The organism is Pseudomonas brassicacearum, from assembly GCF_003732175.1.
In the GTDB taxonomy this organism is placed as follows: Bacteria; Pseudomonadota; Gammaproteobacteria; order Pseudomonadales; family Pseudomonadaceae; genus Aquipseudomonas; species Aquipseudomonas brassicacearum_G.
In genome coordinates, this window is record NZ_MOBI01000027.1 from 113,539 (window position 1) to 154,523 (window position 40,985).

The 40,985-nt window shown below is 60.9% G+C and carries 42 protein-coding genes (1 of these 42 running past the window's edge); 13 read left to right on the top strand and 29 right to left on the bottom strand.

The window, feature by feature from the left end; all coding sequences use genetic code 11:
• The 10 genes in view from BK658_RS24385 to BK658_RS24430 are tightly spaced (at most 8 nt apart) and all read right to left on the bottom strand, a layout consistent with a single transcriptional unit that may run on beyond the window.
• Window positions 1–313: the 5' end (the start) of an ABC transporter substrate-binding protein gene (locus tag BK658_RS24385; protein ID WP_123584526.1), read on the bottom strand. 602 nt of this gene lie to the left of the window's left edge; the window shows 313 of its 915 coding nt (coding positions 1–313); the start codon lies at window positions 311–313; its stop codon lies beyond the left edge, outside the window.
• Between the two features lie 8 nt (window positions 314–321).
• A complete protein-coding gene (gene nudK / locus BK658_RS24390) occupies window positions 322–918 on the bottom strand; it encodes a GDP-mannose pyrophosphatase NudK (protein WP_123584527.1) in 597 nt (198 codons plus the stop codon).
• The gene (gene mtnP, locus BK658_RS24395; protein WP_123584528.1) at window positions 915–1,823 is read right to left on the bottom strand and encodes an S-methyl-5'-thioadenosine phosphorylase; all 909 of its coding nucleotides are present in this window, start codon (window positions 1,821–1,823) and stop codon (window positions 915–917) included. Before mtnP ends, nudK begins: the two co-directional genes overlap by 4 nt.
• Complete coding sequence (locus BK658_RS24400) at window positions 1,820–2,932, bottom strand: fatty acid desaturase family protein (protein ID WP_123584529.1); 1,113 nt, start codon at window positions 2,930–2,932, stop codon at window positions 1,820–1,822. Before BK658_RS24400 ends, mtnP begins: the two co-directional genes overlap by 4 nt.
• Window positions 2,933–2,934: 2 nt before the next feature.
• The gene (locus tag BK658_RS24405; RefSeq protein WP_123584530.1) at window positions 2,935–3,633 is read right to left on the bottom strand and encodes an HAD family hydrolase; all 699 of its coding nucleotides are present in this window, start codon (window positions 3,631–3,633) and stop codon (window positions 2,935–2,937) included.
• A complete protein-coding gene (locus BK658_RS24410; RefSeq protein ID WP_123584531.1) occupies window positions 3,630–5,000 on the bottom strand; it encodes an NAD(P)/FAD-dependent oxidoreductase in 1,371 nt (456 codons plus the stop codon). Before BK658_RS24410 ends, BK658_RS24405 begins: the two co-directional genes overlap by 4 nt.
• Window positions 4,981–6,069 carry a DegT/DnrJ/EryC1/StrS family aminotransferase gene (locus BK658_RS24415; RefSeq protein WP_123584532.1) on the bottom strand — a complete coding sequence of 363 codons (1,089 nt, stop codon included), beginning with the start codon at window positions 6,067–6,069 and terminating at the stop codon, window positions 4,981–4,983. The genes BK658_RS24410 and BK658_RS24415 overlap by 20 nt, the downstream gene beginning before the upstream one ends.
• Window positions 6,066–6,578 (bottom strand): NUDIX hydrolase, encoded by a 513-nt coding sequence (locus BK658_RS24420; RefSeq protein ID WP_123584533.1) that lies wholly within the window; start codon window positions 6,576–6,578, stop codon window positions 6,066–6,068. The genes BK658_RS24415 and BK658_RS24420 overlap by 4 nt, the downstream gene beginning before the upstream one ends.
• Window positions 6,579–7,694 carry a DegT/DnrJ/EryC1/StrS family aminotransferase gene (locus BK658_RS24425; protein WP_123584534.1) on the bottom strand — a complete coding sequence of 372 codons (1,116 nt, stop codon included), beginning with the start codon at window positions 7,692–7,694 and terminating at the stop codon, window positions 6,579–6,581.
• Window positions 7,684–8,763, bottom strand: a complete 1,080-nt coding sequence (locus BK658_RS24430; protein WP_123584535.1) for a Gfo/Idh/MocA family protein — start codon at window positions 8,761–8,763, stop codon at window positions 7,684–7,686. Before BK658_RS24430 ends, BK658_RS24425 begins: the two co-directional genes overlap by 11 nt.
• Window positions 8,764–9,605: 842 nt before the next feature.
• Between BK658_RS24430 and BK658_RS24435 the strand changes: the two genes are divergently transcribed.
• Together BK658_RS24435 and BK658_RS24440 are read left to right on the top strand one after the other, a co-directional pair.
• Entirely contained in the window at window positions 9,606–10,055 is a 450-nt protein-coding gene (locus BK658_RS24435; RefSeq protein WP_123584536.1) for a DUF3828 domain-containing protein, read from the top strand.
• 138 nt (window positions 10,056–10,193) lie between these two features.
• The gene (locus BK658_RS24440; RefSeq protein WP_123584537.1) at window positions 10,194–11,339 is read left to right on the top strand and encodes a Fic family protein; all 1,146 of its coding nucleotides are present in this window, start codon (window positions 10,194–10,196) and stop codon (window positions 11,337–11,339) included.
• On the opposite strand, the gene BK658_RS24445 is transcribed toward BK658_RS24440, so the two are convergent.
• Genes BK658_RS24445 through BK658_RS24470 form a run of 6 tightly spaced genes read right to left on the bottom strand, consistent with a single transcriptional unit; the run spans window position 11,330 to window position 21,549 of the window.
• The gene (locus tag BK658_RS24445; protein WP_123584538.1) at window positions 11,330–12,142 is read right to left on the bottom strand and encodes a YfaP family protein; all 813 of its coding nucleotides are present in this window, start codon (window positions 12,140–12,142) and stop codon (window positions 11,330–11,332) included. The genes BK658_RS24440 and BK658_RS24445 overlap by 10 nt on opposite strands.
• A gap of 3 nt (window positions 12,143–12,145) precedes the next feature.
• Window positions 12,146–13,777 carry a DUF2300 domain-containing protein gene (locus tag BK658_RS24450; RefSeq protein WP_123584539.1) on the bottom strand — a complete coding sequence of 544 codons (1,632 nt, stop codon included), beginning with the start codon at window positions 13,775–13,777 and terminating at the stop codon, window positions 12,146–12,148.
• Between the two features lies 1 nt (window position 13,778).
• Complete coding sequence (locus BK658_RS24455) at window positions 13,779–18,350, bottom strand: alpha-2-macroglobulin family protein (protein ID WP_123584540.1); 4,572 nt, start codon at window positions 18,348–18,350, stop codon at window positions 13,779–13,781.
• Window positions 18,347–19,012: a DUF1175 domain-containing protein gene (locus BK658_RS24460; RefSeq protein ID WP_404943197.1), complete on the bottom strand. Its 666-nt coding sequence runs from the start codon at window positions 19,010–19,012 to the stop codon at window positions 18,347–18,349. Before BK658_RS24460 ends, BK658_RS24455 begins: the two co-directional genes overlap by 4 nt.
• Window positions 18,982–20,706, bottom strand: a complete 1,725-nt coding sequence (locus BK658_RS24465; RefSeq protein ID WP_123584541.1) for a DUF2138 domain-containing protein — start codon at window positions 20,704–20,706, stop codon at window positions 18,982–18,984. The genes BK658_RS24460 and BK658_RS24465 overlap by 31 nt, the downstream gene beginning before the upstream one ends.
• A gap of 51 nt (window positions 20,707–20,757) precedes the next feature.
• Window positions 20,758–21,549, bottom strand: a complete 792-nt coding sequence (locus BK658_RS24470) for a YfaP family protein (protein ID WP_123584542.1) — start codon at window positions 21,547–21,549, stop codon at window positions 20,758–20,760.
• A 342-nt stretch (window positions 21,550–21,891) separates the two neighbouring features.
• Between BK658_RS24470 and BK658_RS24475 the strand changes: the two genes are divergently transcribed.
• From BK658_RS24475 to dxs, 3 genes are all read left to right on the top strand, one after another.
• The gene (locus BK658_RS24475) at window positions 21,892–22,134 is read left to right on the top strand and encodes an exodeoxyribonuclease VII small subunit (RefSeq protein ID WP_019693836.1); all 243 of its coding nucleotides are present in this window, start codon (window positions 21,892–21,894) and stop codon (window positions 22,132–22,134) included.
• On the top strand, window positions 22,131–23,018 hold the full coding sequence (gene ispA, locus BK658_RS24480; RefSeq protein WP_123584543.1) for a (2E,6E)-farnesyl diphosphate synthase: 888 nt from the start codon (window positions 22,131–22,133) through the stop codon (window positions 23,016–23,018). Before BK658_RS24475 ends, ispA begins: the two co-directional genes overlap by 4 nt.
• A 110-nt stretch (window positions 23,019–23,128) precedes the next feature.
• Window positions 23,129–25,027, top strand: coding sequence for a 1-deoxy-D-xylulose-5-phosphate synthase (gene dxs, locus BK658_RS24485; protein ID WP_123584544.1), 1,899 nt, complete (start codon window positions 23,129–23,131; stop codon window positions 25,025–25,027).
• Window positions 25,028–25,232: 205 nt separating this feature from the next.
• On the opposite strand, the gene BK658_RS24490 is transcribed toward dxs, so the two are convergent.
• From BK658_RS24490 to nrdR, 12 genes are all read right to left on the bottom strand, one after another.
• On the bottom strand, window positions 25,233–26,030 hold the full coding sequence (locus BK658_RS24490; protein WP_123584545.1) for a cobalamin-binding protein: 798 nt from the start codon (window positions 26,028–26,030) through the stop codon (window positions 25,233–25,235).
• Complete coding sequence (locus BK658_RS24495; protein ID WP_123584546.1) at window positions 26,030–26,449, bottom strand: MFS transporter; 420 nt, start codon at window positions 26,447–26,449, stop codon at window positions 26,030–26,032. Before BK658_RS24495 ends, BK658_RS24490 begins: the two co-directional genes overlap by 1 nt.
• Window positions 26,446–27,063, bottom strand: coding sequence for a GTP cyclohydrolase II (ribA, locus tag BK658_RS24500; protein ID WP_019693842.1), 618 nt, complete (start codon window positions 27,061–27,063; stop codon window positions 26,446–26,448). Before ribA ends, BK658_RS24495 begins: the two co-directional genes overlap by 4 nt.
• Before the next feature lie 111 nt (window positions 27,064–27,174).
• Window positions 27,175–27,930, bottom strand: a complete 756-nt coding sequence (locus BK658_RS24505) for a substrate-binding periplasmic protein (RefSeq protein ID WP_123584547.1) — start codon at window positions 27,928–27,930, stop codon at window positions 27,175–27,177.
• Between the two features lie 39 nt (window positions 27,931–27,969).
• A complete protein-coding gene (locus BK658_RS24510; protein WP_123584548.1) occupies window positions 27,970–28,473 on the bottom strand; it encodes a phosphatidylglycerophosphatase A family protein in 504 nt (167 codons plus the stop codon).
• Entirely contained in the window at window positions 28,470–29,435 is a 966-nt protein-coding gene (gene thiL, locus BK658_RS24515; RefSeq protein WP_123584549.1) for a thiamine-phosphate kinase, read from the bottom strand. Before thiL ends, BK658_RS24510 begins: the two co-directional genes overlap by 4 nt.
• Window positions 29,436–29,456: 21 nt before the next feature.
• Window positions 29,457–29,957, bottom strand: coding sequence for a transcription antitermination factor NusB (nusB, locus tag BK658_RS24520; protein WP_019693846.1), 501 nt, complete (start codon window positions 29,955–29,957; stop codon window positions 29,457–29,459).
• On the bottom strand, window positions 29,954–30,430 hold the full coding sequence (gene ribH, locus BK658_RS24525; protein WP_003228649.1) for a 6,7-dimethyl-8-ribityllumazine synthase: 477 nt from the start codon (window positions 30,428–30,430) through the stop codon (window positions 29,954–29,956). The genes nusB and ribH overlap by 4 nt, the downstream gene beginning before the upstream one ends.
• Before the next feature lie 91 nt (window positions 30,431–30,521).
• Window positions 30,522–31,613: a bifunctional 3,4-dihydroxy-2-butanone-4-phosphate synthase/GTP cyclohydrolase II gene (ribBA, locus tag BK658_RS24530; protein ID WP_054594246.1), complete on the bottom strand. Its 1,092-nt coding sequence runs from the start codon at window positions 31,611–31,613 to the stop codon at window positions 30,522–30,524.
• A 16-nt stretch (window positions 31,614–31,629) separates the two neighbouring features.
• Window positions 31,630–32,292 (bottom strand): riboflavin synthase, encoded by a 663-nt coding sequence (locus BK658_RS24535; protein WP_123584550.1) that lies wholly within the window; start codon window positions 32,290–32,292, stop codon window positions 31,630–31,632.
• A 48-nt stretch (window positions 32,293–32,340) separates the two neighbouring features.
• Entirely contained in the window at window positions 32,341–33,474 is a 1,134-nt protein-coding gene (gene ribD, locus BK658_RS24540) for a bifunctional diaminohydroxyphosphoribosylaminopyrimidine deaminase/5-amino-6-(5-phosphoribosylamino)uracil reductase RibD (protein WP_123584551.1), read from the bottom strand.
• Complete coding sequence (gene nrdR / locus BK658_RS24545; RefSeq protein ID WP_019693850.1) at window positions 33,471–33,935, bottom strand: transcriptional regulator NrdR; 465 nt, start codon at window positions 33,933–33,935, stop codon at window positions 33,471–33,473. Before nrdR ends, ribD begins: the two co-directional genes overlap by 4 nt.
• Window positions 33,936–34,063: 128 nt before the next feature.
• Between nrdR and BK658_RS24550 the strand changes: the two genes are divergently transcribed.
• From BK658_RS24550 to trxA, 3 genes are all read left to right on the top strand, one after another.
• Entirely contained in the window at window positions 34,064–34,525 is a 462-nt protein-coding gene (locus BK658_RS24550) for a YbaY family lipoprotein (RefSeq protein WP_123584566.1), read from the top strand.
• Window positions 34,522–35,178, top strand: coding sequence for a class I SAM-dependent methyltransferase (locus tag BK658_RS24555; protein ID WP_123584552.1), 657 nt, complete (start codon window positions 34,522–34,524; stop codon window positions 35,176–35,178). Before BK658_RS24550 ends, BK658_RS24555 begins: the two co-directional genes overlap by 4 nt.
• A 178-nt stretch (window positions 35,179–35,356) precedes the next feature.
• A complete protein-coding gene (trxA, locus tag BK658_RS24560; RefSeq protein ID WP_123584553.1) occupies window positions 35,357–36,229 on the top strand; it encodes a thioredoxin in 873 nt (290 codons plus the stop codon).
• Here trxA and BK658_RS24565 read toward each other — a convergent pair.
• Window positions 36,226–36,585 carry a hypothetical protein gene (locus tag BK658_RS24565; protein ID WP_123584554.1) on the bottom strand — a complete coding sequence of 120 codons (360 nt, stop codon included), beginning with the start codon at window positions 36,583–36,585 and terminating at the stop codon, window positions 36,226–36,228. The two genes, trxA and BK658_RS24565, sit on opposite strands and share 4 nt — an antisense overlap.
• Before the next feature lie 133 nt (window positions 36,586–36,718).
• On the opposite strand from BK658_RS24565, the gene BK658_RS24570 reads away from it, so the two are divergent.
• From BK658_RS24570 to BK658_RS24595, 5 genes are all read left to right on the top strand, one after another.
• A complete protein-coding gene (locus BK658_RS24570) occupies window positions 36,719–37,330 on the top strand; it encodes a DUF2796 domain-containing protein (RefSeq protein WP_123584555.1) in 612 nt (203 codons plus the stop codon).
• A gap of 135 nt (window positions 37,331–37,465) precedes the next feature.
• Window positions 37,466–38,176 (top strand): ABC transporter ATP-binding protein, encoded by a 711-nt coding sequence (locus BK658_RS24575; RefSeq protein WP_019693856.1) that lies wholly within the window; start codon window positions 37,466–37,468, stop codon window positions 38,174–38,176.
• A 1-nt stretch (window position 38,177) separates the two neighbouring features.
• Window positions 38,178–39,443 (top strand): ABC transporter permease, encoded by a 1,266-nt coding sequence (locus tag BK658_RS24580; RefSeq protein WP_123584556.1) that lies wholly within the window; start codon window positions 38,178–38,180, stop codon window positions 39,441–39,443.
• 11 nt (window positions 39,444–39,454) lie between these two features.
• A complete protein-coding gene (locus tag BK658_RS24585) occupies window positions 39,455–39,973 on the top strand; it encodes a DUF3299 domain-containing protein (RefSeq protein WP_123584557.1) in 519 nt (172 codons plus the stop codon).
• 232 nt (window positions 39,974–40,205) lie between these two features.
• Window positions 40,206–40,904 carry an OmpW/AlkL family protein gene (locus tag BK658_RS24595; RefSeq protein ID WP_123584559.1) on the top strand — a complete coding sequence of 233 codons (699 nt, stop codon included), beginning with the start codon at window positions 40,206–40,208 and terminating at the stop codon, window positions 40,902–40,904.
• Window positions 40,905–40,985 lie beyond the last annotated feature (81 nt).

The window sequence follows — 40,985 nt, forward strand, 5'->3', positions numbered from 1 at the left end:
AGAATGCGGGCACGAAACCCGACGGGCTGAACCAGCGACGATCCGCGGCGACTGCCTCTGACGGCAACGCCGAACAATCGAGCTGTTCAAGTGGCTGCAACCGTGAGACGAGTGCCGGGTCGAGGAGCGCCGTCGCTGCGGTTCCCAGCAACAGATCCCAGGAGCCTGCCGTGTCGGTTTTCACGCGCTCGATCAGCTCTGCGGTTGACCAGCGTGTGAGGCGTACGGGCATACCGATATGGGAGGCAATGCCGTCGACGAACTCGGCGAGTTCGGCGTTTTCCATCGAGCTGATGGCGACAAGTTCAGTCATGCCCGGCCTCAATCCAGCAACCGGTGCAGTTTGGCGTACTGCAAGAGCATGATGGTCTTGCCATCGGTGATCTCCCCCGTCTCGATCATTGCCAATGCATCGTCGAGGGGCAATTCGAGCACTTCGATTTCCTCACCCTCCGCTTCAACGCCTCCGCCCTCGCCCAATTTGTCTTCGTCGAAATATTCCCCCACGAAGAAATACAGACGCTCGGTGACCGATCCCGGGCTCATGAACGCCTCGAAAACCTTGCGCACTTCTTCAATGCGATAACCGGTTTCCTCTTCGGTTTCCTTGCGGATACAGGTGTGCGGATCGTCGCGATCCAGTAGCCCCGCGCAGGTTTCGATGAGCATGCCATCGTGCTCATTGACGAACGCGGGAAAGCGAAACTGGCGGGTCAGGACCACGGTTTTTTTCAGCTTGCTGTAGAGCAGAATCGTCGCGCCGTTGCCCCGGTCATAGGTTTCCCGGGACATGTTGCGCCAGGTCCCGTCCCGCCCCAGGAAATCGTAGGTGGTCTTGCGCAGTACGTACCAGTTGTCCGACAGCACTTCGACTTGCTGGATACGTACCCGGTCCTTGGTGGCGATAGCCTGGTTCATGATCTTGCTCCCAGGTGAGTGGCGTTAGGGGCGACGGTGAGCAGGCGCGCGACCATCTCTGGATCACGCTGCTCGGGGGCAGTCATCACGGCGGTGTCCAATGCATGGTCGCACCCGCACGGGCAGGCACCGTGATGCTCGCCAAGCCGCGAGACCGCCTCGGTGACCAGGCGACGGGTCAGTGAGAAGGTGTCGGCCATCCGCTGGGCAACCAGCGTTGCGTTCACATCCTCGTGGGATTCATGCCAGCAATCGAAGTCGGTCGGGATGGCGATCATCGCGTAGCAAAGCTCCGCCTCGCGCGCCAGCTTGGCTTCGGGCATGGCCGTCATGCCAATCACCGTGCCGCCCCATTGACGATAGAGATTGGATTCGGCGCGAGTCGAAAACTGCGGCCCCTCCATCACCACGTAGGTACCGCCATTGCGCGCCTGCACATCGGCTGTTTCGGCACTGGCCGCCAGCACTGAACGCATACGCCCGCAGACGGGATCGCCGAACGGCACGTGGCCGACCAGGCCCGGGCCGAAGAAGGTCTTGTCGCGCTGGATCGTGCGATCGATGAATTGATCAATCAACACGAAGCTACCCGGTGGTGCATCGTGGGTCAGGCTGCCCACGGCACTGACCGACAACAGTTGCGTACAGCCAACGCTACGCAACGCGGCAATATTGGCGCGCACGTTGATGGATGCTGGCGGGATCGTGTGCCCGATCCCGTGGCGTTGCACGAACGCCACCGGTACACCATTGAGTGTGCCGAGGGTGACCGGGGATGACGGCTTGCCGAATACAGTTTCGCATTCGACCTGCTGCACGTCTGCCAAACCGGGCAATTGTTGAAGACCACTGCCACCAATGATGCCGATACGTTGAATTTGCCGGGATACTGTTGAATTAGTCACGCATTGCCTCTCGTCTTCAGGGTGGGCTCTTCTTGTCCGGCAATCACCAGACGCTCATACAATTCGGAAAGCGCGGTCGGTGCCCTGCCACGGCGCAGCAACAGGCCTTCACTGGCATTAGTGCTGTAGCGGGGCTCATGAATTTTCAGGTGCCGGTCGATCGCTGGCAGATAGTTCCAGCGCACGCCGGGGTACAGCGAGTGCGCGAGGTGGTAGGCATCGGAAGTCGGCGCGATGAACACACGGATCAACCATCCTGTCAGGCCGAAGTAATCGGTCGGCCTGCCTGCGAGGTATTCAAGATCGCGTCGATCTTTCGAAGCCCCCTCGATGAACCAGCGGTGTTCGGTGAGCAGCGATACCCAGGCGAACACCGGATACGACGTCAGCAACGGGACCAGCCAGCCAAATACCAGCCCTTTCCAGCCGCCCGCCCAATAGAGCAGCGCCGCGACGGCTATCACACACAAACACCGTACAACCGTCGTCAGCCGCGAGTGGTTCAACAGGCTGCTGCGCGCCATGGTGCTCAGGTTCACCCAGGCACCACGCGGTGTCAGTGGGTACAACAGCAGCGCGTAGAACCCACCGGGCGAGATCCCGGCCACATAACCACCGGCATGCACCCGTGCACGGTTGGGATCAAGCTTGGGGTGATTGGGGTTGCGATGATGTTCCAGAGTGTGGGTCTGGTGACGACTGCGCATGTCGCGTTTGAACGCCGGGAACTGATAGAAAATATTGCTCAACCACCATTGCCAGGCATGGTTGGGACACAACGCGAAATGCACAGCGTTGTGACCGAACTCTTGCAGCGCGCGCAGGCGCCCGCCACTCCAGAGCACCACCACCAGCCACATCAGCGGCGTTGAATAGATCGACGCAAGCAGAACCCCGGCAACGATATCCAGCCATGTCCAGACAAAGGGCAGCGGCGCGAACCATTCATCAAGTGGCCGGTAGTAATGCTCTTTGCGCCCGTCAATCCGTGGAACCAGCTTCAGCAAACGCAATATGCGCAGCTTGTCGCGGTAATAGAAGGCGACAACCGCGCGCAACGTCAGCGTCGTGGCAATCAGGCAAATCAAGACACTCTGCGATGTGGTCACGATCAGGCACTCCCCTGCACAATCGAGAGGGCGTCACGGGGTGCAAAGCGTTCGAGCAGATCGCCCAAGTCCTTGAACAAGGGTGCACCGCTGCGCCGCAGGCGGTCGCTATCCTGGTGGCCGGTCGATACCAGCACTGGCTGCCAGCCCACCGAGCGCGCCACGTCAACGTCATGCAGCGTGTCACCAACCAGTAGCGTTCGTGCGGGCGGCGAGCCAAGTTTTGTTTGCAGGATGGCGGCTTCGGCGGCCTTGCTGGTGGCCTGGTTGTGACTCAGGCCGACAACGTGCTCGAAACGGTCATGCAAGCCCTTGGCCTGAAGGGTCTGGACCAGTACATCGCAATGGGACGCCGACAGGATCGACACCCGGATGCCGGCACGCCCGGCCGCGTCGAGAAACTCGAATACACCCGGGTGCAGCGGGCAGTGGGCGACATTCGTGTCGAAATGCTCGAGGTATCGCTGAACGATCGTCGCGAACGGCACACGTTCGAGATCAAACCCGAGCGCCGCATAAAAATCGGCAATCGGGAAATCGAACTTGGCCCGGTATTGGCTGGCGGTAATGGGCGCGACATCAAACTGCTCACCGCAGCGATTGACCGCAAAGACGGCGAGATCGATATCGTCGATCAGGGTACCGTTCCAGTCGAACACCACGTGTTCGATACCAGAGAAATGCAGGAGATCGTCGATCATTGTCGAGTGTTCCCGGGAAGGATGGCATTGAGTGCGATGCGAGAGACAATCGCCGGCGAATAAAGCCGGTTGGGCTCCATCACCAGATTGGTCACACCGATTTGTGTTTCGAGCGCGCGACGATTGCTCGCCGACAGCTTTCCAAGCCCTGCGCCGTACCAATGGTGGAAGCGGGTGCGCCAGGTGCGTTTGCCGATGGTTTCCGGAAAGCGGAAATCCTCGGTCGTGGCCATGTTCCAGGCGCCATCGACCACGCCACACAACAAGCCTTGCAACTGACGGCAACTCAGCGACCGCGCCAGTACTTCGTCGAGACGGGCATCAATGCAATCGGCCTCAAGCGCACCGATCGTCATGCCCTGGCTGTACAGCGGGTTCATGCTGCTCAAGGCATCGCCCACCACCAGCAAACCGTCAGGCCAGTGCTCGATGCGGTCATAGTGGCTGCGGCGGCTGCCGGGCATCTTGAACGTAAAGACCTCCGACAACGGTTCGGCATCGCGAATGACCTCGTGGATATCCGGCACTGGCAGCGCGGCCAGCGCTTGCAGAAAATCGTCCGGGTCCTTGCCGGGAAAGTGGCCAAACCAGCCACCGGTCGTCACCATCCAGCGATTCCCCTCGATGGGGCTGATGACGCCCATCGAGCGCTGTGCCGGCGCGGTTGGAAGCACCAGCAGCACCTGCCATTGCTCAGCGAACGCAGGCAGGCGGCGATAGATGCGCGAGGCGTAGCCGAGTTCGGTCTTGACCACGCTGTTTTCCACGGTCCCGAAACCCGCCTCTTTCAGCCAGGAGGGCATGTGCGTGCCCCTGCCGCTGGCATCCACCAACAGATCACAGGACACGCTGCGCTCACGCGAACCGTCGTCGATGATCACGCCGCTCACGGCACGCTGGTCGCTGTCACCGGAAAACTCGATTCGGGTCACCCGCGTGCCCGAAAGGATGTCGACCCGCGGCACCGCCGCCAGACAACGGCGCAGCTGGTTATCGATCAGTCGCCGGCTGCAATAGTGGGCATAAATACCGCTGCGATAGCGGTTCTTCCAGCGCCCTCCCTGGTACCACTTCACGTCGTGCCCCAGGTCCGCCACCTGGGCGCCACTCTGCTCGAGTGCGCTCAGGATGCCGGGGAAAATCCGGTCGATGATCTGCTTGCCGCGCAACAGCAGCAAATGCACGTGATGCTCCTGGGGAACACTCTGGCGCGGACCGGTTTCGTCGTAGAAATCGCTTTTTTCGATCACCGTGACGCGCTCGAAACGACGAGCCAGCACCGCGGCCGTCAGGCAGCCGGTCACACTGCCGCCAATCACCACCGCATGGCGCGCGCGGGGCGCTGAGTCAGACAGGAGAGTAGTCATTGAGCACCTTGGCGATGTAATGCAGGTCGTCGTCCACCAGGTCAGGATGTAACGGCACCGTGGTCAGTGAGCGCAGCAACCTGGCAGCGTTGGGGCAATCGCGGTGGTACTGGGTCAGCAACGGCAACTGGTACAACGGCTGGTTGTCGTACTTGCCGATATCCGACTCGATGCCATGCCGTTGCTGGTAGTGCACCAACTGACGACCGTCATGCCCCACCGATTGCAGCAACAACGAATAGCCATTCACCTCACCCTCGGCGACCACCGGCAACTCGCGAAAGGCCGGGTTGTCGAGCAACCCGAGCAGCCGTTCGCGGTTACGCAAGCGTTGCGCAAGGTGCGCCCCGAGCTGACGTGAACGCGCCAGGCCGATTGCCGCCTGCAGGCCACCCAACTTCAGGTTGATGCCCAAGGTTTCGCCCGTCAGGTTGCCGAAGCGCGTGTAAGCCCGAATGCGCCTGGCCCGGTTATCGTCATCGGTCATGACGAAGCCGCCCTCACCGGTCGAGATAAACTTGCAGTCGTGGGTGCTGAAACAGCTGATGTCGCCATGCTGCGCAAGCCACGTGCCGCTCAACCGTGTCATGTGGGCATGGGCCAGATCCTGAATCAGCGGGATCCCGGCATCACGCAGAAATGCCCACGTTGCGTGCGAACGGATCGGATATCCCCACATCGGCACCTCGATGACCGCGCAGGTGCGCTCGCTGACACAGCGCTGCAGATCCTCCGGGTCAAGGCCAAAGCTGTCTGGCGCAACATCGCAAAAGACCGGTACAAGCCCCAGCGACAGAATCGGCAGCACCGTACAGATCGGGCCTGTCGGGGCGACGATGACTTCATCGCCCGGCCGGAAATCGACACCGGCCAGCGCTGCCGTCACCGATGCCGCGCCGGACGACACGGCAATCACATGCCGTACGCCGTACAACGCCGCGAGCGCCGTCTCGTATTCCTCGACAATCGACGATGTGCCGGTCAGGCCCGAGCACAGGGCTCGTTCAAGCTCGCGCAGATCGTCGAAAGTACCGTGAGTGCCCTTTTGCACGATGGTTCGCGGGTTCATGGTGACACCTTCATGCCGACCAGGTCCCACAGCGCATCGTCCGCGAAGACCCGATCCACCATGCGCCGGAAGTTGGGAAACATCTTCAGCTCTGCCGTCTCCTGACGACTGAAGAAGCGAGCGTGCTCGACCTCTCTGTCGTCCGGGCAGGTGCGCAGATGGGTGGCACACACGTAGATCAAATCCAGGTGGTAATGCGGCCCGCGCTTGTCATCGATGTATTCGCACAGCACCCGATATGGCTGGTGCAGCACAGTGACATCGGTCTCGACATCGGCGAGCGCCTCATCGCGCTCGCCGAGCAGTTCGGCACGGATGCCGGTCTCTTCGAAAATCTCCCTTAATACCGCCACGTCGGGGGTTTCGCCCTGTTCGATATGGCCGCCCGGGTATAACCAGACCCCAAGCTTGCGGTGATGCAGCAGCAACATCTTCCGGTCCGGGTTCAGTACGAACCCGGACGCGGTGAAGTGCCGATCCAATTGCGAGCGATCGAGTGCGTCAGTCATTCACGCAGCACCGTACTGATTGATGCGGTCGGCCATGTAGTCCAGCTCGGCGCGGGTAATGTCCGGATGAACCGGAATCGTCGTCATGCTTGCCAGCAGTGCTTCGGCGTTCGGGCACTCGTTGCGATAGTGGGTGAGCGCCGGGAACTCGTAGAGTGCCTTGCAACCGTAGCGCTTGATGTCGGACGGAATGCCGGCGTCATCGAGGTAGTCAATGAACGCGCGGTTGTCGGCGAAGTGCAGTTCAAGATTGAGGAAGTAATAGTTCGGCTCCCCCCCTGCGATGATTTTTTTCTCGCGAACCTTGCTGTGATCCAGCTTGCCCAGGAAGTAGGCCGCGTTTTCACGGCGCTGATCGATCTGCCCGGCCAGTGATGCCAGGCGGCTTTCGCCCAAGGCTGCCGGCAGCGCGGCGAGTTTGTAGTTAAGGCCGAAGTCTTTACCGTTCAGGTTCCCGAAACGGCTGTAATCCCGACTGCGCTGAGCCAGCGCATCGTCGTCGGTGAGAATGAAACCGCCCTCGCCGGTTGCCAGTGGTTTGCGCTCGTGAGTGCTGAAGCATGACAAGTCGCCGAACTGCGAAAGCGGACGGCCATGCAGAGTCGTACCGTGGGAATGGGCCAGGTCCAGGATCAGCTTGATTCCCAGCTCGTGGGTGAGCGTGCGCAGCTCGTCGACTTCGGTCGGGTAGCCCCACATCGGGATATCGATGATTGCGCGGGTGCGTGGTGTCATCCGCGCTTTGATAGACGCCGGGTCTGCGCCGAAGCCATGAGGACGGGTGTCGACGAAGACCGGATTGGCACCTGCCGCGATGATCGGGTAGATGGTGCACAGTGGGCAGCTCGGCGTCAGCAGCACGTCATCGCCAGGGCCTACGCCTGCCGCATAAATGGCCACGCTAAGCGCCGCACCGCCCGACGATACCGCGATTGCATGCCGTGCCTCGAACCAGGCGGCGAGTTTGCCTTCGTATTCCGCCACCACATCACTGGTGCCCGACAGCGGGCGTTCCAGGGTTTTTTTCATGGTCTGCAGATCGTCTGCATACACCGGGCGGTATTTATCAGACACCGTCAGTCGGGCGGTCGCGGCATTGGCAAGATTAGATGACATTGGAATCGACTCCGAAGTGGGCGTTGGACTTGACGGATTGTTCAGTACGCAGGGACAGCACAGGCGCCAGGTCGGACCGGGCAATGTCGGCGGCGCAAATCTTTTCGATGATCTTGTAGGTAGGTCGCAGGCTTTCGAAGCTCGCCTCATAGGACGAACGACTGCGCACGGCGTCGAAGAACTTCTCCAGCTCGCCAAAATAACCACTGCGCTCGTACCCGGAATCGAGTGGCCCGGGCTGCCACGCACCACGCCAGCGCTTGGCCGTACCGGTGGCGCTGGTGCCGTGCTCCGGCTCGTGCATGGTGATATTCCAGAGGTTGTTGAGTTCGACCATCATCGAATTCGAGCTGACGATCTTCATGTCGAATTCGAAGTACGGGAACATGGTTCCGCTCAAGAGGCTGACGGTGGCACCCGTGGAAAACTGCAGCTCCAGACTCACCAACAGCGAGTCATCGTGGCGCTGAACCCGCGACTCGATATCGCGCAGCTCGCCGCCGCCGAAGGTGACACCCAGGTCGATCGTGTGGATTGCCTGCGCCAGCAGGAAGGATCTCAGCGTCGAGTCCAGGCCCCAGAGCGGCGCCGTTGGCTTGCTTGCATAGTGATTGAGCTGGATATGCACAACCTTCCCGAATTGCTCGGTACGGGTCATGTCGCGCAGTTGACGCATGGGCTTGGCAAACTTGAAGTTCATCCCGACGCCTGTGACGACGTTCGAGCGGCGACTGGCCTCGATCAGGGTTTCCAGCTCCGCGAGGGTGAAGCAAGGCGGTTTTTCGACAAACACGTGGACGCCCTTGGCCATGGCCTTGAGCGCAAGATCGCGGTGTGCCTGAGGTGGGCATGCCATGACCACGGCATCGATCGAGTTGGACGCCAGCATCTCGTCGAAATCGTCCGTTATCGACACATGCGAGATGAAGCGATGAATCTGTCCGGCACGCGTGAGGTCGCTGTCACAGACCGCCACAATACGTATGTCCGGCATTTGTAGAAGTGTGGGCAACAGATTTTCTTGCATCTGTGCGCCGAGACCAACGATGCCAACTCTGAGTACAGTCATTACCATCTCCATCCTGGAAAATTGGGAACTGCTTCGTAAAATAGTTGGACGAACGCCTACGCAGATTCCGACCCGGAGGACTGTTTCGAAAAATCGAATGAATCTAGCGTTCGTTTTAAGCCGGGCAGAGGAGCCCTAAATCGGGGGATCGCTATGACCAAGATCACCACCGCTCAGCGCGTCAGGACGATCGCCTGATTTCGCTAAAGGTGTTTTCTGCAACGGATCGACACGATGAATATGCAGGCTGTCGCAAGAAGCAGGCATAAAGCCGCGGAGACGAGGTTTGAGGATGTCCGCAGACCCGGGGGGCAACGAGGTGTCATGACCCGAGTCGATTGCGCAGAAGGCAAAAGTCTTTAGAGGCCGGTCGCACATTCCATCGAAAAGGGAATGGTGCCTTTCTTGCGAGTAAGCATGCATGAGCGGAATCTTCCTTGAAGTACATCTTCGTTCATCCTTGACCTGCAGGTACTCAATCTCCGTGAGCACCTGAGAAAACACATCGTATAAACAATGTGTGGCTGTATGTGTAGATCACACTTCCAGATCCCGCCACAAATTTGCTTAGACTGAGTTTTTATATAAAGCTTATGAATGTTGGTATATAAGCGCCAGAACGGGTGGAGGGCATCGTGCTGGTCGACTGCGAGTCATCGTGGCGCAACCGGATTCGGTCTGCATGCCGGCATCACCAAGCGCAGGTGGACCGCTCCCGCGCCACCTCACGAGCCGTCCATTGACTGCCCTTCCCCAAAGCGCTCAATCTATCGGGCGCCTGAAGGGGCTCGGCGAATGCCCCACGCCTCGCCCAACCCCATCGAATCTGTAAGGACACAACCATGAGAAAGTGGCTTTCCCTGCTGTTCGCCGCCGCGGTTTTTCATCCCCCCGTTGCCTTCGCAGACTGCGCCAGCTCCCCCAAGCCCGTGGCCGAAGCGTTCTATAACGGGTACCTGCAAAGCTTCAGCGATGAAAAAGATCCGCTGACCGATGATAGTGCGCAGGTGAAGCAGTACGTTTCGGATGAGCTGATCGACAAGATCAAAAAGCAGATCGCCAGCCCGGACGGGCTGGAAGAGGACTATTTCATCAAGGCTCAAGACTACATGGAAGAATGGCTCACCCACATCAAGGTCAGTGAGCCACTCGTGCAGGGAGCCTCAGCCAGGGAGCAGGTGACATTGGGCAATACGCCCGATACAACCCAGATCGTTGATGTGCTGCTGGTCAAGAACAATGGCTGCTGGAAGATCAATGACGTGCTGTCCACAGCGGATCAGAGTGATTGAGTGATGGCCGACCGTTTCTTCTGAATCCCCAGGCGCACTGACGATCTACTGGACCATGAGCCGAATAGCCCCCACAATCGGCTCATCAAATGAGCCGAATAACCTCCTTATTCGGCTCACACTCATGAGCCCTTCCCCATGGACCATCCTCGTTGGATCTGGCAACAGCTCGATTGGCCGCACTTTCACTGGCAAGCCGCACGTTTGGCGCCGCTGGTGCGTGAGTGTGTGCAGGCGCAAGGTCGTCTGTCAGGAATGTCCAGTTCGGCGGGGGGAGCGCTCAGTGCGCAAAGTGAGCTGGACTCGCTGCTGCAGAACATCGTGACCTCATCCGCCATCGAAGGCGAACAGCTTAATGCAGGTTCGGTGCGCTCTTCGCTGGCCCGACGTCTGGGCCTGGAAGACGTAGGCGAAAGTCGCGTGAGCAAGCGCAGTGAAGGGTTGGCGGAGTTGATGCTGGACGCCACTCAGCATTTCGCCGAGCCGCTGAACCTTGAACGTCTGCTGCGCTGGCATAAGTGGTTGTTCCCTGCTCAGGAAGAGGACTTCAGTGCACGAAATATCCGTGTCGGCGCCTTGCGTGGAGATGAGCCGATGCAGGTGGTTTCCGGTCGCCTGGATAAGCCAACCGTTCATTTGGAGGCCCCTGCGCGGGACGGCTTGGAGCAGCAGTTGGATGCCTTCCTCGATTGGTTTGAAACCAGCCGCGCCGAAACGCAACTCGATCCGCTGCTCCGTGCTGGCATCGCGCACTTCTGGTTTGTGACCCTCCATCCGTTCGACGATGGCAACGGGCGTTTGACCCGTGCCCTCACTGACTTGGCGCTCGCTCAAGGCGAAAACCAGGCCATCCGTTTCTACGCCATGTCCGCCAGTATCCTGGATGATCGCGCCGGTTATTACCGGGTGCTGGAGACCTCTCAGAAAGCCACGCTTGATATCACCGAGTGGCTGGAGTGGTTTCTGCAAACACTATTGCGCAGCCTTCAACAGGCTATGGTTCGTATCGACCGCGTGCTCGGCAAGGCGCGTTTCTGGCAACAGCATCGAGAACATCCGCTGTCTTCAGAACAAGTCAAAGTACTCAATCGCTTGCTCGATGGCGGCGAGAACGGCTTTGAGAACGGCATCAGCGCCGCCCAGTATCAAGCCGTGGCAAAAGTATCCAAAGCCACCGCAACCCGACACTTGACGGAGTTGCTGGAGAAAGGCTGCCTGATGCGTTTGCCAGGAGGTGGTCGTAGTACTCGGTATCAGATCAGCTACCCTCCCCCTCACGGATAACTAAACGCCCGAACCAGCGTCAACTCCCCCACCGCCCGCATCGGCACGACAAACGTCTGCATCTTCTCGTCAGGCGTTCCCTCTTCTGTAATCACCGTCACCTGCGCTGTCGTCAGCGGCTGAACAGCATTCTCCTGGCCCTCCTCGCCACTGCGATACCCACCTCCAAAGTAATTCAGATACACCAGGTATTGCCCCTTGATCGGCGCCGGCATGGAAAAGATCTCCGGCCCGTATCCGGTGGTGACGTCGACATCCAGCGCCGCGCCATTGGGCGCCACGCGGTCGCCGTACCAGATGTGTGCGCCATCAGGGGTGATGAGGTGCAAATCCAGATCGGTGTTATCGGTGTCCCAGGACAGCAGGACCCGCAGCTTGGCCGGGGTCGCACCGCCGCTGAGGTGGAGGAATTGAGTGCGGTGGCGTTGTTGGCCGTCCGGGCTGCGGACTTCGACACTATTGCTGCCATTGGGGAATGAAAACGGGCGGTCGAAATGTCCGGCGGGGTCGAGTTTCAGCGGCATGCTGACGCCATTGACGATGAGTTTTCCGGGCTCGTTGCGCTTGGGAGTGGCTTTGATCTGACCGGTAATGCGAGCGGTGTTGGCCTGGCCCGCCGGGGTGTTGACCGAGGAGGCCGGGTAGTTGACGGTCTGACGGAAGTTTTCGCCTTCACCTTCGGAGGCACCGATGCGCCAGCCGCCGACAGGGGTGTCGAGTTTGACGGCATCGGCTGCCATCGCCATAGGCAACGCGGTCAAAGAGCAGAGGAACAGGATGACCTGTGGATAACGACGTTTCATGGCCTATTCCAGTAAAAGGTGGCGGGCGAGCCCTTCGATGTAGGTTTCGTCCTGGCCGTTGGGGTGTGCATCGAAGGCCAGGTGCAGGTATTCGTGAGTCAGGTCGAGGCGATCCTGTAGCGACAGCACGCCGCGCACATAAATGCGCTGGCGTTCGCGGTCGACATAAGGGTTACCGAAAGCAAGGCGGCAGACGGCAAAGGTGTTGACTTCGTTGTAGCCGACTTCACTTTCAAGGCGTTGGCGCCAGCCGCGGCGCTGCTTCTGCAGCCAGTCTTGTGCGGCGGGCAGGGCCTCGCAGGAGGCGACGGGATTGTCCCAACGGCTGAGGCTCGCGCGCGGGTAGGCGTGAAGCAGGATCGCGTCGTAGCGCTGGCCGGCGCTGGCTTGTTCGACGGCTTGCCGCCAGGAGAGTTTGTCTGTGCCGGGCTGATCGGAGTGGTAAGTGACGGTGCTGCCGGCGAGGACCAGGTCGCTGGTCCAGGCGGCAATGTTGCGCGAGTCCGCCGCGGCCGGGCGTGGGGCGACGCGCTGACGGCTGCTGCTGTCGTCGATGCTCAGGCAGTCACCGTTGCGCGTGGCGTTTTGCAGCAGGTAGGTGCGGATCGCGACAGCCAGGGCTTTGGCGGCTTCGGCGGGTTCGGGCCTGGCTTCGCGCTGGAGGACGCGAGCGACGTATTCTTCGCGGTCCAGGCGGGCGACCAGATTTTGTGAAGGGCCGTCCTTCAATAGAAACAGCTCGCCATCGCTGTGGATGTCGAGTTGGTTACCGTTGACGAACTCGACGCGGTAGTCGCCCTGCAAGGGGCCGGGGAGCGCCACGCGATCACCTGAGAGCACGCGCTGCAGTGGATAGCGGGAGAACAGGCTGACTTCGACGCATCGCCCCGCTTGCGCAGGCCAAGTGGACGGCAACGCGCTGGACAGCGCATCTGCGTAGTTGCGCAGGACCTTCTGGCTGGTGCCCCGCCCGCCGGCCCAGATCGGCGTTCCGTCCGCCAGCCATCCGGCGAACCCGCCCTGACGCGACAAAGGGTCCTGATCCCCCAGCCAGCTCCAGGTTTTCACTCGCAGGCGGCCACCGAGTTCACCCACGGCATTGCCATCAGCAGCGTTCAACACCACGTCCAGCAACACTCGACGGGCCTGATCCTGCGCCGGCATCAGCGCCAGGGCCTTTAACAACTCAGCCACCGAAACCCGGGTTTGCGGCTGCAACGACGGCAAATCCAGTAACCACTCCGGCGCCTGACGCGCCTGCCAATATTCCCGCCAACCGGCGTCAGTAATACCCAACCGCTGCGGTTCGAAATACAGTCCGCAGGATTTCGCCAACGCCTGATCCCGCCCAATGCTCCCGCCAGCGGTGCAGCAATACACTTCTTCCTTCGACTGCCCGCGACACTCATAAACCGGCTCACGAGCGCCGGTATCGACCAGCCACCCGTAAACGAACAGCTTCCACACACTCCCCAGCGGCGTCTGCAACGTCTGCGGCAACGGCTCGCGCGCCATTACCTGAGTCCGGCTCAACTGCAGCAACTCACCCTTCAAGGCCAGGCGCAGCGGCTCGTCCTGCGCCGTGGCCAGCGCAGGAATCAGACACAGCAGCCACCAGACCAGAGGCCGGATCATGTCATTTGACCGTGATCTGGCCGAGGGCCGGCTTCTGTTCCAGGGCCTGGTGCTGTGGCGCATAAACCTGGGTGAAGCGTACTGGCGGCAGGTTGAACTGACCTTTTTGCGAGAAACGCACCAGATGACGCAGGCGCAACTCACCGCTCAGGGCATCGACCGGAATCGCGTAGGCCAATTGTCCCGGTTCGAAACGGGCCTTTTCCAGCGCGCTCGGCTCGCTGCCGGCCTTGCCCACGAGCTTGATGCCCCAGGTCGTACGCTCTACATCCGCACCCGGTGGCAGCGGCACTTCGAGCATGCCGTAGCGCAGTGGCTTCGCGGCGTTGCTGGCGATGATCACTTCGTCCAGGTACAGGCTGTCACTGGACAATGGCTGGGTGCCGACCGCTTCCAGCTTGAAGCTGAAGGCTTCGTCACCCGGCACCAGCCGCGACAGGCGACGAGTGATGGTCACGGCCATCGGATCGAATGCCGGTTGCTTGCTCTGGAAGCTCAACGCAGCTCGCAGCGGACGCTCCTGGGCGCCGGTCAGGGACAACACGCCAGGCACTTGCGCACCTTGCCACTGCCAGTAGATTTCGCCAGTAGTGCCCTGCCCTTGCTTCCAGCCTTCACCCGGTGTCAATGCAACGGCGGGTGAAGCCTGTTCGATGCTGCGTTGCAACCAGGTCAGCGCCAAAGCACGCTCCAGGGTCGATTGCTGCGGCAACAGACGTTGCAACAACGCTGTCGCACGTGCCTGATCGAAAGGTTGCAGCGACAGGTTCAAGGCTTCGACAAACGGCTGGGAGCTGACGGTCAAACGTTGCCTGGCATCCGCCAGCTGCCGATTGAAAGCGTCCGGCAGATTGACCTTCGCCTGTACGGCCATCGATGCGGTCAGCACGCGAGCACTGGCCAGACCCAGCGCCGAGTCCGGATCGCTCATGACGATGCTGTCTTGCCCCTCGTCCATCAGGTTAGCGGCATTGCCCTCGCCCGCTTTCGCCAGGTCATCCATCAAACCGCTGAGCAACGTATTCACCGGCAATTGCATCTGCCTGGCGAACGACACAATCAGCGCTCGCTGCAACAGCGGCGTGTCCTTCGCCTGTTTTGCGTAGATCTCCAGCACCTGCTGCCAGTGCTCCGGCGGCAGACTCAGATCCAGCGCCTTGCTGGCGTACCAGTCGGCGTAATAGGCGTAAGCAGTGAGGAACGCATCCGGCTCGCCATCCTGGCCCCACCAGGTGAAGCACGCCGAAGGCCCGGCCATTTGCACCAGTCGCAGACGGCTGTTCTGCATGATCAGCCGCAAGCGGTCGCGAATCCGCGGGTTCGACGACAAGGTCGGGTAAGCGATGCTCAGCGGCAGCAAACGACTGGCGGTCTGCTCGACGCCACCGTACGGGTAGCTCAACAGGTCGTCGAGGGCCGAACGGAACAGCGCTTGCGGACTGTCATCCAGCCGCAGGCGGATATCGCTGGCATCCGCCGGCAGGGTCAGCGGTGTATCGCCGCCGACCACATCCAGACTTTGGCTTTGAGTCACTTGCCAACCTTCGCCGGTCGCGGTCAAGCGCACGGCCAGGGCGTCTGCGGTTTTACCATCCTGCACCAACTCGGCGGTCCACTCGCCACTGGCCAATGCGAAGGCGGGTAGCGCGATGTAGTTGATCCCGTTGTTCAGGGTCACCGGCACACGCTGATCAACGCCGCCGTAATGGGTTACCAGTTCAGCCTTGACCGGTTTATCGGACTGGCTGAAAGCGAACACCCCGAGATCCGGTTTATCGCCGATGCGGAATTTGCTGGGCCCGCTCCATTTCAGGTACAGCGGTTTGTCCGAGCGCACGAATTGCTTCTTCTGACCAACCTGACCGTCATCGGCAATGGCCCGGGCGGTGATGCGCCAGCGGGTCAGGGAGTCGGGCATCTTGAAGGTGAAGCGGGTCTTGCCGTTGGCGTCGGTCATCAACTCCGGCTGCCATGCCGCCGTGTCGACGTCTTCGCGGCGTGGTCGCTCCAGCACTTTCACTCCGCGCTCGCTACGGTTGGCCTTGCCTGGCGCGCCAGGGCTGCCCGGCAAGGCCACGTCGTAGCTGATGAACGACAGGCTGGCGCTGGTGCGCACGTTGTTGCGCCGTGGGTGGTAGAAGAACTGGTCGATGGTCGGTGCGACTTCCGGTTGCAACGCGTAAATCATTTCATCCACCACGCTGACCGTCAGGTGCGCCGGAACCGGCTTGCCGGCGAACCGGGTGGTCAGGTCCACCGACACAGTGTCGCCCGGCTGGTAGCTGTCCTTGTCGGTGGCGATGGTCACGTCGATCTGCGGCGCCACGACTTTGATGCCGATGTTCTGGAAGCTGTACTGGCCGCCCTTGGTGTAGAGCACGGAGAAGGTCAGGTTCGGGGCGAACGTGTCCTTTACCGGAATCCGCGCGCGGTACTGCGTGGGGCTGAGTTTTTCCATTTTCAGCCAGTCGCCGCCCTTGGACAGCAGCGCCGTGGCCTCCACTTTGTCGCGCTCCAGAGACAGCAGGGCATCGCTGACCGGCTCAGGGAACGTAATCAATGCCAGCGCTTCATCGCCCGCCTTGTACTCGGGTTTGTCGAGAACGATTTCCACAGTGCCTGGTACGGCTTTGACCCCGTCGCCGGTGACCGAATGGCCGGTGCCACCCAGCGCACGACCGTGGTCATCCTTCAACGTCAGGTTGTAGGTACCCGGGCGATCGAACGTCAGTGCAAAACCTTTATCCGCGGCCGCGAGTGTACCCTCGCCCTTGCTCTGGTCTTCCAGGCGCACCCAGCTGTAGGTGCTAGGGCTCAGCGCTTTGCCCTGCTCGCTGCCGCCCTCGTTGGCGTAGCTGAATGCAACCTTGTCGCCTACCGCACTGAAGCGCTGCGGCGCGCTCAAGCGGAAACTTGCGGCGCCGCGGTCGATGAGGATTTCCTTGGTGGTCTTGACCCGATACGCCGCGCCGTCGCTGGCGAACACCGTGAGCATGTAGCGACTCGGTTTCTCGGCGGCCGGCAGCTCGAGTGTGGCGTTGCCCTTGGCATCGGTGGTCAGTTCGGTGCTGGTCAGCTCCACCGGGAATTGCCCGAGGTATTGCAGCTCGTTGTCGACCATCGACAGTTGCTGGGCGCGCAGGCTCAGGCTCAACTTGGCGTTGGCCACGGGCTTGCCGTCCGGGTACAGCAGCACGAGGCTACCCTTAACCGGTTCGCCGGTGCGGTAATCCTGTTTGGCCAGATTCAGGGAAATCTCGAAGTGCGGCTTGATGTATTCAGCAACGCGAAAGGCACTGCTGTAGGCCTGATCTTTGTAGCTGAAGCGCAGCTCATAACCACCGGCCACAGCGTTTTCCGGCAACTGGAAACGGCCCTGGGTACCGGCCTTGGAATCCAGCTTCAACGCCAACGATTGCAGCGCGGTGCCGGTGGCATCAAGCACGCTGACGTTGACGTCGGCAGCCGCTGGCAGCACCGAATCCCGGGCGTTCTTGAACTCGCGACCAACGATTTTCAGCGACACCCAATCCCCCGGCCGATAGAGCGGACGGTCGGTGAATGCATAGAGTTTGGTGTCGTAGATCTCACTGTCGTAATAGAAGTTCTCGGAGACAAATACCCCGCCCTCTTCGTCTTCACCGATCACGAAGGAACGCTCCGGGCTGACGTGTTTCAGACGCAGTAAACCATCGGCATCCGTGGCGCCACTGCTCATGACACCCAGGCCATCGGTCCACAGCACATTGACCTTGGGCACTGAACTGCCTTCATGTTTGCGTGCGGCCCAGACCAGCAGTTCATCGCCAGCAATCTTGCTCACGGCCACGGTGTTGGAGACGAACACCATGGTGGTCGCACGGTACTTGCCGATCAGCGCCTCCACCAGATACAGCCCCGGCTTCAGGTTACCCAACGGGATGTAGACGTTACCCGGCGCGACACTGATGAACTCGCTGGAAGAGCCCGCCAGGTTCACCCCCGCAGGCGGCTGTATCGGCTTGGCCTCCCACAGCGGATAACGAAATTGGCTGACCACCGGCAAACCCGGAATCAAGGCAAATTGCGGCTGCGCGTCGTAAGGCGTTCGCGCGACGATGGCGGTGCCCATCTTCAGTTCCGGCACTTGCTCGGTGACCTGTTTGCGAGACTCGTAAGAAAACGCTCGCTGCATCACCCGACGGGATTTGCGATACCAGCTGTCCCACAGGTAGGCGAGGGTGTTCGACAGGCCTTCACCCTTGAACTGGCCGTCGCTGACCACGCGATGCAGGTTCTTCTGGCGCTTGAGGAAATCCAGCGGCTTGTCGATCCGATAGACCCGAATGTCCGCGCCGCCGTACGGCTCCATGCGGTACCGGCGATAGTCGCGGCCCGGCGCTTCGAGGCGAACCATCGCCTGTTCATCACTGGCAAAACTGCTGTCGGCCAACAGGAAAAAACTTTCACCGGCCACCGCCGTGTAGCCGCTGGGCTCGACGGAATCATCAGCATTGACCGTGGCCAAAGGGGCCAGCAAGGCCAATAACAGGGGCAGTCTTGAACAAATGCGCAACATGCGGGCACCGATCATTGGGAGAGAAAGTTCAGTCGATAGACGCCGATGAAGTTGGGGTTGGCTGCGTCGGGAATCCATCGGGTGTCCTTCCATGTCATGAGTTGCTGCAGGCTTGCGGAGCGCATGCCGTTGTCGGTAGGGGTGGTGGTGCCGGTGTGATAGGCGATGTAGCGGCCCATCCAGATCATCAGGTGCTGGTCGTCGCCCTGATCGAAAAACATCAGATCGCCAGGCCGGGCCTGGGCCAGGTCGCGGCCCACCAGACGGCTGTTGAACTGGATCAGCTTGATGGCGTTGACGTAAGGCCCGACCTTGCCACCGCCCTGCTGCCATTGCTGGGCGAGGCCGCGCTGGGCGTCGCTCAATTGCAGTTCCGGCGGCAGGTAGCGGTTGGACAGGCCATTGCTACGCAGCCATTTGTCATCGTGGACTTTCAGCGCTTCGTTGGCAGCGAAACGTACCAGCCCGGCGCAGTCCTGCTGATACCAGCGCGGGCTCGGGCCCTGGGTCAGTTGTTCCTGGGCGATGCGCACGAACCAGGCGCGAAAGACCTGGGATTGCTGCGGGTCAAGCGGCGCGGCTTCGCTGGCAAATGCCCGCGTGCCGAGCAGCAGCGCCAGCAGGCCAAGGCCTCGGATGAGTGCCGTCACAGGGCTTTCCACTCCAGCGGCAGCCATTGCCAGTGGCCATCGGGCTCGCTGCCTTTGGGCAACGTCAGGGCGTACTTGCCGTAGCCGCCGAGCGTGCGCAATTTCGGAATCAGGTAGGTTTGCGCGGCGTTGTAGAAAACCGGCTCCATGTCTTGCGGCAGGCTGTCGAGGGTTTCCCGCTGCATCAGCTGTGCCATGGAATCCGGGCCGAAGTAGAGCGGCGTCAGCTGATCTTTCGGCAACACGTCGGCCAGCGGCGGGAAACGTTTGTCGAGGGTACCGAGGGCTTTGTCCACCAGAGTGTCGTCGAGGGAGAACAACAGCGTCGAGCCGTGGCGCGCCAGGCTCACCCGTAGGAATGCCTTACCGGTGATTGCGTCAGGCTGCTCGGCTGCCTTGGCCGGGTATTGGCCAAAGTTGGAGCTGACCTGGCGCTGCCACCGATGGGTTTCGCCTTCCTGTTTCTCGACCACCGCAAAAGCGTGCTCGGCGACATTGTGTTCATAAGCGCCCACCATCGAGCCAAACAGCTTGCCCAGATCGCCGTCGAGCTTGGCGCTGTCCTTGTCATTCAGGCTGGCGACCAGCAACGGCGTGTACAGCCGTGAATCGGCGTACCAGCAGAGGCCGGCGGCACCGGCCACATGGTCGGTCAGGGCCTGGGCCACCGCTTCCTCGGCGCCGAGTTTCACCAGCAGCGGTTTTTGTTGTTCGGCGGCCAGCGGCAGGGCCACGCAGGCGCTGGCGCCCATGGGCATGGCTTGCCAGATCGGTTTGAAATCGAAGTCCGGCTGGTTTTCCAGCTCATCCATGGCCAGGAAACTGTGCCAGCCCTTGTCGTCCATGTCGAAACGCAGCCCGGCGAAGTTCGGGATGAAGCGCTGGTACCCCATGGCTAATACGCTGGAGTTGACCGAAAGGCGTTGTTTGACCTCCGGGGCTTTAGGTTGCAGGCCGAAGGCTTCGGGGAAGAGCTTTTCGCCACCCAGCAGTGCTTCCAGCGCCTGGGTCGAGACCATGCCGTGCTCGTCGGTCGGACCATGGCCCATGTCATACAGCTTGCGCGGGTTGGACAGCACCACCAGTTTGTCGCCGTGAGAAGCGAACACCAGAGCTTTGCTGGCGTTGTAGGTGAGTTGATAAACCGGCACCACATCGCCGGCGACGTTCATCTCACTGAGCTGGCTCAACTGCGAATCATCCAGCGCCACTTTAGCCAACGGCTCCAGCACCTTGGCCAGGCCACCGCGATCCATCACCAGCAGAAAGTCCTTCAGGCGACCATCCGCCCCACGCCATAGCGCCACGTCTGCTGGCTGATCGAATAGCTGTTCGATCAGGCTGTCCTGCAACTTGAGGTCATGTTCGTAAATGATCCGGCGCAGACTGCCGATCAATCCGAGGCGATCCGCATGGGCTTCGTAATAGAAGACGAAATCTTCGGTCAGGGTTTCCTTGAGAAATGGCACCGTCAGCAAGTCCTTGGGCAACTGGCTCAAGGAACGGGTTTCCAGTAGACCGTCCGGCCGGCTCATGCCCAGTTTGTCACTGGCCAGTTGCACCGGCGGCGCCTTGGGCTTGTGCATGAACCAGCCCAACCCGCCCGCCACGCCGACCACCAGGCACAGCCCGATCAGCAGCGCCGGCCAACGACGAGAGGTGCTGGCCGCAGGTGCGCCGACGGCCGGGGAATCGGCCGGTGAAATCGTGTTATCGCTCATGTTCACGCTCATGTTCCCAAAGCTCAGCAATTCATCCGTGATGCGGGATGTTCAATAGTTGAAAGTCTTGACCAGCAACAGATCACCGATAGCCCGCAAGGGCACGATGAACGTTTCGCGTTTTTCGTCGACGGTGTTTTCGTTGAGCACCAGATTGATCTGCGAGGTGATCACCTTGTTCTGGTTGCTCGACTCATCGAAGTTATAGCCGCCGCTGCCAAAGTTGCCCCAATAGTTCACGTAAACCAGATAGGTGCCATGCATCGGTGCGGTCATGGTGAACATTTCCGGGCCCGGGCCATCGACACCATCCGGGTCGAGGCCGCCGCCGTTGGTCAACGTCGTGTGGGCGAAAAACGCATGCTGGCCGTCGGGGGTAATGATGTGCAGATCGAGTTCGGCCTTCGGATCGTCCCAACCCAGCACCACGCGAATCCGCGCCGGGGTGCGCAGGTTATTCGCCTCATAGAACTGCACGCGCTTGAGCGACTTGCCTTCGGAGCTGCGGACTTCGACGCTGTTGGAACCGGCACCGAACGCATACGGGCGGGTGAAACGCCCGTTGTCATCGGTGTACAGATTCAGAGGATTGCCGTTGACCGCGAGGGTGTGAGGCCCGCGTAGCGTGCCAATGGCCTTGAGCTGGCCTTCGATCATTGTGCGATTGCGCTGCACGCCCCGATCGATGGGCGGTGTGGGATAGGCAACTTGAGGGTTTTCACTGCGGTCCAGCAGGCCGTTATAGCGCCAGCCACCCACCGGTTCCGACACTTCGGCCGTGGGCCCCGCCCAGGCAGCCGATGCGCAGATCAGTGTGATCAGCAGTGAAAGAAAACAACGCATGTGACGCCTCCTGCCATGCATAACGAAACCTTGCGCCCGATCCTCGGCGCGTTACAGATCAAAAAACTGTGTTTCGTCAGAAAGACCCGTGGTTATTGGGTCGTAGAAAGCGCGAAGGTTAGCGATATGGACGGTTTTTAACAATCAGATACAACTAAATTTGCGGTGAGAATCACGCCCGCTGCTGGACGACGGGCCGAATAGTGGATCGATCGTCAGCAGGTTCTGAGATCAACGTGGTTTTTACCCCGCAACGGCTGCGCCAAATGCCCCGCCCATTTGCCCCTCTCCCCCCTATCTGCTAGTGTCGCGCCGGTTTAACGTCTACCGGAAATCGCCGCCATGGCCCGCAAAAAAGCTGCACTGGATTTCGAACAATCCCTCGCCGACCTGCAAACGCTGGTCGAGCGCCTGGAGAACGGCGAGCTGTCGCTGGAAGACTCGTTGACCGCTTTCGAGCAAGGTATCGGTCTGACCCGTGATTGCCAGGCTGCGCTGGCGCAGGCCGAGCAGAAGGTTCAGGTGCTGCTTGAGCGCGATGGCGAGCTGACCGAGGCTCCCTTTGACGCGGAACAGCCAGAATGATCGCGGCGTATTCGGCCAGCAGTCAGGCCCGGGTCAACGCGGCGCTCGAAACCCTGTTCAACACGCCGAGCCCTGAACTCGCACGTTTATATGAAGCCATGCGCTACAGCGTGATGAATGGCGGCAAACGCGTTCGGCCGTTGCTGGCCTATGCGGCCTGCGAAGCGCTGGGCGGTGAGGCTGAGCAAGCCAACGGTGCGGCCTGTGCGGTGGAGTTGATCCACGCGTACTCGCTGGTGCACGACGATTTGCCGGCGATGGACGACGACGATCTGCGTCGCGGCCAACCGACCACGCATAAAAAATTCGACGAGGCCTGCGCGATTCTCGCCGGTGACGGCCTGCAAAGCCTGGCGTTCAGCGCTTTGCTCGACCCACGCCTGAATTCAGCCGACGCTGAAATCCGCCTGCAAATGGTCAGCGCCCTGGCGTTGGCGGCGGGCCCGGCCGGAATGGTCGGCGGTCAGGCCATCGACCTGGGGTCGGTCGGCTTGAAGCTTGATCAAAAAGCCCTCGAATACATGCACCGGCACAAGACTGGCGCGCTGATCGAAGCCAGCGTCAAGCTTGGCGCGCTGGCCAGTGGCCGCGCCGAGAAAGACCAACTGAAATCCTTGCAGACCTATGCACAGGCCATCGGCCTGGCGTTTCAGGTGCAGGACGACATTCTCGATGTCGAAAGCGATACCGAAACCCTCGGCAAGCGCCAGGGCGCCGATATTGCCCGTGATAAACCGACTTACCCGGCGCTGCTCGGCCTCGACGCGGCCAAGGCTTATGCCCTGGAACTGCGAGATCAGGCCCTGCACGCACTGCGACCGTTTGACGCGTCGGCCGAGCCGCTGCGTGATCTGGCGCGCTATATCGTCGAACGCCGCAACTGATCCGGCGCTCGTTGCCCACTGCAAATCGGCCAAGTTCCAAGCTCTGCGTGGGCAGCGTGCGATGCATCAGGTAAACTGCCGCCTCTTTTATACCTATAACGATTCGCCTGATGCCCACGACGTTTCATGAGATTCCCCGCAAGCGCCCGACCACGCCCCTGCTCGACCGTGCCAACACGCCGGACGGCCTGCGCCGGTTAGGCGAAGCCGAGCTGGAAACCCTGGCGAATGAGTTGCGCCTGGAATTGCTCTACACGGTCGGTCAGACCGGCGGGCATTTCGGTGCTGGCCTGGGTGTCATCGAGCTGACTATCGCGTTGCATTACGTTTTCGACACCCCGGACGACCGGCTGGTGTGGGACGTAGGTCATCAGGCCTATCCGCACAAGATCCTCACCGGTCGCCGCGAACGCATGGCCACACTGCGCCAGAAGGACGGCCTTGCGGCCTTCCCGCGTCGCTCCGAGAGCGAATACGACACCTTTGGCGTCGGCCACTCCAGCACCTCGATCAGCGCAGCGCTGGGCATGGCGATTGCCGCCCGCCTGCAAAACAGTGATCGCAAGGCGATCGCAGTGATCGGCGACGGCGCACTGACCGCCGGCATGGCGTTCGAAGCGCTGAACCACGCGCCGGAAGTCAACGCCAACATGCTGGTGATCCTCAACGACAATGACATGTCGATCTCGCGCAACGTTGGCGGGCTGTCGAATTACCTGGCGAAGATCCTTTCCAGCCGCACTTACGCCAGCATGCGTGAAGGCAGCAAAAAGGTCCTGTCGCGCCTGCCCGGCGCCTGGGAAATCGCCCGTCGTACCGAAGAATACGCAAAAGGCATGCTGGTACCCGGAACCCTGTTCGAAGAACTGGGCTGGAACTACATCGGCCCGATCGACGGCCATGACCTGCCCACCCTGATCGCCACCCTGCGCAACATGCGTGACCTCAAGGGCCCGCAGTTCCTGCACGTGGTGACCAAAAAAGGCAAAGGCTTCGCCCCGGCGGAAGTCGACCCGATCGGTTACCACGCGATCACCAAGCTCGAACCGCTGGACGCTCCTGCCGCCGCGCCGAAAAAAGCCGGTGGGCCGAAGTACTCCGGCGTATTTGGCGAGTGGCTGTGCGACATGGCCGCTGCTGACCCGCGCCTGGTCGGCATCACCCCGGCGATGAAAGAAGGCTCCGACCTGGTGGCCTTCAGCGAGCGCTTCCCGCTGCGCTACTTCGACGTGGCGATTGCCGAACAACACGCGGTCACTTTCGCGGCCGGCATGGCCTGCGAAGGCGCCAAACCGGTGGTGGCGATCTATTCGACGTTCCTGCAACGCGGTTACGACCAACTGATCCATGACGTCGCGGTGCAAAACCTCGACGTGCTGTTCGCCATCGACCGTGCAGGCCTGGTGGGCGAAGACGGCCCGACTCACGCCGGCAGTTTCGACCTGTCGTTCCTGCGGTGCATCCCCGGCATGGTGGTGATGACCCCGAGCGACGAAAACGAACTGCGCAAGATGCTCAGCACCGGCCATCTGTACAACGGCCCGGCGGCAGTGCGTTACCCACGCGGTACGGGCCCGAATGCCCCTATCGAAAAGAACCTCGAACCGATCGAAATCGGCAAAGGCGTGATTCGTCGCCAGGGCAGCACCGTCGCCCTGCTGGTGTTCGGCGTGCAATTGGCCGAAGCACTGAAAGTCGCTGAAAAACTCGATGCGACCGTGGTCGACATGCGCTTCGTCAAACCGCTCGATGAAGCGTTGGTACGCGAGATCGCCGGCAGCCACGAGTTGCTGGTGACCATCGAAGAAAACGCCATCATGGGCGGTGCCGGTGGCGCAGTCAGCGAGTTCCTCGCCCGCGAGAACATCCTCAAGTCGATGCTGCATCTAGGGCTGCCGGACGTCTACGTCGAGCACGCCAAGCCGGCGCAAATGCTCGCCGAATGTGGCCTGGATGAAGCCGGGATCGAAGAAGCCGTACGTCAGCGCTTACAGCTGCTGGGCCTCTAAACCCCAAACCTGCACATAACCCTGTGGGAGCGAGCCTGCTCGCGATAGCGGACTGACAGTCGACTCTAATGTTGACTGACACACCGTCATCGCGAGCAGGCTCGCTCCCACATTTGATTTATGTTCGCCCCAAACGCCACGGACTGCCCATGAAGCTCCCCCGCCCACCCCTTCAAGTCTGAACATACAAGCGGGCACCTCGGTCTCAACGGGTGGGCGCGATCAACCGGCACAACTTGGCTGTCGCTTCAATCATCTGCCCGCTCGGCCGCTCCAGGCCTTTATCCGCCACCAACAGCAATTGCCCTTGAGCCACTGCGGTCATCTGCGGCCAGGCTTTCCAGGCGTCGAGCTGTACCTGGCTGCTGGCGAGGATCACCTGGGGATTACGCGAAAGCACTGACTCCACACTGACCTGCGGCGCCGGCAAGGTCATGTCGGCGAACACGTTGCGCGCACCGCACACCTCAAGCGCATCGCTGATGATCTGCCCACCGCCCACGGTGTAGAGCGGCTGATCCCAGACCTGATAAAACACCCGAAGCGGTTCTTTGCGCTGATAGCGCTGGCGTAAATCGTCGAGCTGCTTGCGCAAATCAACCGCAAGCGTGCGCCCACGTTCGGGTCGGCCGAGCTGCTTGGCGATCGCTTCGATTTGGCGGGTCAGTTGTTTGAGGTTATGCGGTTCGGCGACGTAGGTCGGGATCCCCAATCGGCTCAGTTGCTCACGCTGCGCCGGGCCGACACTGCCAGGCCAGAGCAACAGCAAATCCGGTTTGAGACTGAGCACGCGCTCAATATCCAGCTGACCGTAACGGCCAACAGAAGGGATGGCGTTGAGTTCTGCGGGACGCTCGCCAGCATCGAGCACGCCCACCAGCAAGTCGGCCGAGCCCAGTTCAACGACGATTTCCGAGAGTGACGGCGCGAGGCTGACCACCCGCTCGACCGCGACCGCCGAGCCACTGAAGGCCAGCAGCAGAACCGCCAGCCAACGGCGCATCAGCCGAGTTGACGCGGAATACGGTAAAGGTAGAACAGCACCGCGGTCGACAACGCCAGCAGGACCAAAGGCACCGCTTCAAGACCGACGAACACCGCCAGAGCACCAACCCAGGCCGGTAAGGACGCGACAAGGAGTGCAATTCGGCGTTTAGCAGCCAAGGCAACCCAGGCAGCGGGTTCTTCCGGGGTATCGAGGGTTTTCTGGGTGGCGATCAAGGCGTGTTTGTAGCCGCCGAAAAACCGCAGGCTGACAAACATCGAGGCCATCCCGGCAATGAAAAACGGCATCGCCAGCACCGGCAAAAACGCCTCGCTTTGGCCGAATACGCCGTTGATCACCAACAGCGGCAGCAAGGCCAACGCCAGGTATTGCCACCAGTTGACGGACAGTCGCCGTCGGACCTGACCGCGAGTCACGCCCGGTCTGCCTCGCCCTGATGCTCGTTGCCCATCATATGGTCGAGCTTGCTGGCCTTGGTCGCCAGGTAGAGCTTGTTGTGCGGATTGTGACCAGTGTGCAGCGGCACGCGCTCGGCAACCACGATGCCCATGTCGGTCAAGGCTTTGACCTTGCGCGGGTTGTTGGTCATCAGGCGCAGGGATTTCACACCCAGGTGTTCAAGCATCGGCAGGCACATGGCGTAGTCGCGCTGGTCGGCAGCAAAGCCCAGACGCTCGTTGGCTTCAACGGTGTCGGCACCGCCATCTTGCAATTCATACGCGCGGATCTTGTTCAGCAGGCCAATGCCACGGCCTTCCTGACGCAGGTAAAGCAATACGCCACGACCTTCGCGGGCGATCGCCTGCAACGCCGCCTCAAGTTGCGAACCGCAGTCGCAACGCTGGCTGAACAAGGCATCGCCGGTCAGGCATTCGGAGTGCAACCGGCCGAGTACCGGGGCACCGTCGGCGACATCACCCAGGCTCAGTACGACGTGCTCGCGGCCAGTGGCCTCATCGAGAAAGCCATGCATGGTGAATTGCGCAAAAGGCGTGGGCAGCTTGGAAGCGGCGACAAAAACGACAGGCACCGGTGTGCTCCTGATCTGTATGTACTGGAGATTCGCAGAGGCGGCATTGTAACAGCAGGTTCCTGCTGACGCTTAGGCTGAATTATCGGCCATAACGATCAAAAAGTTTGATCACTGCCCTGCCGGCTTGGCACTCTCATCAAAGGGGTAAGGTTGTTTCCAGTGTTCGAAGATCGGTTTCAACTGGCCGGTTTTGACCAGCAACTCCATGCGTTTGTCGTACAGCGCCATCAGGGCACGGGCCCGTGGTGTATCGGCGAAACCAAGGTACAACGGCAGTTCGGTCAAGTGTGCGCGCCGATACAGGGACGGATCCTCAGCTTCTGCGAGCACTTCATTGACTTCCGTCAGCGCGTCGATATAGAAGTCCGCCCGAGCCTGTTTGAGCATCGGCAAAATTCCGGTGCGGCGTTCGATCTGGTTATAGCGGTGGATGTTCGGCAGGTAACTTTCGTAGCGATAGCCACGGACCCAGGCCAGTCGGTACGCCCCCAGAGTCTCCAGAGTCGGTGCCGGGTTGCTCGCAAGGCCCAGGGCATAAATATGATCGGAATCGAAATTCCAGTGGGGATACAGCACCTGTTCGGCCTCATTGGAATAGGAGCCCACCTGCGCGTCCACTTCACGACGCTGCACCAGCCCCACCGAACGGGTGTAAGGCACGGTGCGAATATCCAGTTTCACCCCGGCCGGCTCGAACACCGCGCGCAAAATGTCCCAGGCCAGCCCATGACCATCGGCGGCGGTGTAGTCATCCCAGTCCTCGCTGGCCAGATGAATCACGGCCGGTGTCGTCGGCACATCCGCCGCACGGGCGAGCGAACAGAACACCGCAAAAACCAGAACCCACAGCCAGCGTCCGACCATCCCCCAGCCCCTCAATCTATTCGTCCCTCAATCAGCCCATCAGGCGAAATACCGGACCAGCCCCTGCAGCGCCAACCAGGCGAACACGCCTGCCAGCACGTCGTCGAGCATGATCCCGACACCGCCATGCACATGTCGGTCGATCCAGCGAATCGGCCATGGCTTGAGAATGTCGAAGAAGCGGAACAGCAGGAACCCCGCCAATAGCCAGTACCAACCTGCCGGCACCAGCCACAGGGTGATCCACATCCCGACCATTTCGTCCCAGACGATGCCTTCGTGGTCGTGCACCCGCAAATCGTCGGCAACCTTGCCGCACAGCCAGAAGCCGAACAGCATCGTGATGCCGAGCATCAGCCAGTAACCCCAGTCTGGCAACATCTGCCATAACGGGATAAAGGGTAGCGCAACCAGCGAGCCCCAGGTGCCTGGCGCCTTGGGCAAGGTGCCCGAGCCGAAGCCGAACGCCAGGAAATGCCAGGGATTACGCCAGACCGATGGCGGCACGTGTTCTGCCGGGCCCTGTTTGGGATGATCTGTCACGGTGTCTCCCGAAAATGTTGATAACCCCGGGCTTGCGGGGTGATGTCCTGCCCGTTCGCGTCCAGCAGCGTCACGCCCTGCCCGGCCACAACCTGCCCGATAACGTGAATCGGCCAGCCGTCAGCGAGCAGTCCCGGTAATTGCGCGGGCGGCAGAGTGAACGCCAGCACGTAGTCGTCGCCGCCACTCAAGGCCGCCACGCGAGCCGCATTCTCACCGAGAAAGCTCACCAGTGCCGTGGACAGCGGCAGCTTTTCGCTTTCGATCAGCAAGCCGACAGCTGAGGCCTTGGCGATATGCCCGTAATCGGCGAGCAAACCGTCAGAGATATCCAGCGCCGAGGTGGCCTTGCCGCGCAATGCCAGACCCAATTCAAGCTGCGGCTGTGGTGACCAATAATGCGCCAACAACGGCCCGGCAACATCGGCGGGCGCGACTCGCTCACCCAACACCAACGACAATGCACCGGCGGCGTTGCCCAGTTCACCGCCCACGCACACCAGATCACCGGGTTGCGCACCGCTGCGGGTCAGCGCCTTGCCTGCCGGGACCCGACCGAACACGGTCATGGTCAGGCTCAACGGGCCGCGTGTGGTGTCGCCACCCACCAGCCGTACACCGCAGTGTTGCGCCATGGCGTTCAAACCACGGGCGAAGGCGTCCAGCCAATCGGCGGTTACCGTCGGCAAGGTCAAGGCAAGGGTAAAGGCAATGGGGGTGGCGCCCATGGCAGCCAGATCGCTGACCGCCACAGCCAGCGAACGCTGACCGAGCAGAAACGGGTCGCAAGGGTCTGCGAAATGCACACCGGCCACGAGTGTGTCGGTGGAAATTGCCAGCTGCTCCCCTGCGGGAACAGCGAGCAAGGCGCAGTCGTCGCCGATCCCCAGGGCAACGCCTTCACCGCCCTGCGCACAAGGCGCGGCGGCGAAATAGTTGCGGATCAGCTCAAACTCGCCCATTGGCAGCTGCTCAAGCGCAATTCAGCGCTTGAACGCCTTCACTTCAGCTTCACGCAGGCGCGGGGCCAGCTTGTCGAGTACACCGTTGACGAACTTGTGGCCATCGGTGGAACCGAAGACTTTAGCCAGCTCGATGCCTTCGTTGATCACCACGCGGTAAGGTACGTCGACACGCTTGAGCAGTTCCCAGGTGGACAGGCGCAGAACCGCCAGTTCAACCGGGTCCAGCTCTTCGATTTCGATGTCCAGGCATGGCTTGAGCGCGGTGTCGATCTCGGTGCGGTGTGCCGGAACCCCGTGGAGGATTTCGCGGAAGTACGCGGCATCGACATCGGTGAAATCGTTATCGACCCGGAACTGCGCTTCGATCTCGTTCAGCGATTGCTTGGCCATGTGCCATTGATACAGCGCCTGGGTCGCGAGCTGACGGGCTTCGCGACGCTTGACGCTTTTCGATGGTTTGCCAGCATCCGCAGGCTTTGGATCGCGCGGGTTGAAACGATCGCTTTCGTCGCTAATCACTTGGCCTCCAACTGCGCCAGCAGGCTGACCATTTCCAGAGCGGACAAGGCAGCTTCAGCACCTTTGTTACCGGCCTTGGTGCCGGAACGTTCGATGGCTTGCTCGATCGAGTCGACGGTCAGGACGCCGAAAGCGACCGGTACGCCGAATTCCATGGACACCTGGGCCAGGCCCTTGGTGCACTCGCCAGCCACGTATTCGAAGTGCGGAGTACCGCCACGAATGACCGCGCCCAGCGCGATGATTGCCGCGAACTCGCCCTTCTGAGCGACTTTCTGCGCAACCAGCGGGATTTCGAAGGCGCCAGGGGCACGGATGATGGTGATGTCGCTTTCGCTCACGCCATGGCGAACCAGGGCATCAACAGCACCGCTTACCAGGCTTTCAACAACGAAGCTGTTGAAGCGGCCAACAACCAAAGCGTAGCGGCCTTTGGGGGCAATGAAGGTACCTTCGATGGTCTTCAGGGTCATTCGACAAATCTCTTAAAGAGCCAGAGCGCGTTCAGTACGCGCTCTTTAGTGATATTTGAACCGCGAACAAGGGGGTGAAAAACACCGGCCGTTATTCGGAGGGCACGTATTCTACAACTTCCAGATCGAAACCGGATATCGCATTAAATTTCATTGGCGCACTCATCAGGCGCATTTTGCGTACACCCAGGTCACGCAAGATCTGCGAGCCGGCACCGACGATGCTGTAGGTAGTCGGTTTTTTCGGCTGCGCGTGATCGGCGGTTTCGCGGATATGCGCCAGCAACACATCGCCATCGAGCGGGTGACCGAGCAACAGCACCACACCGCTGCCAGCCTCGGCAACCGCGGCCATGGCGGCGCGCAGGCTCCAGCGGCCTGGCTGCTTGACCATCAACAGGTCACGCAGCGGGTCCATATTGTGCACGCGAACCAGGGTTGGTTCTTCGGCGCAAATGGTGCCCAGGGTCAGTGCCATGTGCACGTCGCCTTCCACTGAATCACGATAGGTCACCAGATTGAACTGGCCCAGTTCGCTGTCCAGCGGCTGCTCGGCAATCCGCTGAACGGTACGTTCATGGATCATCCGGTAGTGAATCAGGTCGGCGATGGTGCCGATCTTGATGTTGTGTTCGGCGGCGAAGGTTTCCAGCTCGGCGCGACGGGACATGGTGCCGTCGTCGTTCATCACTTCGCAGATCACCCCGCTCGGCTCGAAACCGGCCATGCGCGCCAGGTCGCAAGCCGCTTCGGTGTGGCCGGCACGGGCCAGGGTGCCGCCGGCCTGGGCCATCAGCGGGAAGATATGGCCGGGGCTGACGATGTCTTCGGCCTTGGCATCTTTGGCGGCAGCCGCTTGCACAGTGCGTGCACGGTCAGCCGCAGAGATACCGGTGGTGACGCCGACAGCGGCTTCGATGGACACGGTGAACTTGGTGCCGAAACCGGAGCCGTTGCGCGGCGCCATCAATGGCAGCTTTAGCAACTCGCAGCGCTCGCGGCTCATCGGCATACAGATCAGGCCACGAGCATGCTTGGCCATGAAGTTGATGTGTTCAGGCTGGCAGCACTCGGCGGCCATGATCAGGTCGCCTTCGTTCTCGCGGTCTTCGTCATCCATGAGGATGACCATCTTGCCTTGGCGGATGTCTTCAACCAGTTCTTCGATGCTATTGAGCGCCACGCGGCACCCCCTTGAGTCAGGATTTGAGGTAGCCGTTGGCGGCCAGAAAGCTTTCGGTAATGTTGCCCTTCGAGGGTTCTGCAGCCTTGTCACCCAGCAACAGACGCTCCAGGTAACGGGCCAGCAGATCGACCTCAAGGTTGACCCGGCGACCTGGCTGGTAAGACGCCATGATGGTTTCGCTCAGGGTGTGCGGAATGATCGTCAGCAAGAACTCGGCGCCGTCGACCGCGTTCACCGTCAGGCTGGTGCCGTCGACAGTGATCGAGCCTTTATGGGCGATGTATTTGGCCAGGTCTTTCGGTGCACGAATGCGGAACTCCACGGCACGGGCATTTTCGGTACGCGCAACCACTTCGCCGACACCGTCGACGTGACCGCTGACCAGGTGCCCACCGAGGCGGGTGGTCGGGGTCAGGGCTTTTTCCAGGTTGACCGGACTGCCGCTTTTCAGGTCATTCATGGCCGTGCAGTCGAGGGTTTCGCGACTGACGTCCGCTGCAAAGCCATTGCCCGGCAGTTCAACGGCTGTCAGGCAGACGCCGTTGACCGCGATGCTGTCGCCGAGCTTGACGTCGCTCAGGTCGAGCTTGCCGGTTTCTACGTGAACCCGCACATCACCACCTTTTGGGGTCAATGCACGGATGCTGCCGATGGATTCGATGATGCCGGTAAACATGGAGTCCTCCTCGAGAACAAAACCTTCGCTTGTGGCGCAGGCCGGGAATTATACGCTCGCTTGCGGCACGGGGACCGCGATGACTTGCCAGTCATCGCCGACAGCGCGAATTTCAGTAATTTTCAGTTGTGGCGCATCACTCATTTGCGCGAGTGGCCAGTCCAGCAATGGTCGCGCTGTGGAGCCGAGGAACTTGCCCGCGATGAAGATCTGGAATTCGTCCACCAACCCTTGCTGGGCAAACGCTCCGGCCAGACGCGGGCCAGCTTCCACCAGCACTTCGTTGACGCCACGGGCGGCGAGTTCGAGCAGCAGTTTGCGCAGGTCGACCTGGCCATCGTCGCCGGGCACGATCAGGCATTCAGGGCCGTTGGCGTATTGTTCCTCCACCGCGACGCAGGTCGCGACCAGCGCCGGGCCGGCCTTGAAGAACGGCGCGTCGAGCGGCACGCGCAGACGGCCATCGATCAGCACGCGAAGCGGCGGGCGGCTTATGGCGAGCGCAGTTTGCTCGGCATCCAGACCCAATTCATCGGCACGCACGGTCAAGCGCGCGTCATCGGCCAGCACCGTGTCGGCACCGGTCAACACGACGCTGGCCTGAGCCCGCAGACGCTGCACGGCCGAGCGGGCGGCGGGACCGGTGATCCATTGGCTTTCGCCGCTGGCCATGGCGGTGCGACCGTCGAGGCTCATCGCCAACTTGACCCGCACGAACGGCAAGCCGTGTTCCATGCGCTTGAGAAAACCTTCATTGAGCTTGCGCGCTTCGCCTTCGAGCACGCCGCTGCGGGTCTGAATGCCCGCCTGCTCCAGACGCTGCAAGCCGCGACCGGCAACCTCCGGGTTTGGATCCTGCATCGCCGCAACCACTCGTGCCAGGCCGGCGTTCACCAGCGCATCGGCGCACGGCGGCGTGCGGCCATGATGGCTGCAAGGTTCCAGCGTGACGTAGGCGGTGGCGCCCCGGGCGTTTTCGCCGGCGGCGCGCAGGGCGTGGACTTCGGCATGCGGTTCGCCGGCGCGCACATGCCAGCCTTCGCCGACAATCTGCCCGTCACGCACGATCACGCAGCCCACCCGAGGGTTGGGATGGGTGGTGTAGTGACCTTTGCGCGCCAGTTCCAGCGCGCGCGCCATGTAATGGGCGTCGAGAATCGCTTGTTCTGAAGAAATCGTCATGGTTTGACCGGCTCACGGGCCAGGCGATCGATCTCTTCGCGGAACTCGTTGAGGTCCTGGAAGCGGCGATACACCGAAGCGAAACGAATGTAGGCGACTTCATCGAGCTTTTGCAGCTCGGCCATCACCAGTTCACCGACCACGAGGGATTTGACCTCGCGCTCGCCGGTCGCCCGCAGTTTGTGTTTGATATGGGCCAGCGCCGCTTCCAGGCGCTCGACGCTTACCGGGCGCTTCTCCAGCGCACGCTGCATGCCGGCACGAAGTTTTTCTTCGTCGAACGGCTGACGGCTGCCGTCGGTTTTGATCAGGCGCGGCAACACCAGTTCGGCGGTTTCGAACGTCGTGAAACGTTCGCCGCAGGCCAGACATTCGCGCCGGCGGCGCACCTGTTCGCCCTCGGCGACCAGACGCGAGTCGATGACCTTGGTGTCGTTGGCACCGCAGAAGGGACAGTGCATGGTGGCAGGCAACAAAAAAAGGGAGGGCCATGGTAGCGCATCCCACTGGCAAGACAAGCCATAGGGTTTGCGGTATATAGACGGGCTACACTGCCTGATCAATGGATTTCATTTTGCTGGAGCCGCAAATGCCGCTAAGACCGCTTGTTTTACTCAGTCTCATCGGCCTGTTGGTCGCGTGTAGCAGCGCACCCAAACCGGCGGCACCGACCCCGGGCCCTGCACCGCAGATGGCCCAGAAAAAGGCCCAGGCCTCGGCCGACCTCGGACCGCTGCCCGCGTATCAACGGGAATTGAGCGGCACCTTGCAGGGCGTGCCGGCCGGCGCCGAGGTTGAACTGGCGCTGCTGGTGATCGACGAACGCTCCCGGCCGCAGCAATTGCTCGCCAGCGCCAACCTGATCGGTAACAACAAGGCTCTGCCGTTCCATCTGCGATTCAATCCCGACTCGTTCCCGGCCGGTGCACGCGTCGAACTGCGGGGTCGCGCCAGCCAGTCCGGGCAGTTGATCCTGCACCTGCCGGCGCAACGCATCTTTGAGCCGAAGACCCAGGCCCTGGGCCAATTGCAGTTCCTCAAAGCGCCATGAATGCACCGCTCGACCTGCAACAGGCGTTAAGTGAACTGCTCGGCGATGCACAGCTGGTCCGGTGTCCGTTGCCTGAGACCACGCTGAAACTCTGGCTGATCGACGGCGACAACATGGACCGCGCCTTCAGCCCGGAAGAAACCCGGCGCATTCTGCACGAGCCACCGTACTGGAGCTTTTGCTGGGCCAGCGGCCTGGCGATGGCCTGTTACCTGGCGGAGCATCCGCAGTGGGTTGCCGGCAAGCGCGTGCTGGATTTCGGCGCCGGCTCCGGGGTGGCGGGGATTGCAGCGGCCAAGGCCGGAGCGCTGGAAGTGGTGGCCTGCGACCTTGATCCATTGGCGATTGCAGCCTGCCGGGCAAATGCCGAACTCAATGACGTCGAGCTCAGCTATTCGACAGACTTTTTTGCCGAGGCCGATCGTTTTGATCTGATTCTGGTGGCCGACGTGTTGTACGACCGGGCCAACCTGCCATTGCTCGATGAGTTTCTCAGCCGTGGCCGCGAGGCGTTGGTGGCGGATTCGCGAGTTCGGGATTTCCGTCATCCGTTGTATCAGCGACTGGAAATGCTTGAGGCGATGACATTGCCGGACCTGGCAGAACCGGAGGAGTTTCGGTATGTGAGCCTGTACCACGCTTCCCGGAGATGATCGTTCCCACGCTCTGCGTGGTAACGCGCAGCCCGGGACGCTCCGCGTCCCTTTGACGGCGTGACGCAGAGCGTCACAGGAGGCATTCCCACGCAGAGCGTGGGAACGATCAAAGGACTTACTGCCGCCCCCCACCAAGCCTTATAGTTGCCCCATTCACGTTTCTTCGAGATTCCCCATGAGTCAAGACACGCCGTATATCTTCGACGCCAGCACTGCCGATTTCGACCAGTCGGTGATCGAGAACTCGTTCCACAAGCCGGTGCTGGTGGATTTCTGGGCTGAATGGTGTGCGCCGTGCAAGGCGCTGATGCCGATGCTGCAAACCATCGCCGAGAGCTATCGGGGCGAGTTACTGCTGGCCAAGGTCAACTGCGACGTCGAGCCAGACATCGTTTCGCGCTTCGGTATTCGCAGCCTGCCGACAGTCGTGCTGTTCAAAGACGGTCAGCCGGTGGACGGTTTTGCCGGCGCGCAGCCTGAATCCGCTGTCCGCGCACTGCTTGAGCCGCACGTAAAAATGCCACCGCCGGCCGCTGCCGACCCGTTCGAACAGGCTCAGGCGCTGTTCGACGAAGGTCGTTTCGCGGATGCCGAAGCCACGCTGAAAGTGCTGCTGGGCGAGGACAATACCAACGCCCGTGCGCTGATCCTCTACGCGCGTTGCCTGACCGAACGTGGCGAACTGAGTGAAGCCCAGGCCGTGCTCGATGCGGTGAAAAGCGATGAACACAAAGCCGCACTGGCAGGCGCCAAAGCGCAGATCAAGTTTCTCGGCCAGGCCGCTGACTTGCCGGATGTCGCCGATCTGAAGTCCCGTCTGGCGCAAAACCCGCAGGACGATGAGGCCGTCTACCAGTTGGCGATCCAGCAACTGGCCCGCCAACAATACGAACCGGCACTGGACTCTCTGCTCAAGCTGTTCATCCGCAATCGCAGTTACAGCGAGGGGTTGCCGCACAAGACCCTGCTGCAAGTGTTCGAACTGCTGGGCAACGATCATCCGCTGGTGACCGTTTACCGCCGCAAGCTGTTTGCAGCACTCTACTAGGCCGGCTCGATCCAACTGTAGAGCGGCGTATCCCCGCCGCTCACGACCTTGACCTCTGCACTATGGCGCAATCGCACCAGCAGACGTTTGCCGGCGACGGTGTTGCCGGTCAAACCCTCCAGTTGCTCCAGCAAATCCGGCCCCGTCAGTTGGCCGGACTTGCGCAGCAGATCCTTGGCGAGCTGCCACAGCACCTCATCCTGATTGACCGGTTTGACCACCGGTTCGGCCACCGCAGCACCGCTTTCTGATTTGCTTACCTGCAACTGCACGCCAAGCCGCGCCCAATCCCCATCGTCCAATTCCAGGGTCAAATCCACCGGCCAATCGCCGATGCTTCCACGAATGCGCAACATTGGGGTTTCCTCAGATTTATGACGAACATGCTCCCACGCGTCTTGCGCAACGCCAAGCAGACAGTCAAACTCTCGCCACTCTTGTTATAAGATTACATAACAAAATCTTCATCTTCTTTCCCGGAGAGATTCCATGCGCCGTCTGTTACTCGCTTTGCCGTTTGCCCTGTTGCCGCTGGCTATCGCTCAGGCCGCTGAAGTTCATGATCACGAGCATGAACACGGCAGCCTGGGCGCCCACGAACATGGCGTCGGACGTTTGAATGCGGCACTGGACGGTCAGACGCTGGAACTGGAGCTGGAAAGCCCGGCGATGAACCTGGTGGGCTTCGAACACGTTGCCAGCACTGATGCAGACAAGGCCAAAGTCGCCGCCGCCCGTGCGCAGCTGGAAAAACCGCTGGTGCTGTTCAGTCTTCCGAAAGCGGCCAACTGCGTAGTCAGTCAGCAAGAACTGAAGAGTCCTCTGTTCGGTGACAAACCGGATACCGATGATCATGACGACGATGACGACCACGCGACCGACGGTAAAGGCCTCGCCGCCGAAGAACATCATCACGATCACAGCGAAATCCATGCACACTACCAATTCACCTGCGCCGCCCCTGGCGCGCTGAAGACCCTGGACTTGTCGCAAGTGTTCACGACCTTCCCCGCGACGCAGAAAATTCAGGTACAACTCATCAGCCCAAGCGGCCAGCAAGGGGTTGAAGTGACCTCGAAGGCTGCATCGCTGAAATTCTGATCCACCACACATCCCCCCTGTGGGAGCGAGCCTGCTCGCGATGAGTCCTGCGCACTCAACATTGATGCGACTGTAAGACCGCTATCGCGAGCAGGCTCGCTCCCACAGGTGATCAACACTCATGAAATCGGCGCTATGACCCAAGCACTCATCGAACTGTCAGACCTGGGCTTCAACTGGCCCGGTCATCCGCCTTTACTGGATATCCCGGCGTTTCGCCTGGAGCCCGGTGAAACGCTGTTTCTCAAAGGTCCCAGCGGCAGCGGCAAGACCACCCTGCTCGGCCTGCTCGGTGGTGTGCAGAAACCCAATCGCGGGAGCATTCGCCTGCTCGGCCAGGAGCTGACCGAGCTGTCGGCTGGCGCCCGCGATCACTTTCGGGTCGACCACACGGGCTACATCTTCCAGCAGTTCAACCTGCTGCCGTTTCTCTCGGTGCGCGAGAACGTCGAACTGCCGTGTCACTTCTCCAAGCTGCGCGCCAGCCGCGCGATTCAGCGCCACGGCAGCATTGACCAGGCGGCTGCGACCTTACTCGCGCATCTGGGGCTCAAGGATGAAAACATGCTCGGCCGCCGTGCCGATTCACTGTCCATCGGCCAACAACAGCGGGTTGCCGCTGCCCGTGCGCTGATCGGCCAGCCGGAACTGGTGATCGCCGACGAACCGACCTCGGCGCTGGATTACGACGCCCGCGAGGCATTTATCCGTCTGCTGTTCGCCGAGTGCCGCGAAGCCGGTTCCAGCCTGCTGTTCGTCAGTCACGATCAGAGCCTGGCGCCACTGTTCGATCGTCACCTGTCGCTGGCCGAACTCAATCGCGCCGCCACGCCGCTCGAGGTCTGAAATGTATTTGTTTCGTCTAGCCATGGCCAGCCTGGCTAACCGCCGCTTCACCGCAATCCTCACCGCGTTCGCCATCGCCCTGTCGGTCTGCCTGCTGTTGGCGGTGGAACGGGTACGCACCGAAGCCAAGAGCAGTTTCGCCAGCACCATCAGCGGCACCGACCTGATTGTCGGCGCGCGCTCAGGCTCGGTGAACTTGTTGCTGTACTCGGTGTTTCGCATTGGCAACGCCACCAACAACATCCGCTGGGACAGTTTCGAGCACTTCGCCAACAACCCGAAAGTGAAATGGGCGATCCCGATTTCCCTCGGTGACTCGCATCGCGGTTATCGAGTGATGGGTACCACCGATGCCTACTTCCAGCATTACCAATACGGCCATCAGCAAAACCTGCAACTGGCCAGCGGCCGGGCGTTTGCCACGGATCCGTTCGAAGTGGTGCTGGGTGCCGAAGTGGCCGATGCGCTGCATTACAAGCTCGGCGATAAACTGGTGCTGGCTCACGGCGTGGCGGTGATCAGCCTGGTCAAGCACGATGACAAACCGTTCACCGTGGTCGGCATCCTCAAACGCACCGGCACTCCGGTCGACCGCACGTTGCACATCAGCCTCGGCGGTATGGAGGCGATTCACATCGATTGGCACAACGGTGTGCCGGCTCAGGGCAGCGGTCGCATCAGCGCCGATCAGGCGCGCAACATGGACCTCACGCCGCAAGCCATCACCGCGTTCATGCTCGGCCTCAACAACAAGATTTCGACCTTCGCCGTGCAACGCGAAATCAATGAGTTCCGTGGCGAGCCAATGCTGGCGATCCTCCCGGGCGTCGCCTTGCAGGAACTCTGGAGCCTGATGGGCACCGCTGAAAAAGCGCTGTTCGTGGTGTCGCTGTTTGTGGTGCTGACCGGGTTGATCGGCATGCTCACGGCGATTCTCACCAGCCTCAACGAACGTCGCCGCGAGATGGCGATCCTGCGTTCGGTCGGTGCCCGGCCGTGGCACATTGCAACGCTGCTGGTGCTGGAAGCCTTTGCGTTGGCGCTGTCCGGGGTGGTTACGGGCCTGGTATTGCTATATGTGTGCATCGCTGCGGCTCAGGGTTACGTGCAATCGACCTATGGCTTGTACCTGCCGCTGGCCTGGCCAAGCGAGTATGAATGGACGCTGCTCGGTGGCATCCTGATCGCCGCGCTGCTGATGGGCAGCGTGCCGGCCTGGCGCGCCTATCGCCAATCGTTGGCCGATGGTCTGTCGATCCGTTTATGAGGACATTGAAGATGCTCCGCGCTCTGCCTGCCCTGTTGATGCTGGTCGCCCTGCCCCTGTGGGCGGCCGCACCGAAAGACCTGACCTGGGCGGAAATGATCCCGCCGGATGCACCGGCAGAAGTGCCGAACATGAAACCGCTGCACGACCTGTCGCAGATGAGCAGCGCGCTGTCCGCCGAGTCCGCACCGGCGGCCAAGCAAGACATGCCCAATGCGCCAGTGGTGAAAAACCTCGACGGCCAGAACATCCGCTTGCCGGGTTACATCGTGCCGCTGGAAGTCAGCGAGGAAGGTCGCACCACCGATTTTCTGCTGGTGCCGTATTTCGGCGCATGCATCCACGTGCCACCACCGCCGTCGAACCAGATCGTCCACGTCAAAAGCAAGGTTGGGGTGAAGCTCGACGAGCTCTATCAGCCTTACTGGATTGAAGGCGCATTGCAGGTCAAGGCGTCGACCAGCGAACTGGCGGATGCCGGGTATCAGATAGATGCGGACAAGATCTACGTGTACGAATTGCCGGAGTGAGTCCGGTAGTCATGTGTGATCTGGTAGATAGTCATCGCGAGCAGGCTCGCTCCCACAAGGACACCGCTGAACCTGTGGGAGCGAGCCTGCTCGCGAATGGCGGCACCGCTATAGCAAAGGATTCCCCCCGATTCAAACTCCATCACCCTTTCATTGAGCTGAGTCAAAAGTACTGTTCCTGACGCTTCGTACCATTGGAGATACATAATTTGAATCTTCCTTTGGAGCCCCCATGCACAAGTCATTGCTCAGCGCGTCCCTCATTGCGTTCGCGCTTGCAACCCCCTTCGCCCAGGCCCATGAAGCCGGTGACATCATTGTTCGGGCCGGTGCAATCACCGTAAACCCGACAGCCGGCAGTTCCAGCGTCAAGGTTGATCGCGGTCCATTGGCGGGTGCCGATCTGGGTGGCAAGGCGACCATGGACAGCAACACGCAGCTGGGCCTGAACTTCGCGTACATGCTCACCCCCGATATCGGCATCGAGCTGCTCGCCGCCTCGCCGTTCCAGCATGACGTGAACCTCAAAGGCACCTCCCTGGGCGCGGCCAACGGTAAGCTCGGCACCCTCAAACACCTGCCGCCGACCCTGAGCGTGGTTTACTACCCGCTCAACAACAAGTCTGCATTCCAGCCTTATGTGGGCGCCGGTATCAACTACACCTGGATCTACGACGAAAAGCTCAGTAACGAAGCGCAAGCCAACGGCTTCAGCAACTTCAAGACGAAAAACTCCTGGGGCCTCGCATGGCAGGTCGGTGCCGATTACATGCTGACCGACCACATCATGCTCAACGGCCAGGTGCGCTACATCGACATCGACACCACCGGCTACGTGGACAACAACGCAGTCGCCCCCGGCACCCGCGCCAAGGTCAACATCGACGTGGACCCGTGGATCTACATGGTGGGTCTGGGTTACAAGTTCTAAACCCGCTGCATAAAAAAGGCGCCTCGAAAGGCTAATGCCGATCAGTTAAGCCCTATTGCTTGACCTTTGGCCGCAAGAAAT

Bases quoted from the DNA above. Each gene is read 5' to 3' on its own strand.
- nudK (WP_123584527.1), bottom strand. From the start codon at position 918: ATGAACCAGGCTATCGCCACCAAGGACCGGGTACGTATCCAGCAAGTC.
- BK658_RS24405 (WP_123584530.1), bottom strand. From the start codon at position 3,633: ATGATCGACGATCTCCTGCATTTCTCTGGTATCGAACACGTGGTGTTC.
- BK658_RS24410 (WP_123584531.1), bottom strand. From the start codon at position 5,000: ATGACTACTCTCCTGTCTGACTCAGCGCCCCGCGCGCGCCATGCGGTG.
- BK658_RS24415 (WP_123584532.1), bottom strand. From the start codon at position 6,069: ATGAACCCGCGAACCATCGTGCAAAAGGGCACTCACGGTACTTTCGAC.
- BK658_RS24420 (WP_123584533.1), bottom strand. From the start codon at position 6,578: ATGACTGACGCACTCGATCGCTCGCAATTGGATCGGCACTTCACCGCG.
- BK658_RS24425 (WP_123584534.1), bottom strand. From the start codon at position 7,694: ATGTCATCTAATCTTGCCAATGCCGCGACCGCCCGACTGACGGTGTCT.
- BK658_RS24430 (WP_123584535.1), bottom strand. From the start codon at position 8,763: ATGACTGTACTCAGAGTTGGCATCGTTGGTCTCGGCGCACAGATGCAA.
- BK658_RS24435 (WP_123584536.1), top strand. From the start codon at position 9,606: ATGAGAAAGTGGCTTTCCCTGCTGTTCGCCGCCGCGGTTTTTCATCCC.
- BK658_RS24440 (WP_123584537.1), top strand. From the start codon at position 10,194: ATGGACCATCCTCGTTGGATCTGGCAACAGCTCGATTGGCCGCACTTT.
- BK658_RS24445 (WP_123584538.1), bottom strand. From the start codon at position 12,142: ATGAAACGTCGTTATCCACAGGTCATCCTGTTCCTCTGCTCTTTGACC.
- BK658_RS24450 (WP_123584539.1), bottom strand. From the start codon at position 13,777: ATGATCCGGCCTCTGGTCTGGTGGCTGCTGTGTCTGATTCCTGCGCTG.
- BK658_RS24455 (WP_123584540.1), bottom strand. From the start codon at position 18,350: ATGATCGGTGCCCGCATGTTGCGCATTTGTTCAAGACTGCCCCTGTTA.
- BK658_RS24460 (WP_404943197.1), bottom strand. From the start codon at position 19,012: ATGGCTGCCGCTGGAGTGGAAAGCCCTGTGACGGCACTCATCCGAGGC.
- BK658_RS24465 (WP_123584541.1), bottom strand. From the start codon at position 20,706: ATGAGCGATAACACGATTTCACCGGCCGATTCCCCGGCCGTCGGCGCA.
- BK658_RS24470 (WP_123584542.1), bottom strand. From the start codon at position 21,549: ATGCGTTGTTTTCTTTCACTGCTGATCACACTGATCTGCGCATCGGCT.
- BK658_RS24475 (WP_019693836.1), top strand. From the start codon at position 21,892: ATGGCCCGCAAAAAAGCTGCACTGGATTTCGAACAATCCCTCGCCGAC.
- ispA (WP_123584543.1), top strand. From the start codon at position 22,131: ATGATCGCGGCGTATTCGGCCAGCAGTCAGGCCCGGGTCAACGCGGCG.
- dxs (WP_123584544.1), top strand. From the start codon at position 23,129: ATGCCCACGACGTTTCATGAGATTCCCCGCAAGCGCCCGACCACGCCC.
- BK658_RS24490 (WP_123584545.1), bottom strand. From the start codon at position 26,030: ATGCGCCGTTGGCTGGCGGTTCTGCTGCTGGCCTTCAGTGGCTCGGCG.
- BK658_RS24505 (WP_123584547.1), bottom strand. From the start codon at position 27,930: ATGGTCGGACGCTGGCTGTGGGTTCTGGTTTTTGCGGTGTTCTGTTCG.
- thiL (WP_123584549.1), bottom strand. From the start codon at position 29,435: ATGGGCGAGTTTGAGCTGATCCGCAACTATTTCGCCGCCGCGCCTTGT.
- ribH (WP_003228649.1), bottom strand. From the start codon at position 30,430: ATGACCCTGAAGACCATCGAAGGTACCTTCATTGCCCCCAAAGGCCGC.
- BK658_RS24535 (WP_123584550.1), bottom strand. From the start codon at position 32,292: ATGTTTACCGGCATCATCGAATCCATCGGCAGCATCCGTGCATTGACC.
- ribD (WP_123584551.1), bottom strand. From the start codon at position 33,474: ATGACGATTTCTTCAGAACAAGCGATTCTCGACGCCCATTACATGGCG.
- nrdR (WP_019693850.1), bottom strand. From the start codon at position 33,935: ATGCACTGTCCCTTCTGCGGTGCCAACGACACCAAGGTCATCGACTCG.
- BK658_RS24550 (WP_123584566.1), top strand. From the start codon at position 34,064: ATGCCGCTAAGACCGCTTGTTTTACTCAGTCTCATCGGCCTGTTGGTC.
- BK658_RS24555 (WP_123584552.1), top strand. From the start codon at position 34,522: ATGAATGCACCGCTCGACCTGCAACAGGCGTTAAGTGAACTGCTCGGC.
- trxA (WP_123584553.1), top strand. From the start codon at position 35,357: ATGAGTCAAGACACGCCGTATATCTTCGACGCCAGCACTGCCGATTTC.
- BK658_RS24565 (WP_123584554.1), bottom strand. From the start codon at position 36,585: ATGTTGCGCATTCGTGGAAGCATCGGCGATTGGCCGGTGGATTTGACC.
- BK658_RS24570 (WP_123584555.1), top strand. From the start codon at position 36,719: ATGCGCCGTCTGTTACTCGCTTTGCCGTTTGCCCTGTTGCCGCTGGCT.
- BK658_RS24575 (WP_019693856.1), top strand. From the start codon at position 37,466: ATGACCCAAGCACTCATCGAACTGTCAGACCTGGGCTTCAACTGGCCC.
- BK658_RS24580 (WP_123584556.1), top strand. From the start codon at position 38,178: ATGTATTTGTTTCGTCTAGCCATGGCCAGCCTGGCTAACCGCCGCTTC.
- BK658_RS24585 (WP_123584557.1), top strand. From the start codon at position 39,455: ATGCTCCGCGCTCTGCCTGCCCTGTTGATGCTGGTCGCCCTGCCCCTG.
- BK658_RS24595 (WP_123584559.1), top strand. From the start codon at position 40,206: ATGCACAAGTCATTGCTCAGCGCGTCCCTCATTGCGTTCGCGCTTGCA.